Source organism: Pantoea sp. Cy-639 (assembly GCF_011752525.1).
GTDB lineage: Bacteria > Pseudomonadota > Gammaproteobacteria > Pseudomonadales > Pseudomonadaceae > Aquipseudomonas.
The window spans coordinates 1-55,866 of record NZ_VWXI01000010.1; the positions used below are offsets into that span (position 1 = coordinate 1).

Genomic DNA, 55,866 nt, shown 5'->3' on the forward strand with positions numbered 1-55,866 from the left:
CGCCGATGGAGCGGTTGTTTCGTAGCCTGAAAACCGAATGGGTGCCGACGGTGGGCTACATGACGACGGCGTTGGCCGAGCAGGACATCGGGCGATATCTCATGCAGCGGTACAACTGGACACGGCCACATCAGTACAACGGTTTCGTGCCGCCGGCGGTTGCTGAGGAAAAACTCAATTCTGTGTCCGGGAATTGTTGACCACTACACCCGGCGAACCCATGGCAGCCCTCACGCATCGCGGGCTTCGCCCGCTCCCACAGTTGTTTCGGGCCAGTCTCTCCTGTGGCATTGCCTGGTCCGCCTTGTTGGCATGGCGAGGTTTCAGCGTGGGCGCTGCTGGCGCTTCGCCTGGCTTGAGACATGCACCCAGGCGTACAGCGGTACCCTCACAGGACTGCATCGCCCGAAACAGATGTGGGAGTGGGCGAAAGCCCGCGATGCGCCGCGCGGGCGGCGCTCGATCTCAAGAGCGCTACAACTCTCCCGGCGAACCCATGGCAGCCCTCACGCATCGCGGGCTTTCGCCCACTCCCACAGTTGTTTTACCTTGGTCAGTGAGGCGTCAGGCCTGCCTTAGCCGTGGATAATCCGTATAGCCCTCGGCGCCATTGGCATAGTCGAACTGCGCCCGGTGCTCGTTCAATGGCGCCTGGCGCTTGAGCCGTTCGACCAGGTCCGGGTTGGCGATGAACGCACGGCCAAACGCCACGGCATCGATCAGCCCGCGCTGCAGCAGATCTTCGGCCTTGTCCGCATCGTAGCCACCGGCGGCAACGATCACCCCCGGATACGCCCGGCGGATCGCCTGGCGGAATTCGTCGCGCAGCGGCTTGCCACCCGACCAGTCCGGTTCGGACAGGTGCAGATAGGCCAGGTTGCGCTTGGCCAGCTCGCCGATCAGGTACAGGCCGGCAGCTTCCTGGTCTTCGCCGTTGTCCACGCCGTTGAACCCGCCCAACGGGAAGATGCGGATGCCGACACGCTCGGCGCTCCACTGGGCGATCGCCGCGTCCACGGCTTCGAGAACGATACGCGCACGGTTCTCGACGCTGCCGCCGTAGCGGTCGTCGCGCACGTTGGCGCTGGGGGTGAGGAACTGGTGCAACAGATAGCCATGGGCGGCATGCAGCTCGATGAAGTCGAAGCCGGCCTCGCGGGCATTGGCGGCGGCCTGGCCGAAGTCGGCGACGATGCCGGCGATTTCGGCTTCGCTCAGGGCGCGCGGAGGCGAGGTTTGCACACGAACCACGTTGCGCTGCGCATCCCGCAGCGAGGTGCGGGCATTGGCCGGCAGCGCCGAAGGCGCCACCGGGGCCTGGCCATCGGGCTGCAGCGAGGTGTGCGAGACCCGGCCGGTATGCCAGACCTGCACGGCGCTGTGGCCGCCGTCGGCATGGATGCCAGCGTTGACCTGGCGCCAGCCTGCGATCTGCTCGGCGGTGTGGATGCCCGGCGAGCCGGAGTAGCCCTTGGCCTGGAACGAGATCTGCGTGGCTTCGCTGATGATCAGCCCGGCGCTGGCGCGCTGGCGGTAGTACTCGGCCATCAGCGGCGTGGGCACGTCGCCCGGCTCAAGGCTGCGCAGGCGGGTGAGCGGCGCCATGAAGACCCGGTTGGGCAGGGTGAGGGGGCCGAGTTTGAGGGGGTCGAACAATTTCATCGTAGATACCATCGCAAAGGTGGGTTGATGGCGCGAACGATACCGAGGTGATTGGGGAAAGGGGGGACCGGGTGACCGGCAGCCAGGTCCCCAATGGGGAACATGTGGCTTGCAAGGGTGTTGGACAGCAGGCTGACAGGCGAGGATTTGTCCTTGAAACTCAGCGCTGGGGCTCGATCGTGGGGTAATACGCATCGGCCAATGCGCACCAGGGCTGCTGTGCAGCCCATCGCAGGCTGCGCCAGCTCCCACGGGGATTCAGTGGATCGATCTGGGCTGCTCCTGCTCCCACCAAGGCTGTATCGGCTGTGCCGGGAGCCTGTGGGAGCTGGCGAAGCCTGCGAGCGGCCTCAGGCGCGTGGCAGGCGGCCGCTGACGAAGTGCGCCACGTCGTTGAAGCCTGGTGTCGAGGCGTGCCCCGGGGTCACCAGCGAATCGATGAAGGCTTCGTCCTCGGCACTGATCTTCACTTCCAGCGCACCGGCATAGGTGTCCCACTGCGCCTCGGTGCGCGGCCCGACGATGGCCGAGCTGACCAGGCGGTTGTTCAGCACCCAGGCGATGGCGAACTCGACGATGCCGACGCCCTTGGCCTCGGTATAGGCATGGATCTGCTGGGCGATCGACAGCGACTCCTGGCGCCACTCCACCTCGAGGATTCGCTTGTCCTGGCGCCCGGCGCGGCTGCCGGCGTCCGGCGTCGAGCCTGGTGCGTACTTGCCGCTGAGCACGCCACGGGCCAGCGGACTGAACGGCACCACGCCCAGCCCATGGTAAGCGGCGGCGGTCAGTTGCTCGGGCTCGGCCTGGCGGTTGACGATGTTGTACAGCGGCTGGCTCACCACCGGCTTGGCCACGCCCAGTCGCTCGGCGACGTTGCAGATCTCGGCGATGCGCCAGCCACGGAAGTTGGACACGCCCCAGTAGCGGATCTTGCCTTGGGCCAGCAGGTCGCCGATGGCACGCACGGTTTCTTCCAGCGGCACGCCGTGGTCTTCGCGGTGCAGGTAGTAGAGGTCCAGGTAGTCGGTGCCCAGGCGGGTAAGGCTGGCTTCGAGGGCGTTGAACAGGTGCTTGCGCGACAGCCCGCTGCGGTTCGGCACGCCGTCGACCGGGCCGTAGCCGGCCTTGGAGGCGACGATCCAGTCGTGGCGGTTGCGTGCCACGGCCTCGCCGACGATCTCCTCCGAGCGCCCGCCATTGTAGACGTCGGCGGTGTCGACGAAGTTGATGCCCTGGTCCCAGGCCTTGTCGATGATGCGCAGGGCGTCTTCGTTGCAGGTCTGCTCGCCGAACATCATGCTGCCGAGGGTGAGGGCCGAGACCTGCAGGCCAGACTGGCCGAGGGGGCGGTAGAGCATCGCGAATCATCCTTTTCTGATAGTGAGAGGGAACTTGTTTTACACAGTTCATCCCAGCATTGAAAGGGTGATGGACGCGGCAAGGCCGCTCTGGCCGGTGCGTGCTCAATCCGACCAGGCATCGATCAACGCTCGCGCCTCACGGCTCGACAAGGGTCGCTTCAGGCGTTGCGAGAGCACCGCCATGGCCCGCGAAAAGCCCTTGGCGACCACGGCCTCGACCTGGTCGTCCAGGCACTGCAGGGCGATGAAGTCGCCGTGCTCCGGCTCGCCGACATACTCGATGCGGTTCCAGCCAGTGCCATGGCCGAGTACCTCGTAGGTGCGTCCGTGCTGGTAGGTCCAGAAGAACGGCACGTCGTCGTAGCGGCGCCGCTCGCCGAGCATGTTGGCGGCTGCGATCACCCCGTGCTGCTGGGCCAGGCGCCAGTGCTCGATGCGCGTCGGACATCCGGCCAGGGGGAAGGTGGCGATATCGCCCGCCACCCAGAGGCCGTTGGTGGCCTGCAGGTGGGCATCGACCGGCACCGAACCATCCTCGGCCAGGGCCAGGCCATGCAGGCAGCCAGTGGCCGGCGTGACGCCGGTCGCCAGCAGCACCAGCGCCGTGGCCAGGCGCTCGCCATTGGTCAGTTGCACCGCCGCTACCCGCTCCTGGCCTGCAAAGGCCTGCACCTCGGTCGGGCCGTGGAATACCACGCCCTTGCGTTCGTGCAGCTCGCGCAGGGTACGGGCGATACGTTCGCCCAGCTGGCGGACCAGCGGCAGTGCGTGGCGGGTCACCACATGCACCTGCAGGCCGTACTTGCACAGGGCCGAGGCGGCCTCCAGGCCGATGAAGCCATCGCCGACGATCACCACCGGCTGCCCCGGCTCGGCCAGGTCGAGCAGGCGCGCGGCGTCGTCCCGCGAGCGCAGCACGCAGATGCCGGCCAATTGCACGCCCGGCAGCTCGGGGCGTCGCGGCTTGCCGCCGGTGGCCAGCAGGGCGGCGTCATAGCGCAGTCGCTGACCGTCGGCGAGCAGCAGCTCGCGCTGGCCGGCATCCACTGAGCGGACCTTGCCGTGCAGGCGCTGCAACTGGCCGCGGCGCAGGTCGTCCGGCTCCAGCAGGGTGGGTACTTCGTCGGGGGGCATCTGCCCGGCTATGACGTATTTGCTCAGTGCCGTGCGGTCGTAGGCGTTCGGCTGCTCCTGGTCGATCCACAACAGGCGGCCAGCGAAACCATGGTCGAGCAGGGTCGCCACGGCAGCACTGCCTGCGGCGCCGGCGCCGATCACCACGAAGGTGCGCGCATCGCTGTGACGGGGCGGATGCGCCTCGGCCACGGGCTGGTCGTCGACCCAGACCTGGCCGTCCTTCAACTGCACCGGGTAACGCCGCAGGTCGGCCAGGGCCGGTGGCTCGCACACCACGCCCTCGTCAACGGCGAACGCTGCCTTGTGCCAGGGGCATACCAGCAGGCCAGCGCAGACCACCCCTTCGTCCAGTGGCGCGCCGGCATGGGGGCAGTTGCCCTGGTAGGCGCGTACCTGGTCGCCATGGCGCACCAGGATCAGTTCCTCGGCGCCAGCCTGGACCCGCAGCGGGCGGTGCTCGTCGAGTTGGGCCAGGTCGGCTACGGCATGCAGGGTCATGGGCGTTCTCCAGGGCCGGTGGGCGAGGGGCATCGTGTTCATTTGACGCTAGTCCAGAAAGGAAGTGCGACGGCCCGACGACTGGAGCGACGGAGCTTACAAACCTTCACAAAAAGTTCAAATGAGACAAAATTGACTCAAAGAGTATTGCGAAGTACCATTCGCGCCGTTTTCAAATCAAAGGCTCCGGGTGACGACATGGGCAACTTGCGTGCAATTGGGATGGCCAGCTGGCTGGCGACGGCGATCGCCCTCGCTGGCTGCGGCGCTGCGGACGAACCGCAGGCCATGGCTGAAACGGCGTTTGCGGTGGAAACCGTGACCGTGGCCAGCGAGCAGCTGGCCCTGGCCTCGACCCTGCCGGGTCGGGTCGAACCGATGCGGGTGGCCGAAGTGCGTGCCCGGGTGGCAGGCATCGTCCTGCACAAGCGCTTCGAGGAAGGCGCCGACGTCAAGGCCGGCGACGTGCTGTTCCAGATCGACCCGGCGCCGTTCAAGGCCGCGCTGGCCCGCGCCGAGGGCGATCTGGCCCGGGCCCAGGCCGTGCAGCAGGAGGCTCAGGCCCGGGTCAAGCGCTATGCGCCGCTGGTGAAGATCGAGGCCGTCAGCCAGCAGGACTTCGACAGCGCCACCGCCGAGCTGCGCAGCGCCCAGGCGGCGGTCCGCTCGGCCCAGGCCGACGTGCAGAGCGCGCGACTGAACCTGGGCTATGCCACGGTCACCGCACCGATTTCCGGGCGTATTGGCCGGGCCCTGGCCACCGAGGGCGCACTGGTCGGGCAGGGCGATGCCACGCTGATGGCGCGGATCCAGCAGCTCGACCCGATCTATGTCGACTTCACCCAGTCCGCCGCCGATGCCCTGCGCCTGCGCCAGGCCCTCAAGGACGGCGCCCTGGCCAGTGGTGACGACAAGGCCCTGACCGCCCAGGTCGAAGGCACCGACTACCAGCGCCAGGGCGCGCTGATGTTCACCGATGTGGCGGTCGACCGTAGCACCGGCCAGGTGACCCTGCGCGGTCGTTTCGACAACGCCGACGGCATTCTGCTGCCCGGCATGTATGTGCGCGTGCGCACTCCGCAGGGCACCGACCAGCAGGCCATCCTGGTGCCGCAGCGCGCGGTGCAGCGTGGCAACGACGGCGAGGCACGGGTGATGGTGGTCGGTACCGGCAACCTGGCCGAGGCCCGCAGCGTGCGCACCGGCGTGATGCAAGGCTCGCGCTGGCAGATCACCGAGGGGTTGCGCGCGGGCGACCAGGTCATCGTCGGCAGCCCGGCCGGCCTGGCCGCGGGCATGCCGGTGCTACCGGCCCAGGCCCAGCAGGCGCAACAGGCCGCGGCGCACTAAGACGAGGTTAGCGAGATGTCCAAGTTCTTCATCAATCGGCCGAACTTCGCCTGGGTCGTGGCGCTGTTCATTTCCCTGGCCGGCCTGCTGGTGATCCCGGCACTGCCGGTGGCCCAGTACCCCAGCGTGGCACCGCCGCAGATTTCCATCAACGCCGCCTACCCGGGCGCGTCGGCCAAGGTGATGGTCGAGTCGGTGACCAGCATCATCGAGGAGTCGCTCAACGGCGCCAAGGGCCTGCTGTACTACGAGTCCACCAACAACTCCAACGGCGTCGCCGAGGTGCTGGTGACCTTCGAGCCGGGCACCGACCCGGACATGGCCCAGGTCGACGTGCAGAACCGCCTGAAGAAGGCCGAGGCGCGCATGCCCCAGGCCGTGCTGACCCAGGGGCTGAAGGTCGAGCAGGCGAGCTCCGGTTTTCTGTTGATCTACGCCCTGACCAGCAAGGCGGGCGACAAGGGTGATACCACCGCCCTGGCCGACTATGCCGCGCGCAACATCAACAACGAGCTGCTGCGCGTGCCTGGCGTGGGCAAGTTGCAGTTCTTCGCCTCGGAAGCGGCGATGCGGGTGTGGGTCGATCCGCAGAAACTGGTGGGCTATGGCTTGTCCATCGACGACATCGGCAACGCCATCCGTGGCCAGAACGTCCAGGTACCGGCCGGCAGCTTCGGCAGCACGCCGGGCGCCAGCGAACAGGAGCTGACCGCGACCCTGGCCGTGCAAGGCACCCTGGAAACCCCCGAGGCGTTCGCCGGTATCGTCCTGCGCGCCAACCCGGACGGCTCCAGCGTGCGCCTGGGCGATGTCGCGCGCATGGCCATCGGTAGCGAGAACTACAACCTGTCCGCACGCCTTGACGGTCATCCGGCCGTGGCCGGCGCGGTGCAGCTGGCGCCCGGCGCCAATGCCATCCAGACCGCGACGCTGGTCAAGGAGCGCCTGGCCGAGCTGTCGCAGTTCTTCCCGGAAGGCGTCGAATACTCGGTGCCCTACGACACCTCGCGCTTCGTCGACGTGGCCATCGAGAAGGTGATCCACACCTTGATCGAAGCCATGGTGCTGGTGTTCCTGGTGATGTTCCTGTTCCTGCAGAACGTGCGCTACACCCTGATCCCGTCGATCGTGGTGCCGGTGTGCCTGCTCGGCACGCTGATGATCATGAAGCTGCTCGGCTTCTCGGTGAACATGATGACCATGTTCGGCATGGTACTGGCCATCGGCATCCTGGTGGACGACGCCATCGTCGTGGTGGAGAACGTCGAGCGCCTGATGGCCGAGGAAGGGCTGTCGCCAGTGGCGGCGACGATCAAGGCGATGGGGCAGGTGTCCGGGGCGATCATCGGCATCACCCTGGTGCTGTCGGCGGTGTTCCTGCCACTGGCGTTCATGTCCGGCTCGGTAGGGGTGATCTACCAGCAGTTCTCGGTGTCGCTGGCGGTGTCGATCCTGTTCTCCGGCTTCCTCGCCCTGACCTTCACCCCGGCGCTGTGCGCCACCTTGCTCAAGCCGGTGCCTCACGGTCACCACGAGAAGGGCGGTTTCTTCGGCGCGTTCAACCGCGGTTTCGCCCGCCTCACCGAGCGCTACTCGGTGATGAACAGCGCCCTGGTAGCCCGCGCCGGGCGCTGGATGCTGGCCTATGTCGGGATCCTGGTGGTGCTCGGCTATTCCTACCTGCGCCTGCCGGAAGCCTTCGTGCCTGCCGAGGACCTGGGCTACAGCATCGTCGACGTGCAGTTGCCACCGGGCGCCAGCCGGGTGCGCACCGACCACACCGCCGAAGCGCTGGAGCAATACCTGATGTCCCGCGAGGCGACGGCCAACTCGTTCATCGTCAGTGGCTTCAGCTTCTCGGGCCAGGGTGACAACGCCGCGCTGGCGTTCCCTACCTACAAGGACTGGTCCGAACGCAGCAAGGCGCAGTCGGCCGAGGCGGAGACCGCGGCGATCAACGCGCGGTTCGCCGCCAACGGCGACGGTACCATCACCGCGGTCATGCCGCCGCCGATCGACGGCCTGGGCAACTCCGGCGGTTTCGCCTTGCGCCTGATGGACCGTGGCGGCCTCGGCCGCGAGGCCTTGCTGGCCGCCCGTGACCAACTGCTGGCCCGCGCCAACGGCAACCCGGTGATCCTCTACGCGATGATGGAAGGCCTGGCCGAGGCGCCGCAGCTGCGGGTGCAGATCGACCGCGAGAAGGCGCGCGCCCTGGGCGTGAACTTCGAGTCGATCAACAACACCCTGGCCACTGCTTTCGGCTCGGCGGTGATCAACGACTTCACCAACGCCGGGCGCCAGCAGCGCGTGGTGGTGCAGGCCGAGCAGGGCGAGCGGATGACCCCGGAAAGCGTGCTGCGCCTCTATGCGCCGAACGCCAGCGGCGAGCAGGTGCCGTTCAGCGCCTTCGTCACCACCCGTTGGGAAGAGGGCCCGGTGCAACTGGTGCGCTACAACGGCTACCCGTCGATCCGTATCGCCGGTGATGCCGCACCGGGGCACAGCACCGGCCAGGCGATGGCCGAGATGGAGCGACTGGTCAGCGAACTGCCGCCGGGAATCGGCTATGCCTGGACCGGCCTGTCGTACCAGGAGAAGGTCTCCAGCGGTCAGGCCGCCGGCCTGTTCGCCCTGGCCATCCTGGTGGTGTTCCTGCTGCTGGTGGCGTTGTACGAAAGCTGGGCGATCCCGTTGACGGTGATGCTGATCGTGCCGATCGGCGCCCTGGGCGCGGTATGGGCGGTGCTGCTCACCGGCATGCCCAACGACGTGTACTTCAAGGTCGGGCTGATCACCATCATCGGCCTGGCGGCGAAGAACGCCATCCTGATCGTCGAGTTCGCCAAGGAACTGTGGGAGAAGGGCTACAGCCTGCGTGACGCCGCCATCGAGGCCGCCCGCCTGCGCTTCCGTCCGATCGTCATGACTTCCATGGCCTTCATCCTCGGCGTGGTGCCACTGGCCATCGCCACCGGTGCCGGCGCAGCCAGCCAGCGCGCCATCGGCACCGGGGTGATCGGCGGCATGCTCAGTGCCACCCTGCTGGGCGTGGTGTTCGTGCCGATCTGTTTCGTCTGGGTGCTGACGCTGCTCAAGCGCAAGCCGGCGCCTGTGCAACACGCTGTCGAGGTGGCGAAGTGATGGTCATGCGTAATCTTGCAATACCCTTCGCCCTGGCATTGGCCTTGGCCGGTTGTTCCCTGGCGCCGACCTACCAGCGCCCCGAAGCGCCGGTGGCCGCCGCCTGGGGCGACGCCGCAGGGCACCAGGGGCCAGCGCTGGCGCAGTTGGACTGGCAGGCGTTCATCGTCGATCCGGCGCTGCGCCAGCTGGTCGGCACGGCCCTGGACAACAACCGTTCGCTGCGCCAGACCCTGCTCGACATCGAGCAGGCCCGTGCGCAGTACCGTATTCAGCGGGCCGACCGCTTGCCTGGCCTGAGCGCCGGCGCCTCGGGCAATCGCCAGCACCTGCCGGCGGACCTGTCGAGCACGGGGCGTGAAGGGGTCAGCAGCACTTACCAGGTCGGCCTTTCGCTGCCGGAATACGAAGTCGACCTGTTCGGTCGGGTCAAGAGCCTGAGCGATGCGGCGCTGGAGCAGTACCTGAGCACCGAGGAGGTCGGCCGCGCCGCGCGCATCGCGCTGATCGCCGAGGTCAGCCAGGCCTACCTGACCCTGGACGGCGCCGAGCGGCGCCTGGCACTGACCCGTCAGACCCTGTCCAGTCGCGAGGACTCGCTGGCGCTGGTCGGCCAGCGGCGTTCGGCCGGCACGGCCACCGCGCTGGACCATCAGGAAGCACTGGGGCTGGTCGAACAGTCCCGGGCCGAGCTCGAGGCGACCGTGCGTCAGCAGCGCCAGGCCTATAACGCGCTGGTCCTGCTGCTGGGTAGCGCCGAGGCGGGCAAGGCCATTCCGACCGCGCGCTCGGCCGAGCCGATGGTCCTGCAGGACATCGCGCCAGGCGCGCCATCGGCGCTGATCGAGCGACGTCCGGACATCCTCGCCGCCGAACACCGGCTGCGGGCGCGCAATGCCGACATCGGTGCGGCGCGGGCGGCGTTCTTCCCGCGGATCAGCCTGACCGGCAGCTTCGGCACCTCCAGTGCGCAGATGTCGGGCCTGTTCGATGGCGGCTCGCGCAGTTGGAGCTTCATGCCACAACTGTCGCTGCCGCTGTTCGACGGCGGACGCAACAAGGCTGGCCTGAGCCTGGCCGAGGCGCGCAAGGACTCGGCAGTGGCCGCCTACGAGGGCACCATCCAGACCGCCTTCCGCGAAGTGGCCGACGCCCTGGCCGGCACCGATACCCTGCGCCGCGAGGAAGCGGCGCGCCGGGCCCTGGCCGATACCAGCCGGGCCACCCTGGCGCTGGCCAAGGCCCGCTACGAGGGTGGCGTGGACAACCATCTGCGCTACCTGGATGCGCAGCGCAACAGCTATGTGAATGAAGCGGCCTTCATCGAGGCCAGCACCCAGCGCCAACTGGCCCTGGTCGACCTGTTCCGCGCCCTCGGCGGCGGCTGGCCGGCCAAGGGCTAGGCAACGACTCCTTTGGTTGGATGATCCAGCCGTTACAGCCCCTGGGCCACGTGCCCCGGGGCTTTTTTTTGCCTGCGCGACTGGATGACGCCCGGCAGGACGGTGCCAAGGCCCGGGATTCGGGCGGCGGGCGCTGAACTATAGTCATGGGCGGCAGATGCCAGACGACAAGGGACTTCAATGCGCACAGCCAGGAACAAGACTGAAGACGGCCTGTTCGCGGTGACCGGCGAGGGCCGCGCCGTGTCGCTGTTTCGCCTGGTGCTCAGCTTCATGGCGGTGGTGATGCTGGCCTTCGTGCTGATCGAAGGCTGGCGGATCTGGCGCGATTATCGCCAGGTGTTCATCAATGCCGAGAACGCGGTGACCAACCTGGCCCGGGCCACCGCCCAGCACGCCGAGGACGCCATCCGCCAGGTCGATGCCATCACCGCCGCGCTGGCCGAGCGCCTGGAGGGCGACGGTTTCGAGCATATCGACCGGCCACGCCTGCACGCGCTGCTCAAGCAGCAGGCAGCGATCATGCCGCAGTTGCACGGCCTGTTCGTCTATGGGCCCGACGGCAGCTGGATCGTCACCGACAAGGACGTGGTGCCGGCCGGCGCCAACAACGCCGACCGCGACTATTTCATCTACCACCGCACCCATCCCGGGCGCGAGGTGCGCATCGGCTCGGTGGTGCGCAGCCGCTCCACTGGCGATCTGATCATTCCCATCTCGCGGCGCCTGGACCGCCCCGACGGCAGTTTCGCCGGCGTGTTGCTGGGCACCATCAAGGTCGACTGGTTCGTGCGCTACTACGGTGACTTCAAGATCGACGAGCGCGGCGCCCTGGTACTGGCCAAGCGTGACGGCACCATCCTCGTGCGCCGGCCGTTCGTCGAGAAGGTGATCGGCCGCAGCCTGGCCAGCAGCGATATCTTCCGCCATTACCTGCCCTATGCCAGCGAAGGCGTGGCCGAAGCCGTGGCGGTGGTGGACGGCACGCCACGGCTGTATGCGTTCCGGGCCTTGTCGAGCTACCCGCTGGTGGTGGAAGCGGGGCTTTCACGCGAGTCGATCATCGCCCCCTGGCGCCACGACATGCTCAAGTCGGTGGTGGTGCTGTTGCTGTTATTGGTGGGCCTGGCCGCGTTCGGCTGGGTGGTGCTGCGCCAGTTGCGCGAACGGATCGCCATCGAACGGGCCTTGCACCAGGCACATCAGACCCTCAAGGCCATGGCCCTGACCGACAGCCTGACCGGCCTGGGCAACCGCCGACGGCTGGATGCGGTGCTCGAAGCGGAGATCCGTCGGGCACGGCGCCAAGGCTACGCGCTGGCGCTGGTGCTGTTCGACCTGGACTACTTCAAGGCCTACAACGACCGTTACGGCCATCCGGCGGGGGACCAGTGCCTGCGACGCTTTGGCGCGTTGCTGCAACAGGCGCTCAAGCGCCCGGGCGACCTGGCGGTGCGCTACGGTGGCGAGGAGTTCGTGGTGCTGCTGCCCAACACCGATGTCCAGGGCGCCAGCCAGATCGTCCAGGAGATCCTGCAACTGTTGCGCCGCCAGGCCATGGTCCATGACGGCAGCCCGGTGGGACTGGTATCGGCCAGTGCGGGCATCGCGGTGGGCAGGCCGGGCCTGGAGGCGGTTACGCCGGAGAACCTGGTGGCGGCGGCCGATGCTGCGCTTTACGAGGCCAAGCGCCAGGGGCGCGACCGCTACTGCGTGGCGGCGGGGATCGAGGCGGGAGCAGGCTGAGCATCGCGGGGCAAGCCCGCGCCCATGAAGCCCGTGCGCGGGAGTGGGCCAGGTTGCCCTGGTCCTTGGCGAGCCCCAGGCACCTCAGCTCAGTACCAGCGCCATGGCGCAGCGGCCTTCCAGGCCATGGGCTCTTTCTGCGGCCAGGATCGCAGACAAGCGCGCATCAAGCTCGGCCAGTGGCAGCACGCAAAAGCCGAGACGTTCGTAGAACGGCCGATTCCAGGGCACGTCGGCAAACGTGGTCAGGGTCACCGAGTGCAGCCTTTGCAGGCGGGCCTGCGCCAGCGCCTGTTCCAGCAACTGCCGTCCCAGCCCCTGGCCTTGGGCCGCCTGGCCTACCGACAACTCGTGCACGTGCAGGGCAGTGCCGACCACCTCGGCGCACAGAAAGCCGACGAGGCAGTCCTGGTCATCCACCGCCACCCAGCTGGTTCCGGCGTCGAGCAAGCGCTGGTGCTCGCTTGCCTCCATCACCTCACTGTCCGCCAGCCAGGCCAGCCCCGGCACCTGCCGGAACGTCTGGGCGGCGGAGCGCTCGATGGCAGGGAGATGGGCGAGATCCTTGGCGAGGGTAGGGCGTATGGGCATGACGGCGGCTGCGTGGCGTGGTGGGCCGCAGAGCGTAGCGCATAAATGGGGTTGCAAGTAGGGTGTTATAACGTAACATTTATGACTTTCCCCACCAGCAGGTCTTCCCCGTGATCCGCAGAAACCCTTCCGGCCATCTCCCTGAAATCGCCGAGTCGGCCTACATCGACCACACCGCGATCATCTGCGGCAAGGTGATCATCCATGACAACGTGTTCGTCGGTCCCTACGCGGTGATTCGCGCCGACGAGGTCGACGCCGACGGCGACATGCAGCCGATCGAGATCGGTGCCAACTCGAATATCCAGGACGGCGTGGTGATCCATTCCAAGTCCGGCGCGGCGGTGCGTATCGGCCAGTACAGCTCCATCGCCCACCGCTCCATCGTGCATGGTCCCTGCGAGGTCGGCGACCGGGTGTTCATCGGTTTCAACAGCGTGCTGTTCAACTGCCGGGTGGGCGACGGCAGCGTGGTGCGGCACAACTCGGTGGTCGATGGCCGCGACCTGCCGCCGCGCTTCTACGTGCCGCCCACCGAGCACATCGGCCCGCACACCGATCTCGACCGTTATCCGCCGGTCAGCGTGTCGGCCTCGGAGTTCTCCGAGGACGTGGCACGCACCAACATCGACCTGGTCCAGGGCTACAAGGCCCTGCAGAACGAGTTCTGAACATGGACACGCTGCTGCTGCGCAACGCACGGTTGGTCAACGAGGGGCGTGAGTTCGACGGCGACCTGCTGGTGCGCCGTGGGCGCATCGAGCGGATCGCCGCCAGCCTGGAGAATGTCCGGGCCAGTCGGGAGATCGACGCCAACGGCGCCTGGCTGTTGCCGGGAATGATCGACGACCAGGTGCACTTTCGCGAGCCGGGGGCTGAGCACAAGGGCAGCATCGCCAGTGAGTCGCGGGCGGCGGTGGCAGGTGGCATCACCAGTTTCATGGACATGCCCAACACCAACCCGCCGACCCTGAGCCTCGACGCGCTGGCCGACAAGAAGCGCCGGGCGGCGGCCGGTTCGCTGGCCAACTACGGCTTCCACTTCGGTGTCAGCCGCGACAACCTCGAGGTCATCGCCGCCCTCGACCCGCGCGAGGTGGCGGGGATCAAGGTGTTCATGGGCGCTTCCACCGGCGACCTGCTGGTGGACGATCCGCAGGTGCTGGAGAAGCTGTTCGTGCATGCCCCGACCCTGGTCCTGGCCCATTGCGAACACACCCCGAGCATCCTCGACAACGAAAGCCACTGGCGCCTGCGCCATGGCGAGTTCATCCCGCCAGCCGCGCACCCGCTGATCCGCGATGCCGAGGCCTGCTACCGCTCATCCAGCCTGGCGGTGGCACTGGCGCGGCGCTTCGGTACCCGCCTGCACGTGCTGCACCTGACCACCGCCCGCGAACTGGCGTTGTTCGAGCCGGGGCCGGTCACGGGCAAGCGCATCACCGCCGAGGTGTGCGTGCACCATCTGCTGTTCGACGACAGTGACTACGCCCGTCTCGGCCACCTGATCAAGTGCAACCCGGCGATCAAGACCGGCAGCGATCGCGAGGCGCTGCGCCAGGCGCTGGCGTGCGGGCGCATCGATGTGATAGGCACCGACCATGCGCCGCACACCCTGGAGGAAAAGCGCCGGGTCTACACCCGTGCCCCCGCTGGCCTGCCGCTGGTGCAGCACGCCTTGCCGGCGGCGCTGGAGCTGGTGGCCGACGGGGTGCTGAGCATGGCGCAACTGGTCACCCGGACCAGCCATGCGGTGGCCGAGCTGTTCGCCATCCGCGAACGCGGCTTCTTGCGTGAGGGCTACTGGGCCGACCTGGTGCTGGTCGAGCGCCTGGCCACGCCACGGGCCGTGGCCGACGAGCCGGTGCTGGCGCGTTGCGGCTGGACGCCGTTCCAGCAGCGCAGCTTCCGCCATGGCGTGCGCAGCACGGTGGTGTCGGGGCAACTGGCCTGGCATGAGGGCCAGGTGCAGGCTCAGTGCCAGGGGCTGCCATTGATGTTCGACCGTTGAGCGAGGGCGCCGCAGCGCGGCACCGTCATCCAAGGAGTGAGCCATGAATCAAGACGAACTGCTGCGCCAACCCGCCAGCGCCTACATGAACGAACCCCAGCGCCAGTTCTTCCGCAACCTGCTGCTGACCCAGCGTGACGATTTGCAGGCGCGCATCGAGCAGGAGTTTCGCGCCCTGCGTGAGCAGGAGGTGCACAGCGATCCCGCCGACATCGGTAGTGCCGAGGAGGAGCGCCACTGGCAACTGCGTTCGCTGGAGCGCGAGAAGAAGCTGCTGGACAAGATCGACCAGGCGCTGGAGCGCCTGGCCCGTGGCGATTACGGCTGGTGCGCCGAGACCGGCGAGCCGATCGGCCTGCGCCGTCTGCTGCTGCGGCCCACCGCCAACCTGTGCATCGAGGCCAAGGAGCGCCAGGAGCTGCGCGAGCGGCACCGCCGTGACGACGGCTAGTCGCCGCTCAGGGCCTGGGCCTGCAGTTGCCAGCGCACCGAGCTGACGCCTTTCTCCAGGCTCACCCGGCTGACCAGACGCTCCAGCGAGGTTGGCGCCTGGGGCGTGCCGAGCAGTTCGGCGCGCACTTCAAGGCGTGCCGGGTTGGCCAGGTCTTCGCTGTGCAGCGATTGCAGGCGCAGGCCTGGGTCGCTGAGGCTGTGCAGCATCAGGCTGCGGACCTGGATCTCGTCTTCGGCGCGGCAGACGATGCGCACTTCATAGTGCTGCTCGACCTCGCTGGCCGGTACCACCTCCTGGCGATCCAGGCGCTGGGCGATATCGCGCAGCAGGATGTTGGCGCACAGCACCACCAGGCTGCCCAGCGAGGCCTCGAGCAGCAGGCCGAGGCTGCACAGCACGCCGACCGCGGCGGTGCACCAGAGGGTGGCGGCGGTGTTCAGGCCGCGCACGTTGAAGCCGTCGCGCATGATCACGCCCCCCCCGAGAAAGCCGATGCCCGAGACCACGTAGGCAGCGATGCGCGAGGCATCGGTGGGGGCCATGCCTGGCACGGCCTGGGTCATCAGCACGAACAGGCAGGCGCCGGTGCTGACCAGCGCGTTGGTGCGCAGGCCGGTCAGGCGCTGACGCAGTTGACGTTCGGCGCCGATCAGCGCGCCGAGCACCAGGGCCACGCTGACGCGCAGCAGGAAGATTTTCCAATCCATAGCGATACCTCGTTCCGCGGGCGTGTGCCCGCACAGGCGCCGACCGCGAAGGCGGCGCGGATGACAACGAAAGAATGCGCAGGACCACGAGCCATCATGCCGGCAAGGCGTCTGGCTGGAGTTCGAGAAGGAGGGACCGGGCCATATGGGGGCCGGGGGAAACCACCGTCTACCGAGTGCGGCGAGACAGTGGCAGGGACGCTGCCGGACTAGCTCGCCGTGTGGGCCTGTCGCAATCGACTGGGGCTACTGTCCAATGCAGGGGTCTCCTGTCTGGGGAATGCATGAGTGCGGGGCGGACCATACGCCTCGACCCGGGCGGGGTCAAGGCGCGGAACGTGACAATTGCGTTAATCCAGGCGCTGGCAGACGAAGGCCTGGGTCTGGTAAGGGAAGGCGACTTGTGGCTGGTCCTTGAGTGTCGGATGGGTGTCGATCAGCGCGCGTAGCCGGGCCATCACCCGATCCTGCTCGGCCTCGGGCAGCGCGGCGATGAAGCTGACCGAGCGCAGGCGCTCGAGGATGACGGTCGCGGGGCTGCCGATGTGGGCATGGGGCAGGCTGGTCAGTTGTGGCGCGGTGAAGAAGCGGCCATCGAATGCGTCGCGCCAGCGACCGGTGTGAAAGCGTGGGGTATCGCCTTCGTAGGGGGTGATGATGCGGGTGATCTGCGCTACCCAGTCCACCGATTCGTCGCGCACGTTCCAGATCAGCCCCAGGCGTCCGCCAGGAGCCAGCACCCGGTGGATTTCGGCCAGCGCGGCCGGGTCGGCGAACCAGTGGAACGCCTGGGCGCAGACCACCACCTGCTGGCTGGCATCGGCCAGTGGCAGGTGCTGGGCGGTGCCGTCGAGCACTGGCACGCCAGGCAATTGAGCGCAGAACTGCGCGCGCATCGCCGCCACCGGCTCGACCGCAGTGAGGCGTGGCCCGAGCTGGGCGAGCAGGCGGGTGAACTTGCCGGTGCCGGCGCCGAGGTCGAGCACCTGGGTGTCGCGGGCGATGCCGAGCGTGTCGCCCAGCCAGCCGAGCAAGGCCTGCGGGTAGTCCGGGCGGCCCTGCTCGTAGTTGCCCGACTGGCGGGTATAGCCGGTGCTGGCCGCACTGTGTACATCCTTCATGGAAAATCCCTCCGAATGACCTGTGGGCAATGTTACCCTTGCGCCCTTCGTTGCCAACCCCCGGATCGTCCCATGCTGTTCAATCTCGCCGTGCTGTTCGGCACCCTGGTGGCCATGGAGGGCGTCGGCACGCTGGCCCACAAGTACGTCATGCATGGCTGGGGCTGGTGGCTGCACCGCTCGCACCATGAACCACAACTGGGCATGCTGGAGACCAACGACCTGTACTTGCTGGCCCTTGGGCTGATCGCCCTGGCGCTGGTGGCCGTGGGCAAGGCCGGGCACGCGCCGCTGCAGTGGGTCGGCGCCGGAGTGGCGGGGTATGGCGTGGCCTATGTGCTGGCCCACGATGGTTTCTTTCACCGTCACTGGCCGCGTGCGCCGAGGCCGGTCAACCGCTACCTGCGGCGCTTGTACCGCGCGCACCGCTTGCATCATGCGGTGAAGGGGCGCCAGGGCAGCGTGTCGTTCGGCTTCTTCTATGCGCCGCCGCTGCGGGTGCTCAAGCGCCAGTTGCAGCGGCGGCGTGGCTGAAGGCCAGGCGTGGTCAGTTGACGCTTTGCTGGCTGGCGCTTGCCTGTGCTGGCCGGTGCCCCCGGCTCACCCACCAGCCAAACCCCGCGGCGGTGAAGAACATGATCAGGCTGTAGATCGCCGCTGGCACGGCCATGGTGGCGTTGTTCAGCAATGACGGGCTCAGGGCCAGGGCGATGGCCAGGGTGCCGTTGTGGATGCCGACCTCCATGCCGATGGCGATCGCCTGGCGCCGGGGGATGCTCAACAGGCGTGGCACCCAGTAGCCCACGCCCAGGCTGAGCAGGTTGAACAGCAAGGCGGCGCCGCCGACCACGGGCGCATACTCGACCACCGTCTGCCAGTCCTTGGCCAGCGCCAGGACGATGGTGAAGGCCAGGAACAACGCTGCCACCAGTTTCATCGGCTTCTCCATGCGCGCGGCGAAGCCCGGCGCCCAGCGGCGAACCAGCATGCCCAGCGCCACCGGCAGCAGGACGATGGCGAACACCTGCATGACCTTGGCGAACTGCAGCGGGATGGCCTGGTCCGAGGCCATGAACCAGCTCAGCGACAGGTTCACCAGCAGCGGCATGGTGAGGATGGCGATCAGCGAATTGACCGCCGTGAGGGTGATGTTCAACGCCACGTCGCCATGGGCCAGGTGGCTGAACAGGTTGGCGGTGGTGCCGCCCGGCGAGGCGGCCAGCAGCATCAGGCCCACCGCCAGCGCCGACTCCAGGCCGAAACCGTTGGCGATCAGGAAGCACACCAGCGGCAGCAGCAGGATCTGGCAGGCCAGGCCGATCACCACTGGCCTTGGGTACTTCACCACCCGGGCGAAGTCGGCGAGGGTCAGCGATAGCCCGAGGCCGAGCATGATGATGCCCAGGGCGAGAGGCAGGACGGCGGTCAGCAACGGCGAGGCGGTCATGGACGGGTACTCGGGCGGGGGATCCCGGGGAGTGTAGGTGGCCGCGCCGCGATGGCTAACCGCAGTGGCAGCGGCGTGGTAACCATTTGTTACCAGGGTGCCGCGTTGCGGTACCGCGCCCGGCACAGTAGCATTCGCGCTTTTCACCGAAGGATTCGTCTGCCATGCCGTTCCAGCAAGGTCTGCTTGCCACTCCGGTGCCGGCCCATGCCCGCCACCTGTTCTTCGCCCTCGATTCGCTCGAGGCCTTGCCTGCCGTTCTGGACCAACTGATTCCCCAGGTCGATGGCCAGCGCCTGATCCTCGCCGTCGGTGCGCCGCTGGCCAAGGCACTGGGCCGTGACGTGCCCGGTCTGCGGGCGTTCCCGCAACTGGACGCGGTGGTGGAGAACCCGGCGACCCAGCACGCCTTGTGGCTGTGGCTGCGTGGTGAAGAGCGCGGCGAGCTGTTCCTGCGTGCCGAGGCGCTGCGCCAGGCACTGGCCCCGGCCTTGCGCCTGGTCGACAGCGTCGATGGTTTCCTGCACCGCGGCGGGCATGACCTGACAGGCTACGAGGACGGTACCGAGAACCCGGTGGACGAGGACGCCGTGGCCGCGGCCATCGTCCCGGGCGACGTGGCGGGCCTGGCCGGTTCCAGCTTCGCTGCCTTCCAGCTGTGGAAGCACGACCTGGGTTACTTCAAGTCGCTGCCCCAGGACGAGCAGGACAACATCATCGGCCGCCGCCTGAGCGACAACGAGGAACTCGACGACGCGCCGGCATCGGCCCATGTCAAGCGCACCGCGCAGGAGAGTTTCGAGCCCGAGGCCTTTGTCGTTCGGCGTTCGGTGGCCTGGGCCGACGAGCGTGGCGCAGGGCTGGCGTTCGTCGCCCTGGGCTTCTCGCTGGATGCCTTCGAGGTGCAACTGCGGCGCATGAGCGGGTTGGAGGACGGTGTTGTCGATGGCCTGTACCGCTTCAGCCGGCCGTTGAGCGGTGGCTACTACTGGTGCCCGCCGATGGCTGAAAACGGTGCCGACCTGCGTCTGCTGCTGGGCTGATCTGGCGTAGCCGGCGCCGTTATCGCGGCGCCTGGTTCGCCGGCAAGGCTGGCTCAGGAGCCGGCCTTGCCGGCGAACACCGGCTCATGCGTTTCCACGCGCTCAGGCCGACGGCCCGGATGTTCAGAACGGCATGGCCACCGTCAGCTGGCTGTACACATTGGTCCCGCTGCCTACCTGGTTGCCGCCGTTGCCCTGGTCTTTGTTCGGCTTGAACAACCCCAGCAGCGGGGTGACGATCAGGTGCTCGTTCACCGCCCATTCCACATACAAGTCCAACTCCCGGGCATCGAGATTGAGGGTGTCGCGGGTGCGCACGGTATTGAAGTCGAAGAACAGCGCGCCCACGGTCAGGTCGCTGCGGGGCGTTGCCTTCAGGCCGACATGGTGGATGGCGCTGTTGCTGTTGAACGGACCGGCATAGTTGCCCGCCACCTCGCCCTGGATCCAGGTCCCATAGCCACTGGACAGCCCGGTGAACAACAGGTCCCAGCCAGCTGAATAGCGGGTATAGCGGTAAGTCAGCTGCGGCGCCCAGGGGGCTTCGGCGAAGGTGTAGCCGGCCTCGCTGTACCAGGCGGTCTCGCGTCCGCCACGCTTGTCCTGCCAGGCATATTCGAACGCCAGGCGGGTGTTGCTCAGCCCGACGCTGCCTTCGCCGCGCAGGCTGTACACGTTCATGCCTTCGCGCGCTTTCTGGAACTCGCTGGCCCACTGGTCGGCGACGTCGATGCCGTGCAGGTAGGTCAGGCCGAGGGTGCCCAGCGGGTGGGTGTAGTCCAGGGTACCGGCAGCCAACTCGGTCTCGGCCTGGGCGCGGTTGTCGGACTTGAGCCACAGCACGCTGCCGTGCAGGCCTTCGCTGCCGCCCAGGCGCAGCACGGCGGTACGGTCGAAGGCGTGGCGGGCGCCGAGATAGAAGCCGCCACCGCGATTGAGATGGCCGTCGGCCGGCCGCTTGCCGAGGTTGGGGCCATCGTCGTTGACCAGGAAGCCGCTGCCCAGGCGGATCACCTGGCGGCCGCCGGAGATGTCCACGCCATCCTGCCCCAGCAGCGGGAACAGGTCGCCGGAGCGCCAGCCCAGGTAGGCATCCTCGATCTTGGTGGTGCGCTCACTGCCATCCTGGTTGCCGCCGGCGTCGCCATCGCCCCAGGCGCCGGAACTGACCCAGTTCAGCGCGCCATACAGGCGGCCATTGCCTGCCAGGCCCTGGTCGCCGCTGAAACCGTACTTGATGAAACCTTCGCGCCAGGTCGAGCCGCCGGGTCTGCCGTCGTAGTTGTGACGGCTGTTGAACATGCCCCAGACCGCCAGCAGGTCGGCGTTGAGGTGGCTGTCGTCGTCGGCATGAAGTTCGTAGGCCGGGCTGGCCGGGCCGTGCACCAACAGGGCCAGGGCGCTGGCCAGGGCAGTGCGGCGTGGAGTCAGACGCATGGATCGTTCCTCGTTTGTTGTGTGCGGTCTTGGGTGCCGCGTCGTTGTGGAGGCAGGGAGCAGGTATTAGCGCGTGGAAGGTGGGGTGGGGTCTTGCCTGTGGCTGCCAGCGGGCTTGGCTGTCGCCGCCACGTGGCGCAGACGCTGCGCCACGTGGCGGGCCGGGATGTCAGTGCCTGGCCAGGGTCTCCGGCAAGGTCGCGCCACCGTCGACGATCAGTGTCTGGCCGGTGATGTAGCGAGCCGCGTCCGAAGCCAGGAACAGCATGGCCGCGGCGATGTCTGCCGGTTCGCCCAGCCGCCCGAGGGGGATGCCGGCGGCAATCTGCCGGTTCAGCGCCGGGTCGCCGAGGTTGCCCATGGCCGGGGTGCGGATCATCCCCGGTTCGACGCCATTGACCCGCACGTTGCACGGCGCCAGTTCCAGGGCGGCGTTGCGGATGAAACCGTTGACCCCGGCCTTGGACGCGGCGTAATGGCTCAAGCCCGGATAGGCCACCCGCGGGCCGGTCACCGACGAGGTGGCCAGCACGCAGCCACCGCCCTGGCGCTGGAACAGCGGCAGGGCAGCCTGGGTCAGCCAGAACAGCGCTTCCAGGTTTACCGCCAGGGTGCGCCGCAGCAACGTCGGGTCGATGTCGGCGAAGGGCGTGAGCGGAAAATGCCCGGCGTTGTGCACCAGCACGTCGAGTCGCTGCAATTGGCCCAGGCAATGGCTGATCGCCTGCGGGTCGGCAAGGTCCAGGCACTGCGCCTCGACCTCGTGTCCCAGTGCCTGCTGGGCCTGCACCAGCCGTTGCAGCGCCTGCTGCGCGAGATCCACGGCCAGCACCCGGGCGCCGCCACGGGCGAAACCCTCGACGATGGCCTGACCGATCCCGCCTGCCGCGCCAGTGACCAGCACCGTATAGCCTGCGAAGTCGTAGTGCGCGCTCATGTCGGCGACGCCAGGCGGGTGTAGGCCAGGGTCGGCACGTCGACCACGGTGGCGCCGCCATCGGCGGTGAGCACCGCGCCGGTGACGATGCTGGCCTCGGCGCTGATCAGGAACTGGCACACCGCGGCGACTTCGTCGGCGCTGGCCGGGCGGCGCAGCGGCACATCGGCGGTGACGCGACGGTAGGCGGCGTCGAGGTCTTCGTGGTGATGGGCCATCAGCGCCTGCATTTCTTCATCGGCCATGGGCGTGCGGACCCAGCCAGGGCACACGCAGTTGACCCGCACCCCGAGCGGGCCGTAGTCGCGTGCCAGCGAGCGGGTCAGCCCGACCAGGGCGTGCTTGGCCGTGGTATAGCCGCACACCTCGGGGCCGGCGGCCAACGAGGCGATCGAACCGAGCAGCACCAGGCTGCCACGGCGCGCCTGCAGCAGCGGCAGGCAGGCGCGGGCGGTGTGGAAGGCGCTGTCGAGGTTGCCGTGCAGGGCCTGGCGCCAGGCCTGGTCGCTGGTGTCGCCGCAACGACCGAGGCCATGGCCGCCGGCGCAGGCGATCAGCGCATCGAGACCACCGAAACGGGCCCTCACCTGGTCGACGAAACCGTCCCAACTGGCGCTGTCCGCCGCATCGCCGCACAGCACCAGGCCATCGCAGGCCTGGGCGACGCGCTCCAGTGCCGCGCGCCGGCGACCGACCAGCGCCACCTGCCAGCCTTGGCGCGCCAGGCGCCGGGCACAGGCCTCGCCGATGCCGCTGCCGGCACCGGTAATCAGCACGCTGCGGCTCATCGCGGGTACTCCGTGCGATTGACCACCCGGCAATGGGACGACACCGGGAAGTTGGCCAGGCTGTCGAAACCGTCGCCCTGGTAGCCGAAGATCTTGCCGTCGCTGCGGTGCTGGCGCAGGTCGATCATCACCAGGCCCAGGGTCGGCACGATCTTCTCGCACCAGACGAACAGGTACAGCTGCTCGGCGATCTTGTAATAGTGGGCGCGGTCGGTGTCGCACAGGCCCTGCTCGACGCCCTTGAGGCATTGCCAGCTGTAGTAGCCGGTATTGAGGTAGAGGTGCTCGTACTCCTCGGTGGGGCTGTAGCGGTAGTGGTTGCGCAGGCCCACCAGCTCGTCGGTCGGTGCGTGGGGGCAGGCGCCTGGCTGCCAGGGACGCTCGAGGCTGCCGTGCAGGAAGGTGGCTTCGACGCCGCTCAGTGGCTCGCCGGCCAGGGCCAGCTCGTACAGCCCACGGCGGGTGCGGGCCTGGTCGGGCAGGCGGCCGAGCACGGCGGTGAACGCCCGGGCGGGGAGGTCGAGCACCAGCGACACCGACCAGGTCTGGCCTTCAGCGTCGCGCTTGAGGAAGTCGACCAGGTAGAGGCCGTCGCGCACCGAGGTGGCGCGGTACTCGGCGCTGCCTTGGCTGTGGCCGTCGGCGGCGCGCCAGTGCAGGCGTTCGCTGTCGAAGCGGTGTTCGATCTGCCAGCCGTTGGCGAAGTGCAGGGTGAGCGTGCGGCCGGACAGGTCGGCCAGTCGTGGCAGGATGAACGCGCCCGGGGCGAAGCCGTCGGCAAGGGCGCCCACGGTGATCCAGTCGGCAGGTTTGGACATGGGGTGACTCCTGTGGTTGGGATGGCCACAGGGTGCCGCGCGGGGCCGGGCGGCGGTATCAACCGGAAGGTTGAGTCAGAGGAACAGGCAGGCCACCAGCTCGGTGCGGTTGGCCACGCCCAGCTTGCGGAACAGGTTGACCAGGTGGGTCTTGACCGTTGGCAGACCGACACCGAGCGCGCGGGCGATCAGCTTGTTGCTCTGGCCCTGGCGCAGCAGCTCGGCGATCTGCCGTTCGCGTGGCGTCAGTTCGGCGTTGCCGGGGGCTGGCGTGCGCGGCTCAGTGGCCAGCGCCAGTTGCATCAGACCGTGCAGCGGCAGCAGGCGCTCGAGCTCCTCGCCGCGGAACTCGCCCAGCCCGGCGCAGCGCAGCAGCGACACGCCGGCGCTGGGCCGGCCATCGACCTGGGCGATGATCTCGACCACGTCCACTACCTGGTGCTGGGCGAGAAAGTGCCGGTAGGTCTCGCCCTGGTCCACCGGCAGGCCGGCCAGGCCCTGGCGCAACGACACCACGGGCTTGCCGATGGCCAGGCAGCGCTGCGGCTGCAAGGGATCGAAGCGCCGGTAGTGCGCCAGGTAGCGGGCGTGCATCGGCGCCTGCAGGTCCTGCAGGAGGAAGTCGCAGGCCTGTTGCCTGGCGTCGATGCGATAGAACGCCGCCAGCGAGGCCGGCACCTGCTGGCTGAATGCCTGCAGGCAGTAGCGACCAAGGTCCGCGTGCATGGTCAGTAGCGGATCATCACCGACTTCAGCTCGGTGAAGTCGTCGATGAATGCCGAACCGAACTCGCGGCCGATGCCCGAGGCCTTGATGCCGCCGAACGGCACGGCCGGGTCGAGCAGGGTGTGCATGTTGACCCACAGGGTGCCAGCCTGGATTTCCGGGATCAGGCGCATGGCCTTGCCCAGGTCGTTGGTCCACAGGCTGGCGCTCAGGCCGTAGGGCGTGGCGTTCATCAGTTGCAGCAGCTCGTCCTCATCGTCATACGGCAGGAAGGTCGCCACCGGGCCGAAGGTTTCCTGGTTCAGCAGGGTGTCCTGGGCGCTGTTGGCAAGTATCACCGTGGGCTCGACGAAGCAGCCCGGCCCTTGCCCAAGGCGCCCGCCGTGGATGATCTGGCTGCCCTCGGCGCGGGCAGTAGCGAACAGTTCGCCGAGCTTGCGCTGGTGCGGCTTGTTGGCGACCGGGCCGAACTGGGTGGTTTCGTCCAGGGGCGAGCCGATCTGCAACTGGCCCAGGCGTTGCGACAGCGCCTGGAGCAGCGGGTCGATGCGCGAGCGGTGGACGAAGAAGCGCTCGCCGGCGGCGCAGATCTGCCCGGAATGCAGGAAACCGGCCTCGATGATGCCGTCCACGGCCTTGTCGATACCGACATCGGCGAGGAACGCCACCGCGTTCTTGCCGCCCAGCTCGAGGGTGGCGCGGGTCAAGCCGGCGCCCATGGCGGATTGGCCGACGGCGATGCCGGTGGGCACGGAGCCGGTGAACGATACCTTGTCGGTGCCTGGGTGCTCGACCAGCGCCTTGCCCACCTGGCCGGCGCCGGTGACTACGTTCAGCGCGCCGGGGGGCAGGCCGGCGTCGCTGGCCAGTTCGGCGATGCGCAACAGGGTCAGCGGAGTGAACTCGCTGGGCTTGAGGACGATGCTGCAGCCGGTGGTCAGGGCCGAGGCGAGCTTCCAGATGGCGATCATGGTGGCGAAGTTCCACGGCACGATGCCCGCCACCACGCCCACCGGCTCGCGCAGGGTGAAGGCGGTGTAGCGTTCGCCGGCGAAGGAGGGCAGCGACGGGGTGAGGGTCTGGCCGCTGATCTTGGTCGCCCAGCCGGCGTAGTAGCGCAGGAAGTGCGCGGCCTGCTCGACCTCGAAGGCGCGGGCGATGCCGATCAGCTTGCCGGATTGCAGGGTCTCCAGCTGGGCCAGTTCCTCGCGATGGACTTCCAGCAGGTCGGCCAGCTTGAACAGCACCGCCGCACGCGCGGCCGGGCTGCAGCGCGACCAGGTGGCGAAGCCCTGGCGAGCGGAGTCGACGGCACGGTCGACATCGGCCTGGCAGGCGTCGGCGATGCGGGCGATAGGTTCGCCGTTGGCCGGGTTGAGCACTTCGAGGCGGGTACTGGACTGGCTGGCGACGGCCTGGCCATGGATATACAGGCCGTGGTCGCGGGCGAGGAAGGCGGTGACGCTGGGAAGCAGAGGGATATCGCTCATGGGTCGGCTCCGACAAGGAATGGACCAGGACCGTGGGCCAGGCCCGGATGTGTCACAGCGTAGCGAGCGCCCGCAAGGGGATCTTGTTCCCCGCTGCCAGCCCCATGACCCAGCCTGCCAGGTGCCTGGAAAGTGCAATCCGAGCTGCGGAAGTTGCATTTTCCAAGCCCTGGGGCGCTCCCATACTGGCCCGGCATTCATCGCTGGCGCGGGCTTTGCGGCCCCAGCCCGGCACGGACCAATAACAATGAGCCCGACCATGAAAAAGCCAAACGCCCTGCTCGAAGACCTCAAACCGCTGCTGCCGGCCATCGCCGCGCGTGCCGACCAGGCTGAACACGCCCGCAGCGTGCCTGCCGAGAACATCGCCCTGCTCAAGGGCATCGGCCTGCACCGCGCCTTCCAGCCCAGGCACTACGGCGGCCTGGAAATCGACCTGCCGACGTTCGCCGAATGCATCGCCGCGCTGGCCGGCGCCTGTGCCAGCACGGCCTGGGCCATGAGCCTGCTGTGCACCCACAGCCACCAACTGGCGATGTTCCCGGCCCGGCTGCAGGACGAGATCTGGGGCGTCGACCCCGATGCCACGGCGAGCAGCAGCATTGCGCCGTTCGGTCGTACCGAAGCGGTCGATGGCGGTGTGCTGTTCAGTGGCGAGATGGGCTGGAGCAGCGGTTGCGATCATGCCGAGTGGGCGATCATGGGCTTTCGTCGGGCCAATGGGGAGGGCGGACAGGACTACTGCTTCGCCGTGTTGCCGCGCAGCGACTACCAGATCCGCGACGACTGGTTCGCCGCGGGCATGCGTGCCAGTGGCAGCCGTACCCTGGTGGTCGAGCGTGCCTTCGTGCCTGAGCACCGCATCCAGAAAGCCCGCGACATGATGGAGGGCACCTCGGCCGGCTTCGGCCTGTATCCCGACAGCACGATCTACTTCAACCCGTACCGGCCGTATTTCGCCAGTGGCTTTTCCACCGTCAGCCTGGGCATCGCCGAGCGCATGCTCGAGGTGTTCAGGGACAAGACCCGCCACCGGGTGCGGGCCTATACCGGTGCGGCGGTCGGCGCGGCCACCCCGGCCTTGATGCGCCTGGCCGAGTCCACCCACCAGGTGGCCGCGGCCCGCGCCTTGCTGGAGAAAAGCTGGGCGCAGATCGCCGACTACAGTGCCCGCCAGCAGTATCCGAGCCGCACTGAACTTGCGTTCTGGCGGACCCACCAGGGTTATGCGGTGAAACTGTGCATCGAAGCCGTGGACCGGTTGATGGCCGCCGCTGGTGGCGGCGCCTGGTTCGACAGCAACGAGATGCAGCGGCTGTTCCGCGATGCGCACCTGACAGGCGCCCATGCCTACACCGACTACGACGTCTGCGCGCAGATCCTCGGTCGCGAACTGATGGGCCTGGAGCCGGATCCGGCGATGACCTGAGTGCGTTCGTGCAGATCATGGATGGCGTGGGTGCGGGCTTGCCCTGCGTACCGCCCCAGCTGTCGCCAGCCAACAACAATAATGGGAGCCTTGCATGCCTAGCCCTTTCGATTCCCGCGCCTTTCGCCGCGCCCTGGGCAATTTCGCCACCGGCGTTACCGTGATCACCGCTGCCGATGCCGATGGGCACAAGGTTGGCGTCACGGCCAACAGCTTCAATTCGGTGTCCCTCGATCCGCCGCTGATTCTCTGGAGCATCGACAAACGTTCCAGTAGCCATGCCGTGTTCGAGCGCGCCGGCCACTTCGCGGTCAATGTGCTGGCTGCCGATCAGATCGACCTGTCCAATACCTTCGCCCGGCCCAGCGACGACCGCTTCGCCGGCATCGAACACTGTCTCGGCGAGGGCGGTGCGCCGTTGCTGGCGGACTGCGCCGCGCGGTTTCGCTGCGAGACGTTCCAGCAGCTCGATGGCGGCGACCACTGGATCCTGATCGGCAAGGTGCTGGCCTTCGACGACCTGGGGCGTGCGCCATTGCTGTATCACCAGGGGGGCTATTGCATGGTGCTGGCGCATACGCGGATGGCTCCTAGTCAGGGTGGCAGCTATTTGCAGGGACGCTTGCAGCACAACCTGTACTACCTGATGACCCAGGCCTTGCGCAGCTACCAGGCCGGCTATCAGCCGCAGCAGTTGGCCACGGGATTGCGCACCAGCGAGGCACGCCTGCTGATGGTGCTCGAGCATGATGCTGGGCTGGCGTTGCCTGAGTTGCTGCGGGAAGTGGCGATGCCTGAGCGCGAGGTCGCAGAGGCTATCGACAGTCTTTCGCGCAAGGGGTTGGTGGCCGATGACAATGGTCGGGTGTGCCTGACCGAGGCCGGACGGGAACAGACCGAGGGGTTGTGGGGGATTGCCCAGGCTCGGCAGGAGGCGGTGTTCGGTGGGTTCAGTGTGGAACAGATGGAGGCTTTCAAGGCTGTGCTCAGGGCGATTCCTTTCAAGGTGGGGTGAGGGTTGCCATGGGTTCGCCGGGAGAGCTGTAGCGCTCTTGAGATCGAGCGCCGCCCGCGCGGCGCATCGTGGGCTTTCGCCCACTCCCACATTTGTTTCGGGCCAGTCTCTCCTGTGGCATTGCCTGGTCCGCCTTGTTGGCAGGACGCGGTTTCAGCGTGGGCGCTGCTGGTGCTTCGCCTGGCTTGAGACATGCACCAAGGCGTACAGCGGTACCCTCACAGGACTGCATCGCCCGAAACAGATGTGGAATGGGTAAACAACGTTGGGAATGGGGAAACAACTGTGGGAATGGGTAAAACAACTGTGGGAGCGGGCGAAGCCCGCGATGCGGTGAAAGCGCTGCTGAGGATAGAGGCGGGAGACAGAGTGGTGCATGAGGGCTGCTGGGTTCGCCGGGAGAGTTGTAGTGCTCTTGAGATCGAGCGCCGCCCGCGCGGCGCATCGTGGGCTTTCGCCCACTCCCACATTTGTTTCGGGCCAGTCTCTCCTGTGGCATTGCCTTGTCCGCCTTGTTGGCAGGACGCGGTTTCAGCGTGGACGCTGCTGGCGCTTCGCCTGGCTTGAGGCATACGCCAAGGCTGACAGCGGTACCTTCACAGGACTGCATCGCCCGAAACAGATGTGGGAGTGGGCGAAAGCCCACGATGCGCCGCGCGGGCGGCGCTCGGTCTCACAGACACCACAAGATTTCCGCCAGGCACCAGGCACCCACCCCAACCCCGCCCTCCTGGCAGGGCAGGTCAAGGTTGCAGGCAGGCAATGGCAAGACGGTGACGCCACGACGTCGCACAGTGCCTGGGCGTGTCGTCTCTGGCACGGGGCAGGCCTGCACCCACACCCTGCATGGGTCCAGGCTTGCCCCGCGAGGGGGCCGACAGCATGCTCCCACACTCGTCCACCCAGGGCCCTCCCATGACAATCAACAATAAGCTCACAGAGCACCTCAACCGCGGCAGCGTCGGTTTCCCCACCGCACTGGCCAGCACCGTCGGCCTGATCATGGCCAGCCCGGTGATCCTCACCGCGACCATGGGCTTCGGCATCGGCGGCAGTGCCTTCGCCGTGGCCATGGTGATCGCCGCGCTGATGATGCTCGCCCAGTCGACCACCTTCGCCGAAGCCGCGGCGATCCTGCCGACCACCGGCTCGGTCTACGACTACATCAACTGCGGCCTGGGCCGCTTCTTCGCCATCACCGGCACCCTGTCGGCCTACCTGATCGTCCATGTCTTCGCCGGCACCGCCGAGACCATCCTCTCCGGGGTGATGGCACTGGTGAACTTCGAGCACCTCAACACCCTCGCCGAATCGGCAGGTGGCTCCTGGCTGCTGGGCGTCGGCTTCGTGCTGGTGTTCGGCGTGCTCAACGCCTTCGGGGTCAGCGCCTTCGGTCGCGCCGAGGTGGTACTGACCTTCGGCATGTGGACCACGTTGATGGTGTTCGGCGTGCTGGGCGTGCTGGCGGCGCCGGCGGTGCAGTTGCAAGGGCCGTTCGGTGTGTCGCTGGTCGGCACCGACCTGATGACCATCCTGTCGCTGGTGGGCATGGCCATGTTCATGTTCGTCGGTTGTGAGTTCGTCACGCCGCTGGCCCCGGAGCTCAAGCGTTCGGCCTGGGTGATGCCCAAGGCCATGGCCCTGGGCCTGTTCGGCGTGGCCAGTTGCATGTTCCTGTATGGCGCGGCGATGAAGCGCCAGGTGGAGAACGTGGTGCTCGATGCCGCCAGTGGCGTGCACCTGCTGGATACGCCGATGGCCATCCCGCGTTTTGCCGAACAGGTCATGGGCGATATCGGCCCGGTATGGCTGGGCATCGGCTTCCTGTTCGCCGGCGCCGCCACCATCAACACCCTGATGGCCGGTGTGCCGCGAATCCTCTACGGCATGGCGGTGGATGGTGCGCTGCCCAAGGTGTTCACCTACCTGCATCCACGTTTCAAGACGCCGCTGCTGTGCATCCTGGTGGTGGCGCTGATCCCTTGCCTGCATGCCTGGTACCTGGGCGGCAACACCGACAACATCCTGCACCTGGTGCTGGCGGCGGTGTGCGCCTGGAGCACGGCCTACCTGCTGGTGACCCTGTCGGTCGTGGTCTTGCGTATCCGCCGTCCGGACCTGCCACGGGCCTATCGCTCGCCGTTGTTCCCGCTGCCGCAGATCATCTCCAGCATCGGCATCCTGCTGGGCATGTGGTTCATCACCCCGCCAGGCATGGATCCTGCCGAGGTCTATGTACCGTTCGCGGTGATGCTCGGGGCCACGGCAGCCTATGCGCTGTTCTGGACCTTGTGCGTGCAGAAGGTCAACCCGTTCCGCCCGGCGCGGGTCGAGGACGTGCTGGAGAAGGAGTTCGCCGCCGAACCCGGCCAGGCCCAGGACGAGCAGGTGCGCCATGTCGGCAAGCTGGCTTGAGCGCCTGGGTGCGCCGCGGACCCCGGCGGGATACCTGCCGGGGGCGACCTTGCAACGGCTGGCGCGCAACCTGGGTTTGACGGATTTGCAATCCGGGGCAGCGTTTACCTACCGTGAGGACGGGCCCCGCATCGAGGTGTTCGAGCGTACCGAGCGCCATCTGTTGATGCACCTGGTGATGTGCGAGTTCGTCCTGCGCCTGCCTGCCCGCGACCAGGGCAAGCTGCGTGCCGAACTGCAGCACACCGGCATGCTGCGCCGCAGCGGCCTGGCATGCCGCTTGCGCGGCGGCGACCCGGCCTTGTTCGAGGTGCTCCAGGCGCGCCTCGCAGAGGTTGGCACGGTATTGATGCCTTTGGACTTCAAGCGCCTGGTCATCGACTGCCGTGATGGCGAATGGCGGGTGACCCTGGAGCACATGGGCGCCAGCGAGGTGGTCAACCGCATGCCGGCCTTGCGTCGCTACATTCCCCTCGATGTCGCGCAGCGCCGCCTGCTCTGGCAGGCGTTCGACACACTGGCTGGCATTCTGCACGGCCTCTGAACCCGATACGTTCTCTTGCAGGAGCGGCCTTGTGTCGCGAAGGGCTTTGGTGACACAAGGCGCGCTCATGAAGATGACGGTTGTACGTCTATAGATAACATGTTAACAATTACCTCCATAACAACAACCGTTGCGTGTGGAGATTGCCATGCTCATGTCCCAGCCCGCGTCACTGCACTGCGCAAGCCTGGCCACTGACGGCCTGGAGCGCTGGACCACCGCCATGCAGCAGGTCTGTGGCCGTTTCCAGACCGAGCTGGCGTTCAATCGCTCGCTGTTCATCGGCGAAATTTCCACCTTCAACCGCGCCGGCCTGGCGCTGGCCAGCCTGCGCACCAATGCCGGCAACATTCGCCGCCTGGGCGACAATCCCGACTGTGACGACGATCAGCACTGTTTCCTGGTCAGCCAGCGCATGGGGTATTCCCAGGTTACCCAGGGCGGTGTGACGATCCAGCTGTCGCCGGGCGAGCTGTTGCTGATGGATTCGGTGGGGCCTTGCGAGATCACCCCGTTCGGGCTGATCGAGCATGTCTCGCTGGCGCTGTCCCGCGAGCAGGTGCGCAAGCAGTGGACGGGGCCGGGCGCGGCCTTTGGCAAGATTTCCTCGACCAATGCCTGCGGGCGCATGCTGCACCTGCTGATGGACCAGTTGTGCCGTGAGGGCGACGAGGCTGGCGGGGCCCAGGGCGAGGCCTTGCAGGCGGCGTTCATCGCGTTGCTCGAGCCAGGCTTCGAGCGGGGCGAGGACAACCCGGGGGCGTTGACCGGGCTCAGCGGTGCCAGCCTGCGCGGCTATGTGCAGAAGGTCATCGACGAATCCCTGGGCCAGCCTGGGCTGACCCCGGCCAACCTGGCCGAGCGCCTGAGCATCTCGGTGCGTCACCTGTACCGATTGTTCGAGGAGGAGGGTGACAGTGTGTGCCGCTATATCCAGCGCTCGCGGCTCAAGCGCAGTGCCGATGACTTGTCCAACCCGTTCCTGCGGCGCGAGTCGATCACCTCGATCGCCTACAAGTGGGGCTTCACCGACTCGGCGCATTTCAGCCGGGCGTTCAAGAAACATTTCGAACAGTCGCCCAAGGACTTCCGGGCGCTGGCCTTGATGGCGGGGCGATAGCAGCCCTTCATGCGCCGGCCAATACCGGCGCAGCCGGTGGGCTCACGCCAGGCGTGTCGCCAATTCCTCCACGTACTCCCACAGGAAACGTCGCTGCGCCATACCTGGCTGCTGTTGCTCGATGAACGCAAGCATCGGGTCTTGCACCGGCGTCCTGATTCCAGCCAGCTCCTCCATCACCGCCAACCCGCAGAACGGTACGTAAGCCTCGGCATACCCACCCTCGTGCACCATCACCAGGCGCCCGTCGCACAAGCGCTCGGCGGCTTCGCGCACGTGACGGGTCATGGCCCGGAACGAATCGCTGTGCAGCAGCATCCGCGCCAGCGGGTCCACGGCATTGGCGTCATAACCGCAGGCCACCACGATCAGCTGTGGCTGAAAACGTTCCAGGGCTGGCAGGACGATGCGCTGCATGGCCTGCAGGTAGGCGTCATGGCCACTGCCGGGTGGCAGCGGGATGTTCAGGTTGCAGCCCAGGCCATCCCCCGTGCCGCGCTCGTCCGCGCCGCTGTAGCCTGGCGGGTAGCAGTGCTCCTGGTGCAGCGAGATACTCAGGACGTCGCCGCGGGCCTCGAAGATCGACTGGGTACCGTTGCCGTGGTGCACGTCCCAGTCGACCACCGCCACGCGCGCCAGGCCATGGCGCGCCTTGGCGGCCTCGATGGCGATGGCGATGTTGGCCAGGAAGCAGAACCCCATTGCCTGGTCGGCCAGGCAATGGTGCCCTGGCGGGCGCGACAGCGCGTAGGCGTTGTCGACCTCGCCGTGCAGTACCGCGTCGATGGCGGCGATGGCCAGGCCGGCCGACAGCCTGGCGATCTCGTAGCTGCCCGGGCCGACCGGTGCCTGTGGGCCGAGCGTGCCGCCACCGGCGTCGCTCAGGGCCTTGAAGCGTTGCAGGTAGCCTGACGGGTGCACCCGCAACAGGTCCTCCTCGCTGGCCGGTGTGGCACTGCGCAGCAGCAGCTGCGGCGATAGACCCGAGACCTCCAGCAGGTTCTTCAGTCGCCGCTTGGTCTCCGGCGACTCGGCAAAGCCCGCGGCGGCGGGGGGCTGCACCCAGCCGCCCACCGGCAGGGTGAGGGCATGCAGCCCGGCGCTGTGCCAGAAGCACAGTTCATCGGAGAAAAACGCGGTACGGCGGCTCATGGGTGAACTCCAGTGGTGGCGAACAGATGGGGTAGGCGGGCGATCATCAAGGCGATGAACGCCAGTGCCAGGCAGCAGGCGGCACCGACGAGCAATGCCGGCATGCCCAGGGGCGACTCGAGCAGCGGGCCGGCCATGGCGGGGCCCAGGGCAAGGCCGCCGCCGATGACCAGGTTGGCGCTGTTCATCAACCGTCCGCGCTGGTCGTGATCGGCCAGGCAGGCGAGGATGAACGGCAGCACGAAGGTCCAGCAGAACTTGAACAGCAGCGCGGCCAGGGCAAAGCGGGCGGGCGCGGGCTGGCCGAGCAGCAGGCAGATTGCCGTTGCCATCAGGCCCAGGCCGATGGCCAGCAGTCGCGTGCGTGGCCAGCGTGACCCGATCAGCGTGGCGCACAGTGCGCCGACGATGCCCATCAGCGTGGCCAGCGAGAGGATCCGCCCGCTGCTGGCCGGGTCGATGGCCGCGGCGCTGGCGATGCTGCCGATGAAGGTCCAGACGGCGCTGAGCCCGGCGTAGAACAGCAGCACGGCCAGCAGGCCGCACAGGCCAGGCAGCCAGGCCCGGGCGACAGGCAGCGTGGCTTGGCGGGCCGGGCCACGGCTTGTCGTCACGGGAAACGCCGACGCCAGCGGCAGGCACAGCAGCATCAGTAGCGCCAGGCCCAGGTACAGCGCCTTCAGGCCATGCAGATCGAACAGCCCGGGCAGCAGCCACAGGCCCAGCGCGCCGAGCAGCAACTGGCCGCTCACCCACAGCCCGTAGACCCGCTCGGCCTGTGGGCTGGCGGCGGCACTGGCGATGCAGACCACCATCAGCGAGCCGCCGGCCAGGGCGCTGAGCCCGCGCAGGGCCATCAGCGCCAGGTAGTCGCTGCACAGGGCCGAGGCCAGGTTGGCGAGGATGAACAGCAGCGCCGCACCTGCGGCGACCCGCCGCCAGTTCCAGCGTGGCTGCCAGTAGTAGGCCGGCAGGGTGGCCAGGCTCATCGCCGCCAGCTCCGCGCTGAACAGCTGGCCAATGCGCGCCGGGCCAAGGCCCAGCTGGATGGCGTACTGGGCGGCGACCACCGGGGCGGTCATCAGCACGCAGGGCACGATCGCAGCGAACATCACGATGGCCAGCAGGCGCCGGGGTGGCAGGCCGAGTGCAAGGGAAGCGGACATGGCGATTCCTCAGAAGACGTGGACGAAACGCAGCAGCAGGTTGTCCTGGGCGTAGGCGTTGTGGGTGGCGATGTTGCGGGTCAGGCCCAGCAGCACCTGGTTGCGTCGGTCGAGCCAGTGGCCGAGCTCGAAGCCGGCCTGGGTATAGCGCTGGTGGCTGTCGTCCAGGCGCTGGCCAGCAAGGGTCAGCTCGCCGCCGTCGGCGTGGATCAGGCGCAGGGCGCCGTAGGTGCTGGGGGTGAGGTCGTAGGAGGCGAAGGCCTGCAGGCGATACAGCGGCTTCTGTGTGAGCGTGCTGCCGAGGTAGTCGTCGTTGCGCCCGTAGAGCTGGGCTTCGAGGTTGGCTTCGAGCAGCCAGCGTTCGCCCACGCCCTGGGTGTAGTTGTAGTTCAGGTGCAGCGCCCAGCGGTTGGCGCCGGGCGAGACCCCGGGGGCGCTGGCGTGGTACTCGCCAAGCGGCACGCCGAGCAAGGCCAGCAGGCCGCTGTAGGTACGGTGTTGCGGATCGTTGATGAAGAACAGCGTGCCGCCCACCTGCGGATCGCCGATGCCGCGTTCGCGGCTGTGGCTGGCGGCGCCGGGCAGGCGTGCCTCGGTGTCGACGTAGGACACGATGAACTGCGGCGTGCACAGGCTGGCGCAGATATCGCTGAACCACAGCTGGCGCCAGGCGACGGCATTGACCGACAGATCAGCCTTGCCGTCGGCGTCGGCGACGCCGTGATAGCTGTTGGCGCGCGTCAGCGGCAGGTAGGCGACCCCCAGGCGGGTGCCCACCGGCGCGCTGACGAAGTCGCGGGCGTTGAGGTCGGCGGCCTGGGCACCGGCGCCGGCAAGGGCCAGGAGGGCGGGCAGGGCGCGGACAAGGCGATAGGGCATGGGCGTGTTCCTTCTTCTTGTTGTTGTGATGGGCGAACAGCGGGCAAGCCTTCCCCTTCCCGCCAGGGGGCTGGCAGGTGGGCTGTGGTGGGCGGTCAGTGCGGCGGCTGGTGCAGCAGCTGGGTGATTCCGGCCTTGTTGTTCACCCCGAGCTTGGCGTAGATGCTGCGAATGTGATGACGCACGGTGTTGGGCGCCACACCCAGCGCGCGGGCGATCTCCTTGTAGGTGCCGCCACCGCCGAAGCGTTCGGCGACATCCGCCTCGCGGGCGCTGAGCTGGGCCAGGGCCGAGCGTGGGCGGGCGGTCAGCAGGAACAGGTCGCCGACGGCGGTGGCGTCCAGTTGCAGGTGCTGGCCGCGGTAGCTGCTCGGGCTGACCTGCGCCGGCAAGTGCGGGCCGCTCCAGTGCGGCCACTCCAGCAACAGCCGCTCGACGAAGCCGCGCTCGGCATGCTGCAACGTGCCCTGGCGATCACACACCGCCAGGGCCAGGGTATTGGCGCCGTCCAGCGCTTCGCGCAGGGCGACCAGGGCGCGGATCTGGTTGGCGCCTTCGGCGGCCACCAGGTGCGGCATCAAGTGTTCGAGCAGGTGGCGCTCGCTGGCGTTGAACGGCGCCTCGGCCTGGGTTCGGTAGAGGGTCAGGTGCACGCTCAGGCGGGTGCGTGGGTCGATGTGGATGATGCACAGGAACTCGCCAAAGCCATGGCGTCGGCCGAGCCAGCGCAGGCCGTGCGGAGCATCGACGGCCTGGCTGTCGACGATCACCGCGTGGCCGGGGCGGGCGTGCACCTGCTGGACCGTGGTGTCCTGGTCGCGGATCGACTGCCAGTCCCGTACATAGCTGGGCGGCAGGCCGAACAGCTGGCTGCTGTGCTCGCGAGGCAGGCCGTCGACCAGCGCGGCGCGGCCCCACCAGGCCTTGGCGAAGGGAATCAGCTCGCGGCTGCGCCCGAGCATGTGCTGATGAAAGCTCTGCAGCGGCTGCTCCTGGGCCAGGCGCTGCAGCTCCAGCACCAGGGCGTTGAACAGGGTGAAACCGGGAGAGGCAAGGTAATCGGACATGGGCGGTACCTGGCTGCGACGTTCTTGTTGTTGTCAGGGCCTGGAGGGGAGTATCGCCAAGGGAACGGGGGCGGACCATCCTGCAGATGCAGGATAGGGAGCAGGCAGGGCGGGGCAATGCCATGCCCATTGCCGGCTGGAGCCAGCCGGCGATGGGCCGCGAGGCAGCCCCGGTGACGGGTCAGGCGACGGCGAGGTAGTGCTTGACGAACGTTTCGCTCAACACCTCCCACAGCACGGCCGTGCCCTTGGTCACGAACCAGGCATCGCCTGCCTTGTAGCGCGTCACCTGACCGGTGGATTCATCGGTCAGCTGGATCTCGCCGGTCACGATCAGCGCCTGCTCGCTGAACGGATAGACCATGCGGAACTTGCCTTGGGTGGTGCCGAAGTAGGCGCTGCTGACCGGGTCGGTCGGTGCGCCGTGGGTCATCTTGCCGTAGCACTTGACCTCGCCTTCGAGGATGGTCGAGCCAAGGTCGGCAACGGTGCCCCAGGCGTCGAGTTCGGACAGTTGCACACCCTGGCGGACGGCGGTGAGAGTCATGGTGGATCTCCTGGTCGGTGGGAAAAGGTTCAACGGCGGCCGTTGAAGTAGCCCGAGAGCTGGTGCACGGTCTTGCCGGCGGTCAGCAGCAGCGGGCGGATATGGTCCTTGCCGAGGATGCGCGCATGCTTGACCGAGCTGATCAGGTCGTAGCGGCTGGAGCCTTCGCTCATGCCCTCGGCGAGGATCTTGCAGATGATGTGGCTGGGGGTGACGCCGAAGCCTGAATACCCCTGCACGTAGAATGCATTGGGGCGGTTGCTCAGGGTGCCGATCTGCGGGAACAGGTTGGCGCTGGTGGCCATCGGTCCGCCCCAGGCCAGGTCGATGCGCACGTCCTTGAGGTAGGGGAAGATCTTCAGCATCAGGTTGCGGTTCCAGGCCTTCAGGTCCTTCGGGATGTGTTCGACGAAGGGCGTGGCGGCGCCGAACAGCAGGCGGTTCTCGCGGGTGACGCGGTAGTAGTCGATGACCGGGCGGATATCGCTGTAGGCGCCACGGATCGGGCTGATGCGCATGATCTGCTCGTCGGACAACGGCTCGGTCATCAGTTGGAAGGCGTAGGTGTTGACGGTGCGCGCATGCAGTTCGGGCTCGAGCTTGTTGAGGAAGCTGTCGCAGGCCCACAGCAGCTTGCTGGCCTTGACCGAGCCACGGCCGGTGCGCACGGTGATGCGCTCGCCGTAGCGCACTTCCAGCGCCGGGCTGTGCTCGAAGATCCGTGCGCCGTGGCCGACCAGGGCCTGGGCCTCGCCAAGCAGCAGGTTCAGCGAGTGCACATGGCCGCCGCCCATGTGCAGCAGGGCGCTGCTGTAGGCGTCGGAGCCGATGATCTGCCTGACCTCCGAGCCGCCGAGAAAGCGGATCTCGTCCTTGCTGTTGATCGCCTTGAAGTCCTTTTCCCAGGCGCGCAGGGTCTTTTCCTGACGGGCGTTGAAGCCCATGTAGCCATAGCCGTGGCAGAAGTCGGCATCGATGGCGTAGCGCTTGATACGTTCCTTGATGATGCCGGCGCCCAGTTCGCTGATCTCGAAGATCTCGCGCAGGCCCTGTTCGCCGACGCTGCCCTTGATCTTCTCCAGGTCGTGGCCGATGCCGGCCATGATCTGCCCGCCGTTGCGGCCGGTGCCGCCGAAGCCCAGGTAGCGCGCCTCGAGCACGACGACATTGGTGATGCCTTGCTCGGCCAGTTCCAGGGCCGTGTTGATGCCCGAGAAGCCGCCGCCGATTACCACCACGTCGGCGTCGATGTCGCTTTCAAGGGTGGGGAAGCTGAGGTTGTATTTCTTGGTTGCGGTGTAGTAGGTGGGCGTTTCGATGTTGATCATGGCGCAGCCTGGACAGTTGGAATTATTGGAAAGCAGGGCTTGCACAAGCGCTGTCTGTACCAGCTATTGGGCGCCTAACGAGCGGTAGGTGTCTTGTGCCGGGCTGCCAGGCATTTGACCGAGGCTGCCAGCTCGGTGGGGACTGTGGGAATCGAGGGAACTCGGGGAATTTGGGGAATTGAGGGAATTGAGGGAATTGAGGGAATTGAGGGAATTGGGGGAGCCTGTGGGAGCTGTGGGAGCTGTGGGATTTGTGGGATTTGTGGGATTTGTGGGAGCTGGCGAAGCCGGCGATGGGCTGCATAGCAGCCCCTTTGCGGTTGAGCTCAGTACACGCCACCCTGGCCGGCCCCCACCGCCCCGACCTTGAACTTGCCCAGCAACCCCTGCAACCCCCGCATCAGCACCGTGGTATCGACCCCCACGGCCACGAACGCGGCGCCCAGGTCAAGGTAGCGCCGAGCCAGCGACTCGTCGGCGCTGAGGATCCCCGCCGCCTTGCCAGCCTGCTGGATCCGCACGATGGCGTCTTCGATGGCCGCCTGCACCTCGGGATGTCCCGGGTTGCCGCGATGCCCCATGGCCGCGCTGAGGTCGGCCGGGCCGATGAACACGCCATCGACGCCGTCCACCGCGCAGATCGCATCGAGGTTGGCCAGGCCCTCGCGGCTCTCGACCTGGACCAGCAGGCACATCTGCGCGTCGGCCTGGTCCAGGTAGCCGGCGATGCTGTTCCAGCGCGAAGCCCGCGCCAGGGCGCTGCCGACACCGCGCAGCCCGGCTGGCGGATAGCGCATGGCGCGCACCAGGTGCTCGGCCTGGGCGGCGCTTTCGACCATCGGCACCAGCAGGGTCTGGGCGCCGATGTCGAGCAGTTGCTTGATCAGCGCCGTGTCGCCGACCACCGGACGCACCACGGCCTGGCCGGGATAGGGCGCCACCGCCTGCAACTGACCGAGCAGGCCGCGCAGGTCGTTGGGCGCATGTTCGCCGTCGAGCAGCAGCCAGTCGAAGCCGGTGTTGGCCGCCAGCTCGGCGCAGTACGGATCGGCCAGGCCGAGCCACAGGCCGATCTGTGCCTGGCCGCTGCGCAGGCGTTGCTTGAAGGTATTGACGGGCATGTCCATGGGGCGCTCCTCAGACGAACCGGCAGGCGATCGCGCCGAGCTGGTCGTAGTCGACATGGAAGGTATCGCCGGGGCGCGCGGCCACCGGGCGGGTGAACGAGCCGCCGAGAATCACCTGGCCGGCCTCGAGGCCGACGTCGTATGCCGCCAGCTTGTTGGCCAGCCAGGCCACGCCCTTGGCCGGATGGTTGAGCACGGCGGCGGACACCCCGGACTCCTCGATCACGCCGTTGCGGTACAGCACCGCCGGCACCTTGCGCAGGTCGATCTCGGTCGGCCGCACGGCGCGCCCGCCCAGCACCACGCCGGCGTTGGCGGCGTTGTCGGAGATGGTGTCGAAGACCTTGCGGGTGACGCCGCTGTGCGGGTCGACCTGGTGGATGCGGGCGTCGATGATCTCCAGCGCCGGGATCACCCATTCGGTGGCTTCCAGCACATCGAACAGGGTCACGCCAGGCCCCTTGAGCGGCTTGGCGAGGATGAACGCCAGCTCTACCTCGACCCGCGGCACGATGAAGCGCTCGAAGGGAATATCGCTGCCTTCGTCGAAGAACATGTCGTCGAGCAGCGCGCCGTAGTCCGGCTCGGTGATGTTCGACGACACCTGCATGGCCCGCGAGGTGAGGCCGATCTTGTGGCCGACCAGGCGACGGCCGTCGTGGATCTTCTGTGCTACCCAGGCGCGCTGGATGGCATAGGCGTCCTCGATGCTGATGGCGGGGTAGTCGAGGGAAAACTGGCCGACCTGCTCGCGGGCGCGTTCGGCCTGGTCGAGGCGGGCGGCGGCGTGCTGGATGATGTGGGCGTCGAGCATGGAAAACCTCAGGGCTGGCGGCTGAACAAGGGGTGCAGGCTGCTGTGCCTGGCGTCGTAGACCTGTGCCTGGCTCTCGTCGATCTGCACGGTCACGCCGACCGGGCGGCGTTCGAGCAGCGGATCGAGGTGGGCGCGCAGCACTGCCTGCAGGCTGTCGCCGACCTGGCGGTGCACCTCGGCGCTGCGTCCTGCGCCCATGCGCAGGTTGGCGTAGACGAAGCCGTAGTCGCCGCGGCCGTCGGCGATCGCGGCGTGGGCGGCCGGATAGGCCAGCACCCGGGTGCCGCCGGTGGGGAACACCTGGCGACCGGCGGCGTCACGTTGTTCGAGCATGCAGTCGGCCAGGGCGCGGCACAGCGCCGGCATGTCGCAGTCGGCGTCGATGTCCGGGCTGTAGAGCAGGACCAGATGGGGCATGGACACTCCTTACAAGCGACTGGTAGCGGTGGCGCCGGCCGGGCTCGAGGCCTGGGAGGCGGGGATGGCGGCGCCATCCTGCGGGGTGACCGGGAAGATCGCGTTGATCTGGCCGGTGCCGGAGGAGCCGAAGTAGGGCGTGACCACCTCGGCCTGGCCGTCATAGGCCGACCAGCCGAGGGCGCCGAGCAGCATCGCGGTGTCGTGCATGAAGCCTTCGCCGTGGCCCTTGACCGCGTACTCCGGCAACATCGCGCAGAAATCCTGCCAGTCGCCGTCCTGCCACATGCGCACCACGCGATGGTCGAGGGTCTCGAGGAACGGGCTCCAGACCTTTGTGGCGAAGTCCGGGGCCTGGCCGTTCTGGGCGAAACGGTGCGACAGCGAGCCGCTGGCGAGAAAGGCGACGGTGCCGTCGTAGTGCTGCTCGACGGCCTGGCGCATGGCCCAGCCCAGGCGTGCGCTGTCGTTGAGAAAGTGCGAGGTGCACAGCGCCGAGACCGAGATCACCTTGAAGTGGCGGTCGGCGTTCATGTAGCGCATCGGCACCAGGGTGCCGTACTCCGGTGCCAGGGTGGTGGCGTCGTGGGCCATGGTCTCCACGCCCAGGCGGTTGCACTGTTCGGCCAGCAGGCGACCCAGCTCGGGGTTGCCAGGGAAGCCGTAGTTCATGTTGGCGATGAAGTGCGGCAGTTCGTTGCTGGTATACAGGCCTTCGAAGTGCGCGGCGCAGTTGATGTGGTAGTTGGCGTTGACCAGCCAGTGGGTGTCGAACACGACGATGGTGTCCACCCCCAGTTCGCGGCAACGCCGGCCGATCTCGTGGTGGCCGTCGATGGCCGCCTGGCGAAAGCCCTGGCGCGGGCCGGGCAGTTCCGACAGGTACATCGACGGGACATGGGTGATCTTGGCGGCGAGAGCGAGTGTGCCCATGGGTATCTCCGGTGATTGTTGTTGTGGTCCATGGCCTGCGAAGCGCGCGGCAAGCCTGCTCCCACGCAGTGCAGCGCCTGCGGGGAGCGGGCTTGCCTGGCGCCGGCGTCAGACGCCCCAGCGCGGAATGTGATGGCTGCCCATGGATATACACACGTTCTTGATCTCGGCGAAGACCTCGAAGCTGTATTGGCCGCCTTCGCGACCGGTGCCCGAGCCTTTCACGCCACCGAACGGCTGGCGCAGGTCGCGCACGTTCTGGCTGTTGATGAACACCATGCCCGCCTCGATGCCGCGGGCCAGACGGTGCGCCTTGCCGATGTCCTGGGTCCAGATGTACGAGGCCAGGCCGTACTCGGTGGCGTTGGCCAGGCGCAGCGCTTGGGCCTCGTCCTTGAACGGAATCAGGCACGCCACCGGGCCGAAGATCTCTTCCTGGGCGATGCGCATGTCGTTGTCGACGTCGGCGAACACCGTCGGCTGGATGAACTGCCCCTTGGCCAGGTGCGCGGGCAGCCCGGCAGGTCGTTCCAGGCCACCGGCCACCAGGCGCGCGCCTTCTTCAAGGCCGATGCGGATGTAGCCGGTGACCTTGTCGTAGTGCTGCTGGGTGATCATCGAGCCGACCTGGGTCTTGGGGTCGGTCGGGTCGCCGACGATCAGGCGCCTGGCGCGGGCGGCGAATTCGGCGACGAAGCGTGGGTAGACGCTCTCCTGGATGAAGATCCGGCTGCCAGCGGTGCAGCGCTCGCCGTTGAGCGAGAAGATGGTGAACAGCGCGGCATCCAGCGCCCGGTCGAGGTCGGCATCCTCGAAGATCAGCACCGGCGACTTGCCGCCCAGCTCCATGGAGTACTTCTTCAGGCCGGCGGTCTGCATGATCTTCTTGCCGGTGGCCGTGCCGCCGGTGAAGGAGATCGCACGCACGTCGGGGTGGCGCACCAGTGCGTCGCCGGCGGTTGCGCCATAGCCCTGGATCACGTTGAGCACGCCGGCCGGGATGCCGGCCTCGACGGCCAGGCGCCCCAGTTCGTTGGCGGTCAGTGGCGACAGTTCGCTCATCTTCAGTACTGCCGTGTTGCCCAGCGCCAGGCACGGCGCGGTCTTCCAGGTGGCGGTCATGAACGGTACGTTCCACGGCGACACCAGCGCGCATACGCCGACCGGCTGGTACAGCGTGTAGTTGAGCATCTGGTCGTCGACCGGATAGCTGTGGCCGTCCATGCGCGTGCAGACTTCGGCGAAGAAATCGAAGTTGTGCGAGGCGCGGGGGATCAGCACGTTGCGCGTCTGGTGGATCGGCAGGCCGGTGTCGAGTGTTTCCAGCTCGGCCAGTTGCGGCACGTTCTGCTCGATCAGCTCGCCCAGCCGGCGCATCAGCCGGGCACGCTCCTTGGCTGGGGTGCCGGCCCATTTCGGGAACGCCTCCTTGGCCGCCGCCACGGCCTGGGCGACTTCCTCGGCAGCGCCGCTGGCAACCTCGCCGATGGCCTCGCCGGTGGCCGGGTTGTAGTTGATGAAGGTGTCGCGACTTTCGACTTCGCGGCCGTTGATCCAGTGCTTGATCATGCTGTTGCCTCTTGTGCCTTGCGGGCGAAGAATTCGCCTTCGCTGACGATTCGGTTGACCAGGCGGCCGACACCTTCGACCTCCACCACCACTTCATCGCCCGGTACCACGTCGGCCAGGCCTTCCGGGGTGCCGGTGGCGATCATGTCGCCTGGCTGCAGGGTCATGAAGCTTGAGAAGTATTCGACCAGGTAGGGGATGTCGAAGATCATGTCGGCGGTGTTGCCTTGCTGTTTCAGCTCGCCGTTGACCCAGGTGCGCAGGGTCAGCCTGGACGGGTCCGGCACATCGGCGGTGTCGACGATCCAGGGACCGACCGCAGTGGTGGCGTCGCGGTTCTTCACCCGCAGGTTCGGCCGGTAGTAGTTCTCCAGGTAGTCGCGGATGGCGTAGTCGTTGCACACCGTGTAGCCGGCCAGGTAGTCCAGGGCGTTCTCGCGGCGCACATTGCGCGCCGGCTTGCCGATCACCGCCACCAGTTCGCACTCGTAGTGCATGTACTTGACGCCGTCGGGACGCCAGGTCACTTGTCGGTGGCCGGTGTAGGTGCCGTGGGACTTGATGAAAGCCAGCGGCTCGGTGGGGGCCTTGAACGCCAGCTCGGCGGCATGGTCGGCGTAGTTCAGGCCCAGGGCGAACATGTTGCCGGTGGCCGGTGGCAACCAGGTGACCTGGTCGGCCGACACCAGGCGGCCGTCGGCCAGGCGCAGGTGCTGGTCGTTCTCGACGATGGCCGGGTACACCTGGCCATCGAGCTGGATACGGGCATGCTTCATGGGGCGAGTCCTTGTTCGGCGACGATCGGGTTGCTCAGTTGGCCGAGGCCGTCGATCTCGACCGTGACCTGGTCACCGGGCTGCACATCGACGCGGCCTTCGGGGGTGCCGGTGATCAGCACGTCACCGGCGTGCAGGGTCATGAACTCGCTGATCTCGGCGATCAGCTGGGCCACGCCGCGTACGCAGTTGGCCGTGTTGTTGTGCTGGCGCAGTTGGCCGTTGACCCATAGGCGGATGCCCAGCGCGTCGGGGTTGGCGACCTGCGCGGCGGGTACCAGCGTCGGGCCGAGCGGGCAGAAGCCATCGCGGCACTTGGCCTTGACCGCGGGGCGGTAGTAGCTGTCCTCGGGCAGGCTGAACTCGTTGACGATGGTGTAGCCGGCCACGTGCTCGAGGGCGCGTTCGCGGCTGACCCGGCTGGCGTCCTTGCCGATCACCACGCCCAGGGCCGGGCCCGGCTGCAGGCGTTCGACTGCCGCGGGGTAGGTGACAGGCTGGCCCTCGGCGTTGCGGGTGTTGGGGGTCTTGATGAACAGCACCGGCTTGACCGGCGGTTGCTGGTAGGGCGCTTCGTGGAAGGATGCCAGATGTTGCTGCAGCAAGCCCTGGTAGTTCAGGGCGACGCCGAACAGGCTACCGCTGGCGACCTCGTGCAAGGCACGGCTCATGCTTTTCTCCTGCGCTGGGCGAAGTGCGACGGGGCGCTCCGCAGTGTTTTTGTTAATGTGTTAACGTTATATTTAATATGTTAACGATCGTCAAGGCATCACCTGCCTGCTGGCAGTGTCATGCTGGATCGCCCGGGCAGTCCCACCGGCACGAGAACAACAATGAAAGCGCGACAACCGATTCCCAACATCAACATCGGCCAGGTCTACGACCAGCGTTACAGCGACAGCGAGGTGCACTACGACCGGCTCGGCAACCTCGCCGGGTTCTTTGGCCGCAACATGCCGGTGCACCGGCATGACCGGTTTTTCCAGGTGCACTACGTGAAGTCCGGCAGTGTCCGGGTGTACCTGGATGACCAGCACTACCACGAGGCCGGGCCGATGTTCTTCCTCACCCCGCCGACCGTCCCCCACGCCTTCGTCACCGAGGCCGACGCAGACGGCCATGTACTGACCGTGCGTCAGCAACTGGTCTGGCAACTGCTGCAGGCCGAACCCAGCTTGATCGCCGGGCCGCGTCCGCAGCCGGCGTGCGTGGCCCTGGGGCGCTTGCAGGGGCTGGCGGGCGAAGAGGCGCGGCGCCTGGCCCAGTTGCTCGAGCTGCTCGGCGCCGAGATCGGTCATGGCCAGGCCGGGCAGGGCACCGCCGTGCAGGACCTGGCACGGCTGGTGATGATCAGCCTGCTGCGCCTGTGCGCCAACTCCCTCGAGGCCAGCCCCGCACGGCACGAGGACCTGCAGGTGTTTCACCGTTTCAACGAGTTGATCGAGCGCCACTACCTGGAGCACTGGACACTGCCGGCCTACGCCGGCGCGCTGGGGGTGACCGAGGCGCGCCTGAACGATGTCTGCCGACGGATCGCCGACCTGCCGTCCAAGCGCCTGGTATTCGAACGCCTGATGCAGGAAGCACGACGCTTGCTGCTGTACACCGGTAGCTCGGCCAACGAGATCTGCTACCAGCTGGGGTTCAAGGACCCGGCCTATTTCAGCCGGTTCTTCCTGCGCCATGCGCGGATGACGCCGGGGGAATACCGCCAGCGCCAACATCCCACGACGACGCTGGCTTGATCGTGCAAGGTGCGAGGGGAAGAGGAAATGGCCGTTTGCCGCAAGCGCTGGTACTTTTCACCGGCGCTGGACAGTGCCGGTGCAAATGTACTTCAATTTATTAATATCTTAATAAATCAAGACGGTTACCTGCCCCTGATGAGCCAACCCAGACCTTCCCTCACCTTGACCCTGTTGCAGGCCCGCGAAGCGACCATGGCGTTCTTCCGCCCGGCCCTCAATGCCCACGACCTCACCGAGCAGCAATGGCGGGTGATCCGCATCCTGCGCCAGCAGGGCGAGCTGGAAAGCCACCAGTTGGCCGACCAGGCCTGCATCCTCAAGCCCAGCATGAGCGGGGTGCTCAAGCGCCTGGAGCGCGACGGCCTGGTGGGCCGGCGCAAGTCGCCGGAAGACCAGCGACGGATCTTCATCAGCCTGACCGTGCGTGGCCAGCAGGCGTTCCTGGCGATGAGCGAGGAGATGGAGCGCAATTACCAGGAAATCCAGCGCCAGTTCGGCAGCGACAAGCTCGAGCAACTGATGGTGCTGCTCAACGAGCTGAAGAAGATCCGGCCCTGAGCGCAGTTTGCGCTGCGCGCAATGCTTGAGCACCGGTGCAGCCGGTGCCAGGCCATGGGGGGCATCAAATCGCAATAGCGAGGGGGCAGTGCTCAGCGACTGGCCAGTTGCAACGAATCGTCGAGAATCTTCAGCAGCGATGCTGCCCGCCGGGCATACACGGCCGGATTGGCGTACAGCAGTTCCACATGCAGGCTGTCGATGATCCCCAGGTAGGCGTCGCCATACAGCTCCAGCCGGTTGCCGTCGGTACGCGCCCAGGCATGCCGCTGGTGCAGCGACTGGCAAAAGCCCTGGCGGATGCGTTCCAGGTACGCCTCGAAACCACCGGTGACCACTGGACGGATCGTTGCCGGTGGCAGGAACGCCGTGCGCAGGACGAAGCGCAGGTTGGCCGAGCCCGCATAGCGCTCGGCCAGATGCAGCGGGTGCCAGTGCCCCGGCGCCTCCTGCTCGGCGCTCGCCCGGGCGAAACCGTCCTCGACATAGGCGGTCTCCTCGGCCAGGGCGCGCTCGAAGGCCTGCACGAACAGCGCGTCCTTGTTGGCGAAGTGCGCGTACAGCGAGGCCTTGCGCATGCCGGCCAGGGCGGCGATCTCGCTCAGCGAGGAGGCGTCGTAGCCATGCTCGGCGAAGTGTTCGACGGCATGGTCGCAGATGCGCGCGGCAGAAGGGCTCAAGGCTTTCAAGGCGGTCACTCCAGGTCGGTGCCGTAGGTCGGGGCGCTGATTGTCCTGGCCAGGGCGGCGCGGGTCAAACCGACGATCAGCAACGCCGCCGCGGCGAGCAGCCAGGCCCAGGCGTGCGGGCCGACAGTGGCCAGGTGGCCGGCCAGCGGCGTGGCGCTGGACGACAACACCAGTTGCAGGGCGCCCAGCAATGCGGCGGTGGAGCCGACGTCACGCTGTTGCGAGGACATTGCCAGGGCCATCAGTGTGGCTTCGCAGATCCCCAGCCCGAACAGCGCCAGCACCACGCCGGCGAGCAGCAGTGCCAGGCTGCCACCGCCCGCCACCATCAGCAGCGCCCCGGCGCCCATGCACAAGGCCCCCCACCAGGCGACCCGCGCCACGCCGTGGCGGCCGACAAGCTTGCCGGACAGCGCGGCGCCGAGCAGGATCGCCACGCCGCAGCCGCCGAACAGCATGCCGAACTGCGCGCTGCCGAGGCCGAAATGCTGCTGGTACACGTAGGCCGAGCCGGCGATGTAGGCGAACAGGAAGAAGAACACCGCCGACAGCGCCAGGGCCGGGCGCAGGAAGGCGCCGTCGGCGAGGATCCGCCCGTAGGTGCGCCATACCGTGCGTGGCGAGAGGCGCGTGCGCCGGGCCGCGGGCAGGGTTTCGCCAAGCGTCAGCGCCGAGTTGAGCAGGGTCAGCAGGCCCAGCCCGGCCAGCACCAGCATGATCGCCCGCCAACCGTAGAGCGCGTCGACCAGGCCGCCCAGCGCCGGCGCGAGGATCGGCGCCAGGCCCTCGATGGTCATCAGCAAGGCGAAGATCTGCGCGGCGCGGGCGCCGTCGGCGACATCGCGGACCATGCTCATGATCACCACCAGGGTCAGCGCGCTGGCCAGGCCCTGGACCAGGCGCGCCACCAGCAGCATCTCCAGCGAGCCGGCGGCGGCGGCCAGCAGCGAGGTGGCGCTGAACACCAGCAGGCCGACCAGCAGCGGTCGGCGTCGTCCCAGGGCATCGACCAGCGGGCCGAACAGCAATTGCCCCGCGCCCATGGCCAGCAGGAACACGGTCAGGGTCAGCTGTACCTGGGCATAGCCGGTGGCGAAGTCGCGGGCCATTTCCGGCAGGCTGGCCAGGTACATGTCGATGGCCGAGGGGCCGAGGGCGCCGATCAGGGCGAGGGAGGCGGCGAAGCGCAGGTTGGAGGTGCTGGGCATGACATCGGGTCCACAGAAAAGAAAACCTACCGACCGGTAGGTTGTGCGCAGAATAAGCTCCGCAAGGGAGGAGGTCAACCGTAGCGGCCGTGCCAGCCGTGACAGGGGCGGAGGATGCGGGTCATGGACTTTCCGTTTTCGCTGCCATTGACAACGCGTTCCCCAGGGGGCGGATTGCAACGTTGGCCCTCCATGCGTGATAAGCGTTTGTTCGCGGGGGGCATGCTGGGAGGGGAGTCCGCGCGGGCCTGCTGGCGGCCCGGAGCGGTTTGGAAGACGGCGCGGTGGCCGTGAACGGGGAGTGGTTGCTTGGAGACTTATCAAGCTCTGTACGAAAAGCCTTGATACGTGTTCATGCTGCGTTGAAAACAGCCTTGCCTGACCTGCGTCTCAAGGCTTTCGTACAGGCCTAGTCGATCGCTTTCCAGTTCTTGTAGAACGTCTTGCGCAATCCGAACACCAGCCTGGAGAAACCCAGCACCAGCATGTTCAGCAGACGGTGTGCCGGAGAGGGGCGGATGATGTCGATGAACAGACAGTAGCGCTTGCCCCCGCCCTTGTTGAACGAGGCATGCAGCAGGGTGTCGTCGAAGATGAACAAGGGGTCGTCGTGCCAGTAATGCTTGTGGCGCTTGACCTGGATATAGACACCCGGGCTGTGGCGGGGCGGGCTGATGTTATACAGCACCCTCAGCATCATGCGCAGTGGACCGAAGTGAAACGAAGTCGACTGGTTGTCGTTGAACACCGATACGCCGATGGTCTTGACGTATTCGAGTGGCTGTTGCAGCTCCGGTATCGACAGGCCACAGTCATTCTTCCTGCCGTACCACTGGAAGAACAACATGCCGCGCTTGTCGTTCTGCATGCGGCTGTCCAGATATTCGACGATTTCGGCTTTATGGCGCATCGAACGCTGGATCACCTGTTCGATTTCCTGCTGGCAGGCCGGGGGCAGTTCGTCCAGTGCGTAGATATGCCGGTTGCGTCTGCTGAACAGGTCGATCAGCGTATTGAATGGTGCCAAGGCCCAGGTATTGCGGCCTCCGCCGAGGAAGTATTTCTTCACGATGGCCGGTTCCAGCGTGCCGTTGCGAGAGAAGTCATACAGGCCACAGGCAACCAGCAGGATGACGAGGGCAATGAATAACGGTGGGCTGGCGTAGGCAAACAGGGCCACGGCGATCACGGCCGCGCATGCGCCGAGTTGTTTGCGTAAACGTTTGCTCATGCAGTTTTACCTGAAGTGGCAGGGTTTGAATGTGGGTCGGTGACGGCCCTCGAAGAAGTGTCAAGGTTCCAGCGGAAAAGGATGCATGACCCTGCTGGGAACGGTTGTAAGTGTTGATAGGTAACCTGTAAAAAAGTTTTGACTCGATGTGCCTGGCACAGGTCGACCCTATGGATTAAAGCCCACGATTGCGCCCCTGCGGTCAATTTGCAAGCGCTGGCGCTGGAGGAGGGGCTTGTGCCGCTGCCTTCGCGCCTGCCCGGTTGCCCATCAGGCAGACAACACCGCAGGCCAACGCACCTAGGTGGTGCAGGCGTGCCGGTTGTTGGCGCGCCAATCACTGGCGCCGCTGGTCCGATGAATCGGAACAGGATTGAGCAGAGCCGCTGCGCCACCGTTCGGAACTGATGCACGGAGCGTTTCCGTGCCACGTCAAACCAACGCGTAAAGGAGAAACGACATGGCTCGTGACCAGGAGCAGACCAGCCAACGCGGCGGTACCAAGGCCACCAACCCGGGCAATTTCGCCAATGACCGCGAGAGAGCTTCCCGTGCCGGCCAGAAAGGCGGTCGCAATTCTGGAGGCAACTTCGCCAACGACCGGGCCCGGGCCTCGGAGGCCGGGCGCAAGGGCGGCCAGAACAGTCACGGTAGCGCCCGCAATCCATAGCGGCGCGCGCGCCCAAGGCCAGGCCGGGGCGAGGTGTCGCCGGCCTGGTCAGTTGCCGGAGTATTTCACTGCGGCGGCGGTGCGGGTGGGCACGTTGAGGGTCTTGAGCAGCGACGAGACGTGAATCCGCACGGTGAACGGCGAAATGTCCAGCTCCCGGGCGATTTCCTTGTTGGTCTTGCCTTGGGCGATCAGCCGCAGCACATCCTGCTGGCGATGGGTGAGCTGTTCGAGCTCGCTGTCCACGCCCAGTTGCGGCAGCAGCCCGCTGGGGATGTACTTGACCACCACCTCGCCCTCGCGGATGGCCAGGATGGCCGCGCCGATCTCCTCGGGGCTGACGCACTTGCCGATGAAGCCATCGGCCCCGGCGGCCATGACCTCGTTGATCACTTCGAGCTCGTCGACCATCGATACGATGATCAGGGTGGTGCGCGGCAGTTGCCGGCGCAGTTCGGCGAGGCGGCCGATGCAGGTCAGGCCGGGGAAGCGCAGGTCGAGGATCAGGGTGTCGGGTGCTTCGCCCTCGCTCGCCAGCCTGAGCACGTCCTGAAGGCTGCCGGCTTCTTCCAGCTGGGCGTGCGGCAACAGGCGCCGCACGGTGTTGACCATGGCTTCCCGGAACAGCGGATGGTCATCCGCGACGATGATGCGGCAACTCACGACGTATGACTCCCTAGTGTCCGACCCATGCTAATTTAGGTTCTGTACGAAAAGTCTTGAGACGCAGGTCAGGCAAGGCTGTTTTCAACGCAACATGAACAAGTATCAAGGCTTTTCGTGCAGAGCCTAGCAGCCTCGACTGGCCTTTTCCCCAGGCCGGTGCCGTAAATGCCGACTGGCGCACAAGGACGTTACCCATGAGGTTCGAGAAGAACAACGAGCTGGACCAAGCCAACCTGCGCATCATCGTCGCCTCCTGTGCGATCGCCTATGTCGCCCTGCTGGGCTTCCTGCCCGGCCGCTCGTTGCTCACCTACCTGCCGGTGCTGCTCTACTACCTCGGTTTCGTGGTGATGGCCATCGCCATGCGCCATGCCATTTCGCGCTGGCCCGGGCATTATCCGGCGCGGCGCATCTTCGGCATGATCCAGGACTACACCGGCACCAGTTTCGGACTGGTGGTCGGCGGCGAGGCCGCCTTGCCGCTGTACGCGGTGATGGTCTGGATCAACCTGGGCAATGGCATGCGCTTCGGCTCGCGCTACCTGGCCATCGCCACCGTGCTGGCGCTGTGCGCGCTGCTGGTGGTCTGGCGGTTGACACCCTACTGGCAGGAGCAGCCGTTCCTGCTGCTGATGCTGTTGACCACCAGCACGCTGATTCCGTTCTATGCCCACCTGCTGCTCGAACGCACGCGCAAGGCCACGGCCCTGGCCGAGGCCGCGACCCGCGAGAAATCGCGCTTCCTGGCCCAGGCCAGCCACGACCTGCGCCAGCCGATCCACTCCATCGGCCTGTTCACTGCTTGCCTGCGCGAGGCACGCTTGGGTGACGAGGAGCGGCGCTTGGTGGACAGCATCGACCGCTCGCTGCTCAACGTGTCGCAGCTGTTCCGCTCGATCCTCGACCTGTACACCCTGGACAACGGCCGGGTCCAGCCGAAGTACGAGCACTTCGCCGTGGACGGCATGCTCCGGGAACTGCTGCGCCAGAACGCCGAGGCGGCCCGTTGGGCCGGCGTGGAGATGCGCCTGGTGGCGAGCCGCCAATGGACGCGCGCCGACCCTGGCATGCTGGCGACCATGGTACAGAACGTATTGTCCAACAGCCTCAAGTACGCCGCCGGTCGCCCCCTGCTGGTCGGGGTGCGTCCGCGTGGCGACAAGCTGGCCATCGTCATCTGCGATCAGGGGCGGGGAATCGCCGAGGAGCACCAGGAGCAGGTGTTCGAGGAGTTCTACCGGGTGCGCGAGGCGCGCGACAAGGACGTCGAGGGCGTCGGCCTGGGGCTGTCGATCGTCAGGCGCCTGGGGGGGCTGATGGGCCTGCAGGTGCGTTTGCGCTCTCGCCCCGGGCACGGCACCACGGTCACCCTGGACGGGTTGCCCCGGGTCGATGCTCAGGCCCCGCGGGTCAGCCTCGAGCAAGCGCAGCAGGCGGGCTTGCTCACCGGCTTGCGGGTGTGCCTGGTGGAGGATGACCGCAACGTGCTGCAGGCCACCTGCGCGCTGTTGCAGCGCTGGGGCTGCGAGGTGCAGGCGCGGAGCTCGCCGACGGGGCTGAGCAGCGACTGCGAGGTGATCGTCGCCGATTATGATCTGGGTCCCCAGGCCACTGGCATCGACTGCATCGATGCCGTGCGGGCCGAGCGGGGTTGGAACGTGCCGGCGCTGATCATGACCGGCCACGATATCGACCGCTTGCAGGCCAGCTTGCACGAACGAGGCATTGCCGTGCTGGCCAAGCCGGTGCGCCCGGCGGAGCTGCGCGCGGCCCTGCGCGGCCTGCGCGACCAACTGCCGGCGTCGGCCGCGCAGGGCTGATCACTGGTAGATGGGCGACTGGCCTTCTCTCATGCAGGTCGGCGAAGGCTCGTAGATGCCCATGCCGGCCACCGCGACCAGGCCACCGCTGGGCATCTGGCAGTCGAATTCGCCCTTGGCGGTGACGGCGGTGAAGTAGGTGGTGTTGGAGTCGCTGTGCCCCTTTGCGTTTATGCACCACGGCAATCTTTTGTTGCCGCGACAAGTTGTCTGCTTGACTAAGGTAGGGTGTGCGTGTTGTCCATCTTGACTTAATAGTCAGATTTTGTGATCGTGCGCGCCCTTCCAGTTTCTCTCGCACCAGAAAAAACATGGGCAGCCCACGAGCTGTCCAGAGGATCAACCATGTCCAACCGTGATATCTCCCGGCGCTCGTTCCTGCAAGGCGGGCTGGTCGCCGGTGTCGGCGTGACCATGGCGCCGCTTGGCAGCCAGGCGTTCGCCGCCCTGATGGAAAGCAAGGTCACCACCTCGCCACAGAAGTGGATGAACCATGACGGCAAGGTGCGCGTGCGTAACGACGCGCTGTCCAAGGTCTGTGGCGAAAAAGTCTTCGCCCGCGACATCCGCAGCAAGGACATGCCCGGCTGGCCGCAGCAGCAGGGTCACGCCTTGCTGCTCAAGGCGACCAAGGCCGACCGCCTGTACGCGGGCTACGACCTGTCGCTGCTCGGCGCCGAGCTGCAGCCGGACCGCGTGGTCACCGCCGACGACCTGAAGAAGGACGGCATCGTCTGGCCCGAGGCGCATTCGCCCGACCCGTTGCTGCCACCCGGCCAGGTGCCGATGTTCATCGGCCACCCGGTGGCGATCCTGATCTGGCACGACTTCGAGCGCTTTCGCAAGGCCAAGCTCAAGCTGCAGTTCAACGACCAGGCGATCCGCTACGGCGCGCAGGCGCCGCTGTACCAACGCGATCCCTATGGCAGCTTCCGCTTCGTGCGGGTGGGCGGCAAGACACCGTATGACGAAGACACCTTCTCGAGCCTGAAGGACTCGCCGCTGTTCCCCACCATCCTGGCCCGCAAGCCGGTGTGGAATGCCGAGCCCAAGCAGCACGGCACCCTCACCGAGCAGGGCATGTACCACGCCCAGCGCATCGACGAGCAGCTCAAGCAGCCGCCCGAGGACTGGCTGCTGTTCGACGAACGCTACAAGACCCAGTCGATCGAGCCGGCCGCGCTCGAGCCGGACAACGGCAACGGCTGGTATGACGCGGCCACCGGCACCCTGCATTTCGTCGTGGCCAGCCAGTGCCCGTTCGAAGTGGCGCAGGAGTGCGTGCACATGATCAAGCCGTCGCGCTTCGGCCTGAAGCACTTGAACATGCACCCGGGCTACACCGTCGGCTACGGCTCCAAGGACAACAACATCTTCCCGTTCTACGCCGCCGTCGCCGCCCTGTACGGCGCGGGCGTGCCGATCCGCCTGGCCAACGACCGCTACGAGCAGTTCCAGAGCGGTATCAAGCGCCATCCGTTCGACATGCGCTACCAGCTGGCCGTGGACAAGAACGACATGAGCTTCCAGATCTTCCGCGCCGACATGTCCGTCGATGGCGGCGGGCGTATCAACTACAGCCCGTCGGTGGCCGCGGTGGGGGCTACCGCCGCGCAGTCGATCTACTACATGCCGCAGAACGATCTGTCGGTCACCGCCTACCATTCCCGTGGCGTCGAGGCCGGCTCCATGCGGGGCTACGGCACCCTGCAGAGCATGGCCGCCACCGAGATGATGGTCGACGAGATCGCCGAGCGCCTTGGTGTCGACGCCATCGAGCTGCGCCGCAGGAACGCGCTCAAGTCGGGCATGAAGAACACCCAGGGCGCGGTACCGGCCGGTGCCTTGCGCCTGCACGAGATCCTCGACAAGGCCAGCCAGCACGAGTGGTGGAAGAACCGCCAGGCGCGCAAGCAGGCCGAGGATGCCAAGGACCACGACAACTGGTACGGCGTCGGTTTCGCCATCACCCAGAAGGACTTCGGCACCGGTGCCGAGGCACCGCTGGCGGCTGTCGAGTTCAGCGCCGACGGCCAGATCAGCCTGCGCCACATCGGCACCGAGCTGGGCACCGGCATGTCCACCTCCCAGGCCTTCGTGGTCAGTGACTTCCTGGGCCGCGCCGCCGACGAGGTCAAGACCGCCCAGACCGAATGGCCGGAGCTGGCCCTGAGCACCAGCGGCAACCCCTACCTGATGAGCCAGGCCGAGCAGGACGCCGCGCTGCGCAACCCGCGCTGGGTCGCCAAGCTGGCCTCGCCGTCGTCGGCGACCAACTCGGCGTTCTACTTCAGCCACGCGACCCGCGAGGCGGCGCGTGTGCTGTTCAACCACGGCCTGTGGCCGGCTGCCGTGGCGCTGTGGCGCCAGGGGCCGTTCGGCGGCCAGGCCAACCCGCTGGTGGTGCGTCGCGAGAACGCGGTGTGGGTCAACGGCGCGCTGACCGGCAACGGCCTGGAGCCGATCCCGTTCCCGGTGCTGGCCAAGAAAGCCCATGAAATGGGCCTGGTCACCGGCGTCAGCGTACACGCGTTCAACCGCTGGAGCTGGGCCGAGGCCGACTTCGTCATCGACGGCGTGCGCGAGCGCCTGCCGCTCGACGGCCTGGCGGTGAAGTACGGCGACGGTGCGCCGAACGCCAAGAAGGCACAGATGAACAGCGCCGGCTTCCACCTGCTGGACCGGCAGAACGCCGCCTACCCGGCGACCCAGCTGAACAATGCCATGGTCACCTACTACAGCCCGGTGGCGACCATCGTCGAGGTCAAGGTCAACAAGGGCAGTGGCGAAGTGAGCGTGCTCAACCACCACAGCTGGGTCGAGTGCGGCCGGGTGCTGGTGCCGGAACTGGTCAAGGGCCAGCTCGAAGGCGGTATCGCCATGGGCATCGGCCATGCCCTGCTGGAAGAAATGCCGTTGTACGAGGGTGGCCCGGGCGAGGGCGACTGGAACTTCAACCGCTATCGCCTGCCGATGGCCAAGCATGTCGCGGTGTGGAAGCAGACGTCGGAGATCCTGCCGCCGCTGTCGTCCACCGACCCGTCCAAGGGCATCGCCGAAGTGGTGATGATCCCGGTGGTCGGCGCCATCAGCAATGCCGTG

The 55,866-nt window shown here is 67.1% G+C and carries 50 protein-coding genes and 1 pseudogene (1 of these 51 only partly in view); 20 read left to right on the forward strand and 31 right to left on the reverse strand.

Going from position 1 to position 55,866, the window contains the following annotated elements; genetic code table 11:
• Positions 1 to 200: pseudogene (locus F3J43_RS13745) on the forward strand (IS3 family transposase); the annotation flags it as partial.
• A gap of 364 nt (positions 201 to 564) precedes the next feature.
• On the opposite strand, the gene F3J43_RS13750 reads toward F3J43_RS13745, so the two are convergent.
• From F3J43_RS13750 to F3J43_RS13760, 3 genes are all read right to left on the reverse strand, one after another.
• Positions 565 to 1,662, reverse strand: a complete 1,098-nt coding sequence (locus tag F3J43_RS13750) for an alkene reductase (RefSeq protein WP_166887080.1) — start codon at positions 1,660 to 1,662, stop codon at positions 565 to 567.
• A gap of 350 nt (positions 1,663 to 2,012) precedes the next feature.
• Positions 2,013 to 3,023, reverse strand: coding sequence for an aldo/keto reductase (locus F3J43_RS13755; protein WP_166887083.1), 1,011 nt, complete (start codon positions 3,021 to 3,023; stop codon positions 2,013 to 2,015).
• Between the two features lie 105 nt (positions 3,024 to 3,128).
• Entirely contained in the window at positions 3,129 to 4,661 is a 1,533-nt protein-coding gene (locus F3J43_RS13760; RefSeq protein ID WP_166887086.1) for an FAD-dependent oxidoreductase, read from the reverse strand.
• 198 nt (positions 4,662 to 4,859) lie between these two features.
• Between F3J43_RS13760 and F3J43_RS13765 the strand changes: the two genes are divergently transcribed.
• From F3J43_RS13765 to F3J43_RS13780, 4 genes are all read left to right on the forward strand, one after another.
• Positions 4,860 to 6,011 carry a MexC family multidrug efflux RND transporter periplasmic adaptor subunit gene (locus tag F3J43_RS13765; protein ID WP_166887089.1) on the forward strand — a complete coding sequence of 384 codons (1,152 nt, stop codon included), beginning with the start codon at positions 4,860 to 4,862 and terminating at the stop codon, positions 6,009 to 6,011.
• Between the two features lie 15 nt (positions 6,012 to 6,026).
• A complete protein-coding gene (locus F3J43_RS13770; RefSeq protein ID WP_166887093.1) occupies positions 6,027 to 9,155 on the forward strand; it encodes a multidrug efflux RND transporter permease subunit in 3,129 nt (1,042 codons plus the stop codon).
• 5 nt (positions 9,156 to 9,160) lie between these two features.
• A complete protein-coding gene (locus F3J43_RS13775; protein ID WP_286184575.1) occupies positions 9,161 to 10,558 on the forward strand; it encodes an efflux transporter outer membrane subunit in 1,398 nt (465 codons plus the stop codon).
• A 180-nt stretch (positions 10,559 to 10,738) separates the two neighbouring features.
• Positions 10,739 to 12,304, forward strand: a complete 1,566-nt coding sequence (locus F3J43_RS13780; RefSeq protein WP_166887099.1) for a sensor domain-containing diguanylate cyclase — start codon at positions 10,739 to 10,741, stop codon at positions 12,302 to 12,304.
• 84 nt (positions 12,305 to 12,388) lie between these two features.
• Here F3J43_RS13780 and F3J43_RS13785 read toward each other — a convergent pair whose 3' ends face one another.
• Entirely contained in the window at positions 12,389 to 12,895 is a 507-nt protein-coding gene (locus F3J43_RS13785) for a GNAT family N-acetyltransferase (protein WP_166887102.1), read from the reverse strand.
• A 110-nt stretch (positions 12,896 to 13,005) separates the two neighbouring features.
• Here F3J43_RS13785 and F3J43_RS13790 point away from each other — a divergent pair, with 110 nt between their 5' ends.
• The 3 genes from F3J43_RS13790 to dksA are packed head-to-tail and all read left to right on the forward strand — an operon-like array spanning position 13,006 to position 15,357.
• Positions 13,006 to 13,566, forward strand: coding sequence for a gamma carbonic anhydrase family protein (locus F3J43_RS13790; protein WP_166887105.1), 561 nt, complete (start codon positions 13,006 to 13,008; stop codon positions 13,564 to 13,566).
• A gap of 2 nt (positions 13,567 to 13,568) precedes the next feature.
• A complete protein-coding gene (locus tag F3J43_RS13795; protein ID WP_166887108.1) occupies positions 13,569 to 14,906 on the forward strand; it encodes a dihydroorotase in 1,338 nt (445 codons plus the stop codon).
• A gap of 43 nt (positions 14,907 to 14,949) precedes the next feature.
• On the forward strand, positions 14,950 to 15,357 hold the full coding sequence (gene dksA, locus F3J43_RS13800; RefSeq protein WP_166887111.1) for an RNA polymerase-binding protein DksA: 408 nt from the start codon (positions 14,950 to 14,952) through the stop codon (positions 15,355 to 15,357).
• Here dksA and F3J43_RS13805 read toward each other — a convergent pair.
• Positions 15,354 to 16,067: an MgtC/SapB family protein gene (locus tag F3J43_RS13805; RefSeq protein WP_166887114.1), complete on the reverse strand. Its 714-nt coding sequence runs from the start codon at positions 16,065 to 16,067 to the stop codon at positions 15,354 to 15,356. The genes dksA and F3J43_RS13805 overlap by 4 nt on opposite strands.
• 350 nt (positions 16,068 to 16,417) lie before the next feature.
• Positions 16,418 to 17,188: a class I SAM-dependent methyltransferase gene (locus F3J43_RS13810; protein WP_166887117.1), complete on the reverse strand. Its 771-nt coding sequence runs from the start codon at positions 17,186 to 17,188 to the stop codon at positions 16,418 to 16,420.
• Between the two features lie 72 nt (positions 17,189 to 17,260).
• Between F3J43_RS13810 and F3J43_RS13815 the strand changes: the two genes are divergently transcribed.
• Positions 17,261 to 17,722, forward strand: coding sequence for a sterol desaturase family protein (locus F3J43_RS13815; protein WP_166887121.1), 462 nt, complete (start codon positions 17,261 to 17,263; stop codon positions 17,720 to 17,722).
• A gap of 13 nt (positions 17,723 to 17,735) precedes the next feature.
• On the opposite strand, the gene F3J43_RS13820 is transcribed toward F3J43_RS13815, so the two are convergent.
• On the reverse strand, positions 17,736 to 18,635 hold the full coding sequence (locus F3J43_RS13820; RefSeq protein WP_166887124.1) for a bile acid:sodium symporter family protein: 900 nt from the start codon (positions 18,633 to 18,635) through the stop codon (positions 17,736 to 17,738).
• A gap of 164 nt (positions 18,636 to 18,799) precedes the next feature.
• Here F3J43_RS13820 and F3J43_RS13825 point away from each other — a divergent pair, with 164 nt between their 5' ends.
• Positions 18,800 to 19,678, forward strand: coding sequence for a Dyp-type peroxidase (locus F3J43_RS13825; RefSeq protein ID WP_166887127.1), 879 nt, complete (start codon positions 18,800 to 18,802; stop codon positions 19,676 to 19,678).
• A gap of 123 nt (positions 19,679 to 19,801) precedes the next feature.
• On the opposite strand, the gene F3J43_RS13830 is transcribed toward F3J43_RS13825, so the two are convergent.
• From F3J43_RS13830 to F3J43_RS13855, 6 genes are all read right to left on the reverse strand, one after another.
• A complete protein-coding gene (locus F3J43_RS13830) occupies positions 19,802 to 21,115 on the reverse strand; it encodes an alginate export family protein (RefSeq protein ID WP_166887130.1) in 1,314 nt (437 codons plus the stop codon).
• Positions 21,116 to 21,284: 169 nt separating this feature from the next.
• Entirely contained in the window at positions 21,285 to 22,052 is a 768-nt protein-coding gene (locus F3J43_RS13835; RefSeq protein ID WP_166887133.1) for an SDR family oxidoreductase, read from the reverse strand.
• Complete coding sequence (locus tag F3J43_RS13840; protein WP_166887136.1) at positions 22,049 to 22,840, reverse strand: SDR family NAD(P)-dependent oxidoreductase; 792 nt, start codon at positions 22,838 to 22,840, stop codon at positions 22,049 to 22,051. The genes F3J43_RS13835 and F3J43_RS13840 overlap by 4 nt, the downstream gene beginning before the upstream one ends.
• Complete coding sequence (locus F3J43_RS13845) at positions 22,837 to 23,658, reverse strand: molybdenum cofactor biosynthesis F family protein (RefSeq protein ID WP_166887139.1); 822 nt, start codon at positions 23,656 to 23,658, stop codon at positions 22,837 to 22,839. Before F3J43_RS13845 ends, F3J43_RS13840 begins: the two co-directional genes overlap by 4 nt.
• A 75-nt stretch (positions 23,659 to 23,733) precedes the next feature.
• Positions 23,734 to 24,384 (reverse strand): helix-turn-helix transcriptional regulator, encoded by a 651-nt coding sequence (locus F3J43_RS13850; RefSeq protein ID WP_166887141.1) that lies wholly within the window; start codon positions 24,382 to 24,384, stop codon positions 23,734 to 23,736.
• A gap of 2 nt (positions 24,385 to 24,386) precedes the next feature.
• Positions 24,387 to 25,874 carry an aldehyde dehydrogenase family protein gene (locus tag F3J43_RS13855; protein ID WP_166887144.1) on the reverse strand — a complete coding sequence of 496 codons (1,488 nt, stop codon included), beginning with the start codon at positions 25,872 to 25,874 and terminating at the stop codon, positions 24,387 to 24,389.
• 259 nt (positions 25,875 to 26,133) lie between these two features.
• Between F3J43_RS13855 and F3J43_RS13860 the strand changes: the two genes are divergently transcribed.
• From F3J43_RS13860 to feaR, 5 genes are all read left to right on the forward strand, one after another.
• Positions 26,134 to 27,303, forward strand: coding sequence for a p-hydroxyphenylacetate 3-hydroxylase oxygenase component (locus tag F3J43_RS13860; protein WP_166887147.1), 1,170 nt, complete (start codon positions 26,134 to 26,136; stop codon positions 27,301 to 27,303).
• A gap of 94 nt (positions 27,304 to 27,397) precedes the next feature.
• A complete protein-coding gene (locus F3J43_RS13865; protein WP_166887150.1) occupies positions 27,398 to 28,318 on the forward strand; it encodes a p-hydroxyphenylacetate 3-hydroxylase reductase component in 921 nt (306 codons plus the stop codon).
• Between the two features lie 915 nt (positions 28,319 to 29,233).
• The gene (locus F3J43_RS13870) at positions 29,234 to 30,733 is read left to right on the forward strand and encodes an APC family permease (RefSeq protein ID WP_166887155.1); all 1,500 of its coding nucleotides are present in this window, start codon (positions 29,234 to 29,236) and stop codon (positions 30,731 to 30,733) included.
• Complete coding sequence (locus F3J43_RS13875; RefSeq protein WP_166887159.1) at positions 30,714 to 31,277, forward strand: DUF3156 family protein; 564 nt, start codon at positions 30,714 to 30,716, stop codon at positions 31,275 to 31,277. The genes F3J43_RS13870 and F3J43_RS13875 overlap by 20 nt, the downstream gene beginning before the upstream one ends.
• A 148-nt stretch (positions 31,278 to 31,425) precedes the next feature.
• The gene (gene feaR / locus F3J43_RS13880; protein ID WP_205297853.1) at positions 31,426 to 32,397 is read left to right on the forward strand and encodes a transcriptional regulator FeaR; all 972 of its coding nucleotides are present in this window, start codon (positions 31,426 to 31,428) and stop codon (positions 32,395 to 32,397) included.
• A gap of 42 nt (positions 32,398 to 32,439) precedes the next feature.
• Here feaR and F3J43_RS13885 read toward each other — a convergent pair whose 3' ends face one another.
• The 13 genes from F3J43_RS13885 to F3J43_RS13945 form a co-directional block, all read right to left on the reverse strand.
• On the reverse strand, positions 32,440 to 33,549 hold the full coding sequence (locus tag F3J43_RS13885; RefSeq protein WP_166887163.1) for a histone deacetylase-like amidohydrolase: 1,110 nt from the start codon (positions 33,547 to 33,549) through the stop codon (positions 32,440 to 32,442).
• Complete coding sequence (locus F3J43_RS13890; protein WP_166887166.1) at positions 33,546 to 34,715, reverse strand: MFS transporter; 1,170 nt, start codon at positions 34,713 to 34,715, stop codon at positions 33,546 to 33,548. The genes F3J43_RS13885 and F3J43_RS13890 overlap by 4 nt, the downstream gene beginning before the upstream one ends.
• Positions 34,716 to 34,724: 9 nt before the next feature.
• Entirely contained in the window at positions 34,725 to 35,594 is an 870-nt protein-coding gene (locus F3J43_RS13895) for a transporter (protein ID WP_166887170.1), read from the reverse strand.
• Between the two features lie 95 nt (positions 35,595 to 35,689).
• Positions 35,690 to 36,661, reverse strand: a complete 972-nt coding sequence (locus tag F3J43_RS13900; RefSeq protein WP_166887174.1) for a helix-turn-helix transcriptional regulator — start codon at positions 36,659 to 36,661, stop codon at positions 35,690 to 35,692.
• A 181-nt stretch (positions 36,662 to 36,842) separates the two neighbouring features.
• Complete coding sequence (locus F3J43_RS13905; protein ID WP_166887179.1) at positions 36,843 to 37,208, reverse strand: cupin domain-containing protein; 366 nt, start codon at positions 37,206 to 37,208, stop codon at positions 36,843 to 36,845.
• A gap of 29 nt (positions 37,209 to 37,237) precedes the next feature.
• Positions 37,238 to 38,536: an NAD(P)/FAD-dependent oxidoreductase gene (locus F3J43_RS13910; protein ID WP_166887183.1), complete on the reverse strand. Its 1,299-nt coding sequence runs from the start codon at positions 38,534 to 38,536 to the stop codon at positions 37,238 to 37,240.
• Positions 38,537 to 38,862: 326 nt separating this feature from the next.
• Complete coding sequence (gene hpaI, locus F3J43_RS13915) at positions 38,863 to 39,657, reverse strand: 4-hydroxy-2-oxoheptanedioate aldolase (RefSeq protein WP_286184606.1); 795 nt, start codon at positions 39,655 to 39,657, stop codon at positions 38,863 to 38,865.
• A 16-nt stretch (positions 39,658 to 39,673) separates the two neighbouring features.
• Positions 39,674 to 40,477 carry a 2-oxo-hept-4-ene-1,7-dioate hydratase gene (gene hpaH, locus F3J43_RS13920; protein ID WP_166887190.1) on the reverse strand — a complete coding sequence of 268 codons (804 nt, stop codon included), beginning with the start codon at positions 40,475 to 40,477 and terminating at the stop codon, positions 39,674 to 39,676.
• A gap of 8 nt (positions 40,478 to 40,485) precedes the next feature.
• Positions 40,486 to 40,896: a 5-carboxymethyl-2-hydroxymuconate Delta-isomerase gene (locus tag F3J43_RS13925; protein WP_166887194.1), complete on the reverse strand. Its 411-nt coding sequence runs from the start codon at positions 40,894 to 40,896 to the stop codon at positions 40,486 to 40,488.
• Positions 40,897 to 40,905: 9 nt separating this feature from the next.
• A complete protein-coding gene (gene hpaD / locus F3J43_RS13930) occupies positions 40,906 to 41,829 on the reverse strand; it encodes a 3,4-dihydroxyphenylacetate 2,3-dioxygenase (protein ID WP_166887197.1) in 924 nt (307 codons plus the stop codon).
• A 108-nt stretch (positions 41,830 to 41,937) separates the two neighbouring features.
• Positions 41,938 to 43,398, reverse strand: a complete 1,461-nt coding sequence (gene hpaE / locus F3J43_RS13935; protein ID WP_166887200.1) for a 5-carboxymethyl-2-hydroxymuconate semialdehyde dehydrogenase — start codon at positions 43,396 to 43,398, stop codon at positions 41,938 to 41,940.
• Positions 43,395 to 44,174, reverse strand: coding sequence for a fumarylacetoacetate hydrolase family protein (locus F3J43_RS13940; RefSeq protein ID WP_166887202.1), 780 nt, complete (start codon positions 44,172 to 44,174; stop codon positions 43,395 to 43,397). Before F3J43_RS13940 ends, hpaE begins: the two co-directional genes overlap by 4 nt.
• Positions 44,171 to 44,845 (reverse strand): fumarylacetoacetate hydrolase family protein, encoded by a 675-nt coding sequence (locus tag F3J43_RS13945; RefSeq protein WP_166887204.1) that lies wholly within the window; start codon positions 44,843 to 44,845, stop codon positions 44,171 to 44,173. Before F3J43_RS13945 ends, F3J43_RS13940 begins: the two co-directional genes overlap by 4 nt.
• A 162-nt stretch (positions 44,846 to 45,007) precedes the next feature.
• On the opposite strand from F3J43_RS13945, the gene hpaA reads away from it, so the two are divergent.
• Together hpaA and hpaR are read left to right on the forward strand one after the other, a co-directional pair.
• Positions 45,008 to 45,919: a 4-hydroxyphenylacetate catabolism regulatory protein HpaA gene (gene hpaA / locus F3J43_RS13950; RefSeq protein WP_166887206.1), complete on the forward strand. Its 912-nt coding sequence runs from the start codon at positions 45,008 to 45,010 to the stop codon at positions 45,917 to 45,919.
• A 138-nt stretch (positions 45,920 to 46,057) separates the two neighbouring features.
• Positions 46,058 to 46,480, forward strand: coding sequence for a homoprotocatechuate degradation operon regulator HpaR (gene hpaR, locus F3J43_RS13955; protein WP_166887208.1), 423 nt, complete (start codon positions 46,058 to 46,060; stop codon positions 46,478 to 46,480).
• A gap of 92 nt (positions 46,481 to 46,572) precedes the next feature.
• Here the strand turns inward: hpaR and F3J43_RS13960 are convergent, their stop codons facing one another.
• From F3J43_RS13960 to F3J43_RS13970, 3 genes are all read right to left on the reverse strand, one after another.
• Positions 46,573 to 47,169: a TetR/AcrR family transcriptional regulator gene (locus F3J43_RS13960; protein WP_166887211.1), complete on the reverse strand. Its 597-nt coding sequence runs from the start codon at positions 47,167 to 47,169 to the stop codon at positions 46,573 to 46,575.
• Between the two features lie 5 nt (positions 47,170 to 47,174).
• Positions 47,175 to 48,377 carry a multidrug effflux MFS transporter gene (locus F3J43_RS13965; RefSeq protein WP_166887214.1) on the reverse strand — a complete coding sequence of 401 codons (1,203 nt, stop codon included), beginning with the start codon at positions 48,375 to 48,377 and terminating at the stop codon, positions 47,175 to 47,177.
• Positions 48,378 to 48,786: 409 nt separating this feature from the next.
• Positions 48,787 to 49,608 (reverse strand): aspartyl/asparaginyl beta-hydroxylase domain-containing protein, encoded by an 822-nt coding sequence (locus F3J43_RS13970; RefSeq protein ID WP_166887217.1) that lies wholly within the window; start codon positions 49,606 to 49,608, stop codon positions 48,787 to 48,789.
• 460 nt (positions 49,609 to 50,068) lie between these two features.
• Here F3J43_RS13970 and F3J43_RS13975 point away from each other — a divergent pair, with 460 nt between their 5' ends.
• The gene (locus tag F3J43_RS13975) at positions 50,069 to 50,278 is read left to right on the forward strand and encodes a con-10 family general stress protein (RefSeq protein ID WP_166887220.1); all 210 of its coding nucleotides are present in this window, start codon (positions 50,069 to 50,071) and stop codon (positions 50,276 to 50,278) included.
• Positions 50,279 to 50,326: 48 nt separating this feature from the next.
• On the opposite strand, the gene F3J43_RS24325 is transcribed toward F3J43_RS13975, so the two are convergent.
• Positions 50,327 to 50,941, reverse strand: coding sequence for a LuxR C-terminal-related transcriptional regulator (locus F3J43_RS24325; RefSeq protein ID WP_166887223.1), 615 nt, complete (start codon positions 50,939 to 50,941; stop codon positions 50,327 to 50,329).
• A gap of 197 nt (positions 50,942 to 51,138) precedes the next feature.
• Between F3J43_RS24325 and F3J43_RS13985 the strand changes: the two genes are divergently transcribed.
• Entirely contained in the window at positions 51,139 to 52,764 is a 1,626-nt protein-coding gene (locus F3J43_RS13985; protein WP_166887226.1) for an ATP-binding response regulator, read from the forward strand.
• Here the strand turns inward: F3J43_RS13985 and F3J43_RS13990 are convergent, their stop codons facing one another.
• On the reverse strand, positions 52,765 to 52,950 hold the full coding sequence (locus tag F3J43_RS13990) for a hypothetical protein (protein ID WP_166887078.1): 186 nt from the start codon (positions 52,948 to 52,950) through the stop codon (positions 52,765 to 52,767).
• Positions 52,951 to 53,109: 159 nt separating this feature from the next.
• On the opposite strand from F3J43_RS13990, the gene F3J43_RS13995 reads away from it, so the two are divergent.
• Positions 53,110 to 55,866, forward strand: partial view of a xanthine dehydrogenase family protein molybdopterin-binding subunit gene (locus F3J43_RS13995; protein ID WP_166887229.1) — the 5' portion only. Its footprint extends 75 nt past the window's final position; only the first 2,757 of its 2,832 coding nucleotides appear in the window; it begins with the start codon at positions 53,110 to 53,112; the stop codon falls past the right edge of the window.

What these genes read in the sequence shown, in the direction of transcription:
- hpaD (WP_166887197.1), bottom strand. Translation starts at nt 41,829, where the DNA reads ATGGGCACACTCGCTCTCGCCGCCAAGATCACCCATGTCCCGTCGATG.
- F3J43_RS13775 (WP_286184575.1), top strand. Translation starts at nt 9,161, where the DNA reads ATGCGTAATCTTGCAATACCCTTCGCCCTGGCATTGGCCTTGGCCGGT.
- F3J43_RS13765 (WP_166887089.1), top strand. Translation starts at nt 4,860, where the DNA reads ATGGGCAACTTGCGTGCAATTGGGATGGCCAGCTGGCTGGCGACGGCG.
- feaR (WP_205297853.1), top strand. Translation starts at nt 31,426, where the DNA reads ATGCTCATGTCCCAGCCCGCGTCACTGCACTGCGCAAGCCTGGCCACT.
- F3J43_RS13985 (WP_166887226.1), top strand. Translation starts at nt 51,139, where the DNA reads ATGAGGTTCGAGAAGAACAACGAGCTGGACCAAGCCAACCTGCGCATC.
- hpaA (WP_166887206.1), top strand. Translation starts at nt 45,008, where the DNA reads ATGAAAGCGCGACAACCGATTCCCAACATCAACATCGGCCAGGTCTAC.
- F3J43_RS13750 (WP_166887080.1), bottom strand. Translation starts at nt 1,662, where the DNA reads ATGAAATTGTTCGACCCCCTCAAACTCGGCCCCCTCACCCTGCCCAAC.
- F3J43_RS13870 (WP_166887155.1), top strand. Translation starts at nt 29,234, where the DNA reads ATGACAATCAACAATAAGCTCACAGAGCACCTCAACCGCGGCAGCGTC.
- hpaH (WP_166887190.1), bottom strand. Translation starts at nt 40,477, where the DNA reads ATGCTCGACGCCCACATCATCCAGCACGCCGCCGCCCGCCTCGACCAG.
- F3J43_RS13860 (WP_166887147.1), top strand. Translation starts at nt 26,134, where the DNA reads ATGAAAAAGCCAAACGCCCTGCTCGAAGACCTCAAACCGCTGCTGCCG.
- F3J43_RS13945 (WP_166887204.1), bottom strand. Translation starts at nt 44,845, where the DNA reads ATGAGCCGTGCCTTGCACGAGGTCGCCAGCGGTAGCCTGTTCGGCGTC.
- F3J43_RS13795 (WP_166887108.1), top strand. Translation starts at nt 13,569, where the DNA reads ATGGACACGCTGCTGCTGCGCAACGCACGGTTGGTCAACGAGGGGCGT.
- hpaE (WP_166887200.1), bottom strand. Translation starts at nt 43,398, where the DNA reads ATGATCAAGCACTGGATCAACGGCCGCGAAGTCGAAAGTCGCGACACC.
- F3J43_RS13835 (WP_166887133.1), bottom strand. Translation starts at nt 22,052, where the DNA reads ATGAGCGCGCACTACGACTTCGCAGGCTATACGGTGCTGGTCACTGGC.
- F3J43_RS13770 (WP_166887093.1), top strand. Translation starts at nt 6,027, where the DNA reads ATGTCCAAGTTCTTCATCAATCGGCCGAACTTCGCCTGGGTCGTGGCG.
- F3J43_RS13825 (WP_166887127.1), top strand. Translation starts at nt 18,800, where the DNA reads ATGCCGTTCCAGCAAGGTCTGCTTGCCACTCCGGTGCCGGCCCATGCC.
- F3J43_RS13885 (WP_166887163.1), bottom strand. Translation starts at nt 33,549, where the DNA reads ATGAGCCGCCGTACCGCGTTTTTCTCCGATGAACTGTGCTTCTGGCAC.
- dksA (WP_166887111.1), top strand. Translation starts at nt 14,950, where the DNA reads ATGAATCAAGACGAACTGCTGCGCCAACCCGCCAGCGCCTACATGAAC.
- F3J43_RS13815 (WP_166887121.1), top strand. Translation starts at nt 17,261, where the DNA reads ATGCTGTTCAATCTCGCCGTGCTGTTCGGCACCCTGGTGGCCATGGAG.
- F3J43_RS13970 (WP_166887217.1), bottom strand. Translation starts at nt 49,608, where the DNA reads ATGAGCAAACGTTTACGCAAACAACTCGGCGCATGCGCGGCCGTGATC.
- F3J43_RS13845 (WP_166887139.1), bottom strand. Translation starts at nt 23,658, where the DNA reads ATGTCCAAACCTGCCGACTGGATCACCGTGGGCGCCCTTGCCGACGGC.
- F3J43_RS13925 (WP_166887194.1), bottom strand. Translation starts at nt 40,896, where the DNA reads ATGCCCCATCTGGTCCTGCTCTACAGCCCGGACATCGACGCCGACTGC.
- F3J43_RS13780 (WP_166887099.1), top strand. Translation starts at nt 10,739, where the DNA reads ATGCGCACAGCCAGGAACAAGACTGAAGACGGCCTGTTCGCGGTGACC.
- F3J43_RS13820 (WP_166887124.1), bottom strand. Translation starts at nt 18,635, where the DNA reads ATGACCGCCTCGCCGTTGCTGACCGCCGTCCTGCCTCTCGCCCTGGGC.
- F3J43_RS13875 (WP_166887159.1), top strand. Translation starts at nt 30,714, where the DNA reads ATGTCGGCAAGCTGGCTTGAGCGCCTGGGTGCGCCGCGGACCCCGGCG.
- F3J43_RS13810 (WP_166887117.1), bottom strand. Translation starts at nt 17,188, where the DNA reads ATGAAGGATGTACACAGTGCGGCCAGCACCGGCTATACCCGCCAGTCG.
- F3J43_RS13855 (WP_166887144.1), bottom strand. Translation starts at nt 25,874, where the DNA reads ATGAGCGATATCCCTCTGCTTCCCAGCGTCACCGCCTTCCTCGCCCGC.
- F3J43_RS13910 (WP_166887183.1), bottom strand. Translation starts at nt 38,536, where the DNA reads ATGATCAACATCGAAACGCCCACCTACTACACCGCAACCAAGAAATAC.
- F3J43_RS13840 (WP_166887136.1), bottom strand. Translation starts at nt 22,840, where the DNA reads ATGAGCCGCAGCGTGCTGATTACCGGTGCCGGCAGCGGCATCGGCGAG.
- F3J43_RS13755 (WP_166887083.1), bottom strand. Translation starts at nt 3,023, where the DNA reads ATGCTCTACCGCCCCCTCGGCCAGTCTGGCCTGCAGGTCTCGGCCCTC.
- F3J43_RS13900 (WP_166887174.1), bottom strand. Translation starts at nt 36,661, where the DNA reads ATGTCCGATTACCTTGCCTCTCCCGGTTTCACCCTGTTCAACGCCCTG.
- F3J43_RS13830 (WP_166887130.1), bottom strand. Translation starts at nt 21,115, where the DNA reads ATGCGTCTGACTCCACGCCGCACTGCCCTGGCCAGCGCCCTGGCCCTG.
- F3J43_RS13940 (WP_166887202.1), bottom strand. Translation starts at nt 44,174, where the DNA reads ATGAAGCATGCCCGTATCCAGCTCGATGGCCAGGTGTACCCGGCCATC.
- F3J43_RS13760 (WP_166887086.1), bottom strand. Translation starts at nt 4,661, where the DNA reads ATGACCCTGCATGCCGTAGCCGACCTGGCCCAACTCGACGAGCACCGC.
- F3J43_RS13785 (WP_166887102.1), bottom strand. Translation starts at nt 12,895, where the DNA reads ATGCCCATACGCCCTACCCTCGCCAAGGATCTCGCCCATCTCCCTGCC.
- F3J43_RS13850 (WP_166887141.1), bottom strand. Translation starts at nt 24,384, where the DNA reads ATGCACGCGGACCTTGGTCGCTACTGCCTGCAGGCATTCAGCCAGCAG.
- hpaR (WP_166887208.1), top strand. Translation starts at nt 46,058, where the DNA reads ATGAGCCAACCCAGACCTTCCCTCACCTTGACCCTGTTGCAGGCCCGC.
- F3J43_RS13805 (WP_166887114.1), bottom strand. Translation starts at nt 16,067, where the DNA reads ATGGATTGGAAAATCTTCCTGCTGCGCGTCAGCGTGGCCCTGGTGCTC.
- F3J43_RS13905 (WP_166887179.1), bottom strand. Translation starts at nt 37,208, where the DNA reads ATGACTCTCACCGCCGTCCGCCAGGGTGTGCAACTGTCCGAACTCGAC.
- F3J43_RS13975 (WP_166887220.1), top strand. Translation starts at nt 50,069, where the DNA reads ATGGCTCGTGACCAGGAGCAGACCAGCCAACGCGGCGGTACCAAGGCC.
- F3J43_RS13895 (WP_166887170.1), bottom strand. Translation starts at nt 35,594, where the DNA reads ATGCCCTATCGCCTTGTCCGCGCCCTGCCCGCCCTCCTGGCCCTTGCC.
- F3J43_RS13965 (WP_166887214.1), bottom strand. Translation starts at nt 48,377, where the DNA reads ATGCCCAGCACCTCCAACCTGCGCTTCGCCGCCTCCCTCGCCCTGATC.
- F3J43_RS13890 (WP_166887166.1), bottom strand. Translation starts at nt 34,715, where the DNA reads ATGTCCGCTTCCCTTGCACTCGGCCTGCCACCCCGGCGCCTGCTGGCC.
- F3J43_RS13865 (WP_166887150.1), top strand. Translation starts at nt 27,398, where the DNA reads ATGCCTAGCCCTTTCGATTCCCGCGCCTTTCGCCGCGCCCTGGGCAAT.
- hpaI (WP_286184606.1), bottom strand. Translation starts at nt 39,657, where the DNA reads ATGCCCGTCAATACCTTCAAGCAACGCCTGCGCAGCGGCCAGGCACAG.